General features: G+C 53.6%; 43 protein-coding genes and 1 riboswitch. Of the genes, 30 read left to right on the top strand and 13 right to left on the bottom strand.

Going from position 1 to position 40,872, the window contains the following annotated elements; translation table 11 throughout:
• Nucleotides 1-227 precede the first annotated feature (227 nt).
• The 4 genes from EDM57_RS17875 (at nt 228) to EDM57_RS17890 (ending at nt 3,989) form a co-directional block, all read left to right on the top strand.
• Nucleotides 228-527 (top strand): DUF3055 domain-containing protein, encoded by a 300-nt coding sequence (locus EDM57_RS17875; protein ID WP_122906049.1) that lies wholly within the window; start codon nt 228-230, stop codon nt 525-527.
• A gap of 146 nt (nt 528-673) precedes the next feature.
• The gene (locus EDM57_RS17880; RefSeq protein WP_122906050.1) at nt 674-1,477 is read left to right on the top strand and encodes an alpha/beta hydrolase; all 804 of its coding nucleotides are present in this window, start codon (nt 674-676) and stop codon (nt 1,475-1,477) included.
• Between the two features lie 136 nt (nt 1,478-1,613).
• Nucleotides 1,614-1,739 carry a GapA-binding peptide SR1P gene (locus tag EDM57_RS17885; protein ID WP_122906051.1) on the top strand — a complete coding sequence of 42 codons (126 nt, stop codon included), beginning with the start codon at nt 1,614-1,616 and terminating at the stop codon, nt 1,737-1,739.
• 108 nt (nt 1,740-1,847) lie between these two features.
• The gene (locus EDM57_RS17890) at nt 1,848-3,989 is read left to right on the top strand and encodes a hypothetical protein (RefSeq protein ID WP_122906052.1); all 2,142 of its coding nucleotides are present in this window, start codon (nt 1,848-1,850) and stop codon (nt 3,987-3,989) included.
• 24 nt (nt 3,990-4,013) lie between these two features.
• Here the strand turns inward: EDM57_RS17890 and EDM57_RS17895 are convergent, their stop codons facing one another.
• Together EDM57_RS17895 and EDM57_RS17900 are read right to left on the bottom strand one after the other, a co-directional pair.
• Complete coding sequence (locus EDM57_RS17895; RefSeq protein WP_122906089.1) at nt 4,014-6,038, bottom strand: beta/alpha barrel domain-containing protein; 2,025 nt, start codon at nt 6,036-6,038, stop codon at nt 4,014-4,016.
• A 136-nt stretch (nt 6,039-6,174) separates the two neighbouring features.
• Complete coding sequence (locus EDM57_RS17900; RefSeq protein ID WP_122906053.1) at nt 6,175-7,647, bottom strand: aminotransferase class I/II-fold pyridoxal phosphate-dependent enzyme; 1,473 nt, start codon at nt 7,645-7,647, stop codon at nt 6,175-6,177.
• 164 nt (nt 7,648-7,811) lie between these two features.
• Here EDM57_RS17900 and EDM57_RS17905 point away from each other — a divergent pair, with 164 nt between their 5' ends.
• Entirely contained in the window at nt 7,812-8,774 is a 963-nt protein-coding gene (locus EDM57_RS17905; RefSeq protein WP_122906090.1) for an NAD(P)H-dependent flavin oxidoreductase, read from the top strand.
• Nucleotides 8,775-8,924: 150 nt separating this feature from the next.
• Here EDM57_RS17905 and EDM57_RS17910 read toward each other — a convergent pair whose 3' ends face one another.
• Nucleotides 8,925-9,551 (bottom strand): YktB family protein, encoded by a 627-nt coding sequence (locus tag EDM57_RS17910; RefSeq protein ID WP_122906054.1) that lies wholly within the window; start codon nt 9,549-9,551, stop codon nt 8,925-8,927.
• A gap of 225 nt (nt 9,552-9,776) precedes the next feature.
• Here EDM57_RS17910 and EDM57_RS17915 point away from each other — a divergent pair, with 225 nt between their 5' ends.
• The 4 genes from EDM57_RS17915 (at nt 9,777) to speD (ending at nt 12,696) form a co-directional block, all read left to right on the top strand.
• Nucleotides 9,777-10,382: a hypothetical protein gene (locus tag EDM57_RS17915; RefSeq protein WP_122906055.1), complete on the top strand. Its 606-nt coding sequence runs from the start codon at nt 9,777-9,779 to the stop codon at nt 10,380-10,382.
• Nucleotides 10,383-10,605: 223 nt separating this feature from the next.
• A complete protein-coding gene (locus EDM57_RS17920) occupies nt 10,606-11,112 on the top strand; it encodes a DUF4446 family protein (RefSeq protein WP_122906056.1) in 507 nt (168 codons plus the stop codon).
• Between the two features lie 346 nt (nt 11,113-11,458).
• Complete coding sequence (locus tag EDM57_RS17930; RefSeq protein WP_122906058.1) at nt 11,459-12,055, top strand: hypothetical protein; 597 nt, start codon at nt 11,459-11,461, stop codon at nt 12,053-12,055.
• A 236-nt stretch (nt 12,056-12,291) separates the two neighbouring features.
• Nucleotides 12,292-12,696 carry an adenosylmethionine decarboxylase gene (speD, locus tag EDM57_RS17935; protein ID WP_122906059.1) on the top strand — a complete coding sequence of 135 codons (405 nt, stop codon included), beginning with the start codon at nt 12,292-12,294 and terminating at the stop codon, nt 12,694-12,696.
• A 75-nt stretch (nt 12,697-12,771) separates the two neighbouring features.
• On the opposite strand, the gene EDM57_RS17940 is transcribed toward speD, so the two are convergent.
• Nucleotides 12,772-13,338, bottom strand: coding sequence for a YhcN/YlaJ family sporulation lipoprotein (locus tag EDM57_RS17940; RefSeq protein ID WP_122906060.1), 567 nt, complete (start codon nt 13,336-13,338; stop codon nt 12,772-12,774).
• Between the two features lie 138 nt (nt 13,339-13,476).
• Between EDM57_RS17940 and typA the strand changes: the two genes are divergently transcribed.
• Entirely contained in the window at nt 13,477-15,318 is a 1,842-nt protein-coding gene (gene typA / locus EDM57_RS17945; RefSeq protein WP_122906061.1) for a translational GTPase TypA, read from the top strand.
• 77 nt (nt 15,319-15,395) lie between these two features.
• Here typA and EDM57_RS17950 read toward each other — a convergent pair whose 3' ends face one another.
• Complete coding sequence (locus tag EDM57_RS17950) at nt 15,396-15,869, bottom strand: glutathione peroxidase (protein WP_122906062.1); 474 nt, start codon at nt 15,867-15,869, stop codon at nt 15,396-15,398.
• Between the two features lie 244 nt (nt 15,870-16,113).
• Here EDM57_RS17950 and EDM57_RS17955 point away from each other — a divergent pair, with 244 nt between their 5' ends.
• The 3 genes from EDM57_RS17955 (at nt 16,114) to EDM57_RS17965 (ending at nt 18,295) form a co-directional block, all read left to right on the top strand.
• A complete protein-coding gene (locus tag EDM57_RS17955) occupies nt 16,114-16,440 on the top strand; it encodes a YlaH-like family protein (protein WP_122906063.1) in 327 nt (108 codons plus the stop codon).
• A gap of 10 nt (nt 16,441-16,450) precedes the next feature.
• Complete coding sequence (locus tag EDM57_RS17960) at nt 16,451-16,726, top strand: hypothetical protein (RefSeq protein ID WP_122906064.1); 276 nt, start codon at nt 16,451-16,453, stop codon at nt 16,724-16,726.
• 213 nt (nt 16,727-16,939) lie between these two features.
• The gene (locus EDM57_RS17965) at nt 16,940-18,295 is read left to right on the top strand and encodes a hypothetical protein (RefSeq protein WP_122906065.1); all 1,356 of its coding nucleotides are present in this window, start codon (nt 16,940-16,942) and stop codon (nt 18,293-18,295) included.
• 6 nt (nt 18,296-18,301) lie between these two features.
• On the opposite strand, the gene EDM57_RS17970 is transcribed toward EDM57_RS17965, so the two are convergent.
• Nucleotides 18,302-18,610 carry a DUF5665 domain-containing protein gene (locus EDM57_RS17970; RefSeq protein ID WP_211338269.1) on the bottom strand — a complete coding sequence of 103 codons (309 nt, stop codon included), beginning with the start codon at nt 18,608-18,610 and terminating at the stop codon, nt 18,302-18,304.
• Nucleotides 18,611-18,784: 174 nt separating this feature from the next.
• On the opposite strand from EDM57_RS17970, the gene EDM57_RS17975 reads away from it, so the two are divergent.
• From EDM57_RS17975 to EDM57_RS17985, 3 genes are all read left to right on the top strand, one after another.
• Nucleotides 18,785-19,240, top strand: coding sequence for a pyridoxamine 5'-phosphate oxidase family protein (locus EDM57_RS17975; RefSeq protein ID WP_122906067.1), 456 nt, complete (start codon nt 18,785-18,787; stop codon nt 19,238-19,240).
• Between the two features lie 89 nt (nt 19,241-19,329).
• Nucleotides 19,330-19,455, top strand: a riboswitch (SAM riboswitch).
• 94 nt (nt 19,456-19,549) lie between these two features.
• On the top strand, nt 19,550-20,713 hold the full coding sequence (locus EDM57_RS17980) for an aminotransferase class I/II-fold pyridoxal phosphate-dependent enzyme (RefSeq protein ID WP_122906068.1): 1,164 nt from the start codon (nt 19,550-19,552) through the stop codon (nt 20,711-20,713).
• A complete protein-coding gene (locus EDM57_RS17985) occupies nt 20,710-21,897 on the top strand; it encodes a trans-sulfuration enzyme family protein (protein WP_122906069.1) in 1,188 nt (395 codons plus the stop codon). The genes EDM57_RS17980 and EDM57_RS17985 overlap by 4 nt, the downstream gene beginning before the upstream one ends.
• A gap of 28 nt (nt 21,898-21,925) precedes the next feature.
• Here the strand turns inward: EDM57_RS17985 and EDM57_RS17990 are convergent, their stop codons facing one another.
• Nucleotides 21,926-22,546 carry a YhcN/YlaJ family sporulation lipoprotein gene (locus EDM57_RS17990; RefSeq protein WP_122906070.1) on the bottom strand — a complete coding sequence of 207 codons (621 nt, stop codon included), beginning with the start codon at nt 22,544-22,546 and terminating at the stop codon, nt 21,926-21,928.
• A 198-nt stretch (nt 22,547-22,744) separates the two neighbouring features.
• On the opposite strand from EDM57_RS17990, the gene EDM57_RS17995 reads away from it, so the two are divergent.
• A complete protein-coding gene (locus EDM57_RS17995) occupies nt 22,745-24,079 on the top strand; it encodes a PhoH family protein (RefSeq protein ID WP_122906071.1) in 1,335 nt (444 codons plus the stop codon).
• Nucleotides 24,080-24,437: 358 nt separating this feature from the next.
• On the opposite strand, the gene EDM57_RS18000 is transcribed toward EDM57_RS17995, so the two are convergent.
• Entirely contained in the window at nt 24,438-24,917 is a 480-nt protein-coding gene (locus EDM57_RS18000; RefSeq protein WP_122906072.1) for a DinB family protein, read from the bottom strand.
• A gap of 134 nt (nt 24,918-25,051) precedes the next feature.
• On the opposite strand from EDM57_RS18000, the gene EDM57_RS18005 reads away from it, so the two are divergent.
• Both EDM57_RS18005 and EDM57_RS18010 read left to right on the top strand, forming a co-directional pair.
• Nucleotides 25,052-25,498 (top strand): hypothetical protein, encoded by a 447-nt coding sequence (locus EDM57_RS18005; protein ID WP_122906073.1) that lies wholly within the window; start codon nt 25,052-25,054, stop codon nt 25,496-25,498.
• A 76-nt stretch (nt 25,499-25,574) separates the two neighbouring features.
• Nucleotides 25,575-26,111, top strand: coding sequence for a hypothetical protein (locus EDM57_RS18010; protein WP_122906074.1), 537 nt, complete (start codon nt 25,575-25,577; stop codon nt 26,109-26,111).
• A 131-nt stretch (nt 26,112-26,242) separates the two neighbouring features.
• Here EDM57_RS18010 and EDM57_RS18015 read toward each other — a convergent pair whose 3' ends face one another.
• Nucleotides 26,243-26,752, bottom strand: a complete 510-nt coding sequence (locus tag EDM57_RS18015) for a hypothetical protein (protein ID WP_246005843.1) — start codon at nt 26,750-26,752, stop codon at nt 26,243-26,245.
• A 51-nt stretch (nt 26,753-26,803) separates the two neighbouring features.
• On the opposite strand from EDM57_RS18015, the gene EDM57_RS18020 reads away from it, so the two are divergent.
• The gene (locus tag EDM57_RS18020; protein ID WP_122906075.1) at nt 26,804-27,451 is read left to right on the top strand and encodes an MBL fold metallo-hydrolase; all 648 of its coding nucleotides are present in this window, start codon (nt 26,804-26,806) and stop codon (nt 27,449-27,451) included.
• A gap of 96 nt (nt 27,452-27,547) precedes the next feature.
• Nucleotides 27,548-28,834: a CapA family protein gene (locus EDM57_RS18025; RefSeq protein ID WP_122906076.1), complete on the top strand. Its 1,287-nt coding sequence runs from the start codon at nt 27,548-27,550 to the stop codon at nt 28,832-28,834.
• Nucleotides 28,835-28,847: 13 nt separating this feature from the next.
• Here EDM57_RS18025 and EDM57_RS18030 read toward each other — a convergent pair whose 3' ends face one another.
• The gene (locus tag EDM57_RS18030) at nt 28,848-29,921 is read right to left on the bottom strand and encodes a coiled-coil domain-containing protein (protein ID WP_122906092.1); all 1,074 of its coding nucleotides are present in this window, start codon (nt 29,919-29,921) and stop codon (nt 28,848-28,850) included.
• Between the two features lie 112 nt (nt 29,922-30,033).
• Between EDM57_RS18030 and EDM57_RS18035 the strand changes: the two genes are divergently transcribed.
• On the top strand, nt 30,034-31,170 hold the full coding sequence (locus tag EDM57_RS18035; RefSeq protein WP_122906077.1) for a class I SAM-dependent methyltransferase: 1,137 nt from the start codon (nt 30,034-30,036) through the stop codon (nt 31,168-31,170).
• 37 nt (nt 31,171-31,207) lie between these two features.
• Here EDM57_RS18035 and EDM57_RS18040 read toward each other — a convergent pair whose 3' ends face one another.
• Nucleotides 31,208-31,474, bottom strand: coding sequence for a DUF2626 family protein (locus EDM57_RS18040; protein WP_122906078.1), 267 nt, complete (start codon nt 31,472-31,474; stop codon nt 31,208-31,210).
• Nucleotides 31,475-31,636: 162 nt separating this feature from the next.
• On the bottom strand, nt 31,637-32,335 hold the full coding sequence (locus EDM57_RS18045; protein ID WP_122906079.1) for a helix-turn-helix transcriptional regulator: 699 nt from the start codon (nt 32,333-32,335) through the stop codon (nt 31,637-31,639).
• 324 nt (nt 32,336-32,659) lie between these two features.
• Here EDM57_RS18045 and EDM57_RS18050 point away from each other — a divergent pair, with 324 nt between their 5' ends.
• From EDM57_RS18050 to EDM57_RS18060, 3 genes are all read left to right on the top strand, one after another.
• Complete coding sequence (locus tag EDM57_RS18050) at nt 32,660-33,037, top strand: Spx/MgsR family RNA polymerase-binding regulatory protein (RefSeq protein WP_122906080.1); 378 nt, start codon at nt 32,660-32,662, stop codon at nt 33,035-33,037.
• A gap of 105 nt (nt 33,038-33,142) precedes the next feature.
• Nucleotides 33,143-33,901: an enoyl-CoA hydratase/isomerase family protein gene (locus EDM57_RS18055; protein WP_122906081.1), complete on the top strand. Its 759-nt coding sequence runs from the start codon at nt 33,143-33,145 to the stop codon at nt 33,899-33,901.
• A 144-nt stretch (nt 33,902-34,045) separates the two neighbouring features.
• Entirely contained in the window at nt 34,046-34,690 is a 645-nt protein-coding gene (locus EDM57_RS18060; protein ID WP_122906082.1) for an RsfA family transcriptional regulator, read from the top strand.
• Nucleotides 34,691-34,759: 69 nt separating this feature from the next.
• On the opposite strand, the gene EDM57_RS18065 is transcribed toward EDM57_RS18060, so the two are convergent.
• A complete protein-coding gene (locus EDM57_RS18065) occupies nt 34,760-35,227 on the bottom strand; it encodes an N-acetyltransferase (RefSeq protein WP_122906083.1) in 468 nt (155 codons plus the stop codon).
• A 275-nt stretch (nt 35,228-35,502) separates the two neighbouring features.
• Here EDM57_RS18065 and EDM57_RS18070 point away from each other — a divergent pair, with 275 nt between their 5' ends.
• The 5 genes from EDM57_RS18070 to EDM57_RS18090 are packed head-to-tail and all read left to right on the top strand — an operon-like array spanning nt 35,503 to nt 40,388.
• On the top strand, nt 35,503-36,849 hold the full coding sequence (locus tag EDM57_RS18070) for an acetyl-CoA carboxylase biotin carboxylase subunit (protein WP_122906084.1): 1,347 nt from the start codon (nt 35,503-35,505) through the stop codon (nt 36,847-36,849).
• Nucleotides 36,850-36,866: 17 nt separating this feature from the next.
• Entirely contained in the window at nt 36,867-37,079 is a 213-nt protein-coding gene (locus EDM57_RS18075; protein WP_122906085.1) for a biotin/lipoyl-containing protein, read from the top strand.
• 51 nt (nt 37,080-37,130) lie between these two features.
• Nucleotides 37,131-38,045, top strand: a complete 915-nt coding sequence (locus EDM57_RS18080) for a hydroxymethylglutaryl-CoA lyase (RefSeq protein WP_122906086.1) — start codon at nt 37,131-37,133, stop codon at nt 38,043-38,045.
• A 14-nt stretch (nt 38,046-38,059) separates the two neighbouring features.
• A complete protein-coding gene (locus EDM57_RS18085; RefSeq protein WP_122906087.1) occupies nt 38,060-38,833 on the top strand; it encodes an enoyl-CoA hydratase-related protein in 774 nt (257 codons plus the stop codon).
• A gap of 16 nt (nt 38,834-38,849) precedes the next feature.
• Complete coding sequence (locus EDM57_RS18090; RefSeq protein WP_122906088.1) at nt 38,850-40,388, top strand: acyl-CoA carboxylase subunit beta; 1,539 nt, start codon at nt 38,850-38,852, stop codon at nt 40,386-40,388.
• Nucleotides 40,389-40,872 lie beyond the last annotated feature (484 nt).

The raw sequence follows: 40,872 nt of genomic DNA on the forward strand, positions 1-40,872 counted from the left end.
GGAGGATAAACCCCGAGGGCGGATGTGGAGATCCACTGTGCGATCATACCTTTTTATCCACAGTCTGGAAACTGGTGATTGCAGGCTCTATTCCCGCCACAGCCCTTACAGAAATATTTGTATCTCCTTCAATCTTCCGACAAGAGCTTTAAGATGTCAAAGTTAAAAAACAGAGAATGAGCGAGAAAACAGGAGAAAACATTACTTTATAGTGGGAGGGATTGCTGATGGAGCGCTACGACCACTTATACGACGTTTCAGAAAACGCAAACGTCCGTTTTCTCGGATTTATCGCCGAGGGAACGAGACACGACTTCGGCATTGTATTCACGCACAAGTTTTATGGAAAGCCGTTGGTGATCTGTATGCAGACGGGGCAATCTACCCTTCTCAGTTCAGAGGATGCGGTCAATCCAGAGTACCTGCAGAAAATTTTCCGACTGAACACGGAAAATGAAGCCCAGACACTCGCCGAATTTTTCCAGGAGTACTTGCCTCCCGTTCCATTTGAAGAAAATCAGTATTAGCGGGCGAGCAGAAGTTTATCTTCTGCTCGTTTTTTCTTGGTCCCAAGACTTCCTCCAGCAGTTGGGCTGTTCCGGCAGAAAGCGTCCTGTTTACGAAGCGGGCTGCCACAGCATAAAATCGGGATAGAGAAGGGGGAGGGGCGAACATGAGTGTACATAAATGGTCGGCAAAGGAGTCGCAAGGAGCGGTTGTGCTGGTGCACGGCACGGGAGAGCACCATGGCCGATACGCGCACGTCGCTGCATTTTTGAATCAACAGGGGTGGGACGTCTATGCGGATGACTTGCCTGGCTGGGGGCGCTCCCCGGGAATCAGGGGGCATATCGATTCGTTTGACGATTATGTGAAAAAGGTGCGGGAGTGGACCGTAGCGGCCCTGGAAGACAGCGCGGGCAAACGGCCCGTTTTTTTGCTGGGGCACAGCCTGGGCGGATTGATTGCTGTGCGCTTCGTGCAGAGTGAAAAAGCGGCGCAAGAGCTGGCAGGGCTGATGTTGACCTCCCCGTGCCTTCGGTTAAAGCTGGAGGTGCCGGCCTGGAAGGCGCAGGCAGCAAAACTGCTGGACCGCTTTTGGCCGACGCTTGCGCTCGCAAACGGGATCACGCCCGACATGGTCTCACGGGACGAGGCCGTACAAGCGGCCTACAAAGACGATCCGCTTAATTATCCGAAAGTGAGCGTGCGCTGGTTCCAGGAACTGCACAAAGCGATGCAGGCGGCCTGGGAGGAGCGTGCACGGCTCAAGGTGCCTGTGTTGGTGCTGCAGGCGGGCGACGACTCGCTGGTTGATGCAGACGCCGTGGAGCGCTTTACAGAGGGCATCCAGGGGAACAAGACGTTTCGCCGCTTTCCGGGCTTGCGCCACGAAGTGCTGAACGAGCCGGAACGGGAAGACGTACTCAGGCAAATGAACGGCTGGATGAAGGAGATCGTTTGCGACAAAATGTGACATACTAATTGGTGTAAAATGTGTTTCATTACCGTATTGACTGTGAATAATGTGTCATATTAATATAAGAGCATGATAAATCAAATCATATGTGACATCACATTTCATTTGGAATAACAATGCGGAGGGGACACAGATGGGAACTATCGTATGTCAGACTTGCGGGACCATCATCGAGCATTTTGAAAGCAACTCAGTGAAAACGCTTTATGCCGTATGCAATTGCGAATGCAGACCGGAGCAAAGACAGGAAAAAGAATGACGAAAACGGTGCAGGCCTTTCAACAAAGGCCTGTTTTTTTTGACAACCTTTTCATATTGGAGGATAATGAGGAAGAGTGTAATTCGTTGCAAAAGGAGGAATTGTTTCATGAAACGTAAGCCCATGCAGGGTTTGCTGGCCGCCGCGCTGCTGGTCACCTCCCTGTGGACCGGGACTCCAGCGTTTGCGAGCAGTATCGGACAGGAAATCAAAATTGACGTAAGTCAGCCGGAAATTTCCAGAGACGGCTTTGACATTTCCAAGGAATATGCGGTTTGGAAAGTGGAAGGGGAACAAACGCTCACTCTGTACAATTTGAGCAAGCAGACCGAGACGAAGATCGGCAACAAAAATTCTGAAAAGAAAAAACCGCGGGTCGACGGAAAATACGCCGTCTGGATCGATTCCCGCCACGGCGGAGCAGACGTGTATTTGTACGACATCGCCAACGACGAGGAAATTCGCCTGACCAGCGGAAATGCCTCTGCAACCGATCTGGAGATTTCGGGGAAAAAGGTCGTTTGGTCGGGAAAAAGTGATGCAGGAACAGACATTTTCATGTACGACATCGCGACAGGCGACACAACCCGCGTATCTACCAGCGGCAAAGCCAGCGATCCGACTGTCAGCGACAGCTATGTAGCGTGGGAAGATTCCCGTGCCGGCAACCCGGACATCTACTACTACGACATCGGCAAGCAAAAAGAGGAAGTGGCTGTAGAGGGCAAGGCGCAGCAGACGGATCCGAGCCTTTACAGCGACAAAATTGCCTATCTACACGGACAACAGGTATACGTTTACACCATCGGCACGGGAAGAAACAAGCAGCTGACGAATACGACATCCTCCAAGTCGGGTGTACATATTTACAAAGACACGATTCTCTACCTGGACGACGATGATTTGGCGTATCAAGAAGTTGGCAAGTCTTCGGGCAAAGAAATCGCGACCAGTGTGTTTGAGCCTCTCGCTCCTCGCATTTACGAAGACTACGCCATGTATGCAAAGAGAGACAACAACAAAAAGCTGCGTCTCCATATTTACGATCTGGACGAAAAAGAAGAAATTACGCTGGGTGCTACCTCCGGAGAGCCAAGCCAACCGGACGGCTCTGACCGCTATGTCGTGTATTTGTCAGAGTCGAAAAAGAAAACCTCCGTTGTTCTGTACGATACGGAAAAAGGAACGAGCAAGATCATCAGCAAAAGCAATGCAGACCCGGTTCGTCCGGTTGTGAGCGGCAAGTACGTAGTCTGGTACGACAAGCGGGAAGACGCACTCATTGCCTACGACATTCGCAAAGGCACGGAAAAGCAGATTACGAACGAAGATGACGACCAGTTGCCGAGCGAAACATTGTATGAGGTCGACGGCACCAAGCTGTTGTGGGTCAATCTTGACCGCCGCGCCAACCTGATGATTACCGACCTGGCAACAGGCAAGGAAATAGAAGTTACCAGTCTGAAAAACGAGCCGTTGAGTGTGGATATTTACGGCAATTACGTTGTCTGGGTGGAAGAATCCGGCAAGAAAACAGCGAATATTTACCTGTACGATATTGAAGAGCAGGATGATCTGTTGATTCGCAAAAACGTGGAAGTACAGTCCGCGCAAATTGGGGACGACTTTGTGGTCTGGAGCGAAAACAGCGGAGGAGCCAAAAATGGCTGGGATTTGTACTATTACCGAATCGAACGTCAGCGGACTGAGTTGCTGCTTCGCTACTCAGAGGGCGACCAAAAAAATCCGCAAGCTTCCCGCAATATGATTATTTTTGAAGATAACCGCTTGTCTTCCAAAGAAAAAGATTTTTATTATGAGCTGTACGATGTAGAAGATCGCTCTTACAGCGATATAGAGTTTGACGATGATGCGGAGATTTCCAGCCCGAGAATCGGCGGCAATCGCATCGTCTGGATCGACGAGCGCGACGGGGGGCCTGTCGTGTACACGATGGCATTTGCAAGTCCGCGTAATGATGATGCTGTAGAAGATCCAGAACCCAAGCCAGAACCAGAACCAGAGCCAGGCGATTACAAAGAGTATCGATTGATTGACTTGATGATCGACGGCACGCTGGGGGAAAAACTGGAAAGCGCCGGTTTCTCCAAAATTGTGTTTGTCTTCTTCCAAGGGACAAAAGATGAAGTGACACTGTCGTTAAAAGACGGTTTAATGGATTCTGACCGTATGGCTGATTTGTTTGAAAAAGCGGGTGTCAGAGGAATCGACGTTCGAATTTACAAGTAAACAAAAAAAGGCGACTGGCACAGCTTAGTCGCCTTTTTTTGTTGCTTCTGTCAAATAAGGTTTTGCCAGCACCAGCCCCGCCAAAAACAGCAAGACCGCTATGTAGGCAGGAAGCAAATGCACAAAATCAACATAGCCAACCGCGAAGTGAATCCCGATGCCGGCAGCGAAGCCGGGGATGCCCGCGAGTAACAGCGTCCACCAGACCCATGCTTCGCCCCGGCGAAAGCCCCAGAGACTGATGAGCAGGACGGCAAGGCCGTCAGAGACGAGAGCGCCGCCGAAGCCAGCCCGGTCGTGGGCGATCAGCGGGATCAGCCGCTCGTTAAAAGCGTGCAGCATCTCGGCCGATACGCAGAGGAAGACGAGATCGGAAGGGACAAAGACGCCTGTGATCCCGATCAAGGAAATAACCAGCCCGGCTCCGGTTAAAGCAAACCCAATGACCACAAACAAAAGCTGTCCCCACAGTGCCATTTTCCATACGCGGTCGTTGTGCCGCTCTGGAGGAAGCGCAGGCAGGTGTCTGCTCGCTGGTGTGCGCAAGGCCAATAGAAACAGGGGGAGCAGCAGGAGCGCGAGTACAGCATGCAAGTAGTCAAAATAACCGTAGCCAATAAACAGGAAAAAGCTGGAGAACCCGACAGCTCCGGAGGCGAGCAACACGGCGCGCGTCCAGTGAATGCCGCTCTGCAGGCCGTGAAGGGATAACTGCGCGTAAATAATACCGATCGAGATCATCGTTCCCGCCAGGCAGATCCGGTCATGCGACATGAAGGAAAGCAACTGGGGGCTGATCTGTGCCAGTTGCTCCGCTGTCATTTGCAAAAAGCGTTCGTCGTACGGGAGGATGACAGTGGAGACTGCGACCAGCCATGCCAGTGCTCCGCCGACGATCATCCCGATCCCGAGCAGAAGCCCCCACACCCAGGCAGGGAACCCACGGGCGGCGCGATCCTGCTTCGCGGCGGAATCTGCGGTCACGGATGCTGCTGCTTGTTTTTTACAATCGTCTACGCCCGTAGTCCCGACAGCCTGATGGGCAGCGCGGGTTTGCCAGATGGCTTCATTCACCCTTTTGGGCAAGCCGGGGCCCGCGTACACGAGGCCGCTGTGCAACTGTACGAAATCGGCGCCAGCTTCCAAAAAGGCCAAGGCATCAGCAGGCTCGATGATCCCGCCGGAGCCGATCAGCAGACAGTCGGGCCAGCTTTGCCGCGTCCACCTGACCGATTGCAGGGCGGCCTCGCGAGACGGTTTGCCTGTCTGGTACAGGAGCGCCTGCGAAGCTTTTGCATCTGTTGGAGCCTTTTTCACGCCGCCAGCCACCATGATGCCATCCAGCCCTGCTGTACGGGCGATAGAAAGCAGCGAAAGCCACTCTTCTTTTGCCAGCCCCGGTGGCAAAACCAGCAGGATCGGGCGTTTGGTCGTCAGCCGCAGACGGGACAAATGCTCTTGCCACTGGGCATCGCTCCACGGTTGCTCTCCTTGATGCGCCCGATAGTCCAGCGAGAAAAACGAGCAGTACGGCTGTAGCCGCGAAATCAACTGCTCTCGTTCAGCAGTCGCTTCCCCGAGCGCAGCCCCCGGGCGAAAGCCAAGTCTGGCTCCAAGGGGGATGGCTACAGCCGGGGAGCGGCGCAGGCACTCTTCCAGAGCGGCGACTCCCGGATTTTCCAGTGGTGCGCTGTATGTAAGGGAGACATCCATCGTCTCGCGCAAGGTAAGCCCTGGATAAGACAATGGCTCCAGCGTAACCGGCCCCAGCTCGATGTAGCCAAAGCCGAAGCGGGACAGTGCGTCGAGCGCTTTTCCCGCAGGATCGAGTCCTGCCCCCAGACCGACAGGGGTCGGAAAGGTCAGGTCCCCGACTGATTTGGCTAATTCGGCGGGCGGCTGCATATGGCCCATCAGCTCGATCATGGCAGGGCCGCCGGGCAGCTTTGCCAATGTGCCGATGGCAGTGAGCGTGAAGCTTCGCGCCCGTTCTGGCGGCATGAGAAAAAGCAGTGGCTTGAACAACGTCTGGTAGGACCAGTCTGGCATTTTCATCATCACCTTCCTGATTTTTCCCATTTCTATCTTAGCTCAAAAGGTTCAGGCAATACATCCCCGGACCAGAAGAAAAAAAGCCGTTGCCCCGGCAAAAGGGGGCAACGGCTTCGACCGCCAAAAAGGGTGCTTAACCCGAGATCGCGGTTTGTCTTTTGATGACTTTGATCGTTTTCAGTGACTCATCCTCAGGTCCCTGGACAGGCAGACCGACGCGGATGTTTTCCTGAATGTAGGAAATGTTATCCTCTGTAATGACCTCTCCCGGCAGGAAAATGGGAATCCCCGGCGGATACACCATGATGAACTCCGCGATGACACGACCTGCGGCTTCGGTGAGCGGGATTGTCTCCGTCTCCGCATAAAAAGCATCACGCGGCGTCGTGGACAGTACGGGAATGTTTGGCAAGGAAATGGTCGGCATTTCTTCCGCCTGCACATGGGCAAATTCCACGGACAGCTCGCGCAGCGCGTTTACAAGTGCAAGAATGGATTCTTCTGTATCCCCTGCCGTGACAAAGCAGAGAATGTTGTACAGATCGCTCATTTCCACTTCGATGTTGTACTTGTCGCGCAGCCAGTTTTCCACTTCCCAGCCGGTAATGCCGAGATCGCGGACGTGGATCAACAGCTTCGTCGGGTCCATGGCAAACGTTGCCGGCTTTCCGAGTATTTCTTTGCCGACGCAGTAAATGCGCGGAATCTCGTTGATGAGGTCGCGTGCCTTGTTCGCGAGCTGCATCGCTTGTTCGACCAGCATCTTTCCGTTAAGCGCCAGGTGCTGGCGGGCCATATCGAGCGAAGCCAGGAAGATGTAAGACGTAGACGTCGTCGTCAGCATGCTCAGTACCGTTTTCACGCGGTCAACATCGACCAGGCCTTCGCGCACGTTCAGGATGGACGTCTGCGTCAGCGAGCCGCCAAGCTTGTGTACGCTCGTCGCAGCCATGTCGGCCCCAGCCTGCATGGCGGAAATCGGCAGGTCCTCATGAAAATGAATATGCACGCCGTGCGCCTCGTCCACCAGGACCGGAATTTCGTAGTTGTGCGCGGTTCGCACGATCTCCCGCAAGTCTCCGGCAATGCCGAAGTAGGTAGGGTTGATAACCAAAAGTGCCGCAGCGTCAGGGTGGGCTTCCAGTGCTTTTTGCACAGCTTTCACAGTAATCCCGTGGGAAATCCCCAGACGCTCGTCCATCGCTGGATGAATGAAAATCGGTACCGCTCCGGCGAAAATAATCGCCGACATGACAGATTTATGCACGTTTCTCGGTACGATGATTTTGTCGCCAGGGCGGCATGTCGCCATAATCATCGCCATAATGGCACCGCTTGTCCCCTGAACGGAGAAAAATGTATGGTCAGCGCCGAACGCTTCGGCAGCCAATTCCTGTGCTTCTTTAATCATCGCCTTCGGATGGTGCAAGTCATCCAGTGGCGCAATGTTAATGAGGTCTATCGAGAGAGCATTCTCCCCGATGAACTCGCGAAATGCCGGATTCATGCCCATACCCTTCTTATGGCCCGGAATGTGAAATTGAATCGGGTTCCGGTTGGCGTGTTCCAACAACCCGCTGAACAAAGGAGTTTTCATTTGTCTCACTACGATCGCCTCACTTTACGAATCAAGAATAAAGGGGATAAAACAAACAAATTGAGTATAGCAAAATAGGGGGGGAAAGCAAGCGAATTTTTATTCATATTCGCGTGTGGCAGCAGGAGTTTTCCCTGCTTGCCGAGAAGCTTTACAAAAACGGGGTGATGGAGATGAAAACGAAAGTAACCGAGCTGTTGCAAATCAAATATCCGGTGGTTCAGGGCGGCTTGGCCTATCTGGCGTACGCCGAGCTGGCCGCTGCCGTGTCAAACGCAGGCGGGCTGGGTCAGGTCACGGCGATGACGCTGCCGTCTGCCGAAGCGTTGCGCGAAGAAATTCGCAAGGTGCGTGAGCTGACAGACAAGCCGTTTGGCGTCAATTTCGCGATTGGCCAACACAATCGGCCGTATGAGGAAGCACTGGAGGTCGCCATCGAAGAAAAAGTCGCCGCCATCTCTGTGACCGGAGGCAATCCCGAGCCGCTTCTGCGCCGACTCGATGGCCATCCGATCAAAAAGCTGGTCCTGGTTGCATCGGTGCGGCAGGCGCAAAAAGCGGAGGCAATCGGGGCAGACGCAGTCATGGCCGTCGGGCAGGAGGGCGGCGGTCATCTTGGACGAGATGACATCGGGACATTTGTGCTCATTCCGCGTGTCGTGGATTCTGTCAGCATTCCGGTACTGGCCAGCGGCGGGATTGGCGATGGCCGTGGACTTTTGGCCGCTCTCGCGCTCGGTGCGGAAGGCGTGGAGATGGGCACCCGGTTCATCGCGACCAAGGAGTGCGTACATGCCCACGAAGCGTACAAGGAAGCCTTGCTGAAAGGAACCGAGCAAGACACGGCTGTCATCAAAAGAACGCTGGGAGCGCCGGCAAGGGTGGTGCGCACGCCAGGTTCCGACCGCATTTTGCAATTGGAAAAAGAAGGCGCCGGCTATGAGGAACTGAAAAGTCTCATCAGCGGCGAAAATAATCGCACCTTCATCTACGAAGGCGACAGTGAGCATGGCTTTGGCTGGGCAGGTCAGGTTATCGGCCTGATCTCGGACATCCCATCCGTTCAGGAGCTGTTCGAGCGGATGTTTCAGGAGGGGGAAGACGGTCTTCAACGGCTGAGAGCCATTCGCGGCTAGAGCAGAGGACACGCTCCTTTTCCTCTAGGATGCCCCGCCTGGTGACGGTATGCGAAAAACAAAAGAACAGGCAAACGCTTTTCAAAAGAAAGCGGACCTGTTCTTTTGCATATATTTTTACCAAATGTTAGGGAGGCGATAGAGGAAAGCTTAACGGTCGATGGTATAAAGCTTGCTGAGTACGGCAAACGTGTTTTCGAGCTGTCCCAAAAGCGCCTGCGGGTCAGCAAGCACCGGGTCGTGGCGATCAATGGTCACGCCGCAGAGAAGCTCCGCTTTTTTTACCTGTGCCAGCCTGTCCACCAGCTTTTTCACACCGTCTTTGCCCAGCTCTGCCTGGGAAGTGCTTGCAGGCGAGGTGTGATCGGGCGACCAGTGGAAATGATCGGGCACCAGCGCCATGATTTCATCGAGATGCTCGCTGAAAGACTGGCTGATCTGGGCCTTGGCCGGCGCTTCGTAAATGACGGCATACCAGACGAACAGGTGCGTTTGCCACAGGCCGATTTGAAAATGCGGATGCTTTTTGTACCCGCGCTTGTCATTGGCCCAGGCAACCCACGTATCAGATGGCGGGTTCACGGTGCGGCGGGCATGCTTGGCTACATGGTAAAACATCTCATCGCCGGTTGCTGCTGACAAAATGGGCGCGAAATGGTGGCCAAGCGCTTCAAGCTTGGGGCGAATCACGGTCTTGATTGCGTCCATCCGCTGGTCGAGTCCATCAACGGCAAAAACGTCAAAATCTTCTTGGCGAAAGCCGGAAAACGCAGTCATGGAAACAAACACCTCATCTATCATGATCGAACGCCGCGAAAAAGAAAAGGGCGAACGTCTTTGTCAAGGGAGCTTGGAATCCACCATATAATATCATATCACGCAGGAAAAAAATACTTGCCGGGATATGAATAGCAAAACGGAAGCGTGAATAATATGATATACCACTCACTCCCTTACAGCAAAAAACGAAATCTGAGTATTCTGTCAACGGGAGGGGCCTGGATGAATCTCGGCATGGAGCTGGAGTATGAGTATGACAATCTGGCGGTTTGGTTTGATCGCAAGACATTGCACGCGATGGTGCAGGCCCTGGTGGAAGCGGGGGTGAGCGTCACGTGGAAGGAATTTCCCGAGCAGTTTCACCTCCTCGTGAACACCACGGACGGCCTTTCCGACTGGAAAATGCAGCGGCTAAACGGGTCTTACAAGCTGCAGGTGACTGGCGTTCCTGTCCATGACTTGCGGGTGGCGCTGGTACTGTACCACTTCGTGGAACGGGCAAAGGGGCACGCCATCATCAAAGTCAGAGTGGATGACTGCATCTTGATGAAGCACGTCCAGTACGGAGAAGTCGTCAGAATAGTGGAAATAAAAGGAGCTGAGGAAAAAATGATCTACGAAAAATTCTGCAATGTGACGATGGACCAAGTGATTGCCGCCTTGAAACGGCGTGACTCCGAGGAGCGTATTCCGGTTTTGCGTTTGGAACTCGATTATGAATTGGCGACGTTGTTTGACGCGATACAGGCAGAGGATCAGGCCCAGATTAAAAAATCAATGGAAATTTTAAAAGAGCTTCGTCGGGAAATGCTGCTTTTGGAAGTGTAGGTAGACTGGAGGATAACCATAGGACGATGAGTTTGACACATTGGCATACGGAATGAAAGAAGCGACAACTCACAGATGAGGGTGTCGCTTTTTTTGGTTGCGCAAATTTTCGCATTTCCCGGTTTGCCAAAGACTTTGTTTGAACGGTCGGCAAAGCGGAGTTACAATAGAGAAGGCTGTAACTGTCTAAAGCAACGCAAGTACCAGAAAGGAAGAAAATGTTTTGGAACCATTCCTATCCCAAATCCCCAATGCAGCGATCCTGCTTTTGGGGGCAATTGCGCTGACCCTGATTTTGCTTTTTGCCGTCATCCTGCAATCGGTTCGCATCAGTCGCATGCGCAAATCGCTCAACAGGCTGATGACAGGGACCGGAGGAGCAAACCTGGAGGAAGGCTTGCACAGGCTCCTCGATCAGGTGGATGAAGTGAAAAAGCTGCAAAGCGATCAACAGTTTACGATGAATCGTCTCTCCCAGCGGATCGCAGCCCAATGCGGCAGGGTAGGGATCATTCGCTACAACGCTTTTGGCGATGTCGGCAGCGATCTCAGCTTTTCCCTGGCGATTCTGGATGACGCTCAAAACGGTGTGGTGATTACCAGTATTTTCGGTCGGGAAGAATCGCGCGTGTATGCCAAGCCGATTGAAGCGGGATCCTCATCCTATCACTTGTCCGAAGAAGAACAGGCTGCCATCAAAAAGGCAATGGCCGGCCATTCCGGTATCTGAGCTGCGGGAATTTCGTATGAAACCGGGAGCTTCTGCATGAATCAGAGAGATCATTTCGTCTCCCTGCGTCATATTACAGATATTCGGTATTTTTGCGTGAATTCATCTGCTTTTTATTCAAGACTTTTGATGGCTTCTGTTGTATAATAAAGCTGTCAAGGATGGCTTTTTTCGGAAAAACAAAAAGTAGGTGATCCGCCTTCATTACCCAAATCGACTTTCGATTCGCGGGGCAAGGCCAGGTTCTACAGCGTTCCTTCGTTGACACTTAGCGTATCTCCTCTACATTTGGACACAGATTGGTCGTAACTGGCCCACGGAAACCAAAAGAATTGAGGAGATATTTATGGCACAGCGTTTAGCAACCAACTACGCCAAGGCCTATTTTACGGTGAATGAAGAGGAGCTGAACCAATTCGTCTCGCTCTTCACCAATGAACACATTTCAGTCGATGTCAAAGTATGCGACAACGGCGACCGCGACGTCATTCTGTCTGACCATAACGGCGAAATTCAACTGAGCTTCTGCCGTGTCGGCAATCGCTACTCTTGCGACAGCTCCTATCTCATTCGGGATCGGCAGTTGGCCAATGCGATGAGAAAAGCGATGAAAACGTTTCGTGGCTACGGAATCGTCCACAGAATTTACGAAGGCTTCACGATGGTGTACCACTACGATCAGGGATCGGTGGTCAGCATCCGGGAGCTGTCGGGGGACGAGGAGACGTCCGTCTTTGAAAAGTCTTCTCTGAATCTTGCCAGCGAGCTGGAATCGCTGTTCCAGCAAGAAGGCAGCGAAAGAGAGATCGAGTCCTTGCGTCAGGAAACGGACCGCTGGCTGGATTTGCGTAATTGGGCAAAGGAAGCTGCACCGGAAAAGCTTCCCGCAATCGATACGCGCTTAGTGATGTTGTCGCAGCGTCTGTTTGAACTGGAAGTATAGAAAGTGTAAACAAAAACGGGTGCCGAATGGTGCCTGTTTTTTTCGTGGACTTTCTCGAAAAAAGTATTGTCAAAGTAGGCGGATACATGGTATTGTTGTTTTCGTTGGAAACAGGATTAGGAACCAGGATTCACTTTAAAGGGTGGATAACAAGAGGGGAAACCGCCCCCGTTAGTGAATGACGCAGGTCCTAGCGATGTTTAACATTACACTTGCTAGGAAGGGGGAACCGAAAGATGGAATACTCGACTTTCGGAAGACACGTTGCTGTTGACACATGGGGAGTTCAGTTTGACTTGTTGAACGACGCAGAATTTTTGAAAAAGGAAATGATTGAAGCTGCTGAGGCATGTGGAGCGACTGTGCTTGGCGTGCAAGCGAAGCAGTTTTCTCCTCAGGGTGCTACCGTGCTGGTTCTTCTCTCGGAAAGCCACCTGTCCATTCATACTTATCCTGAGCGCGGTTTTGCCGCTCTGGATTGCTACACTTGTGGCGAGACGGTCGATCCGCAAGTTGCCATCGACTACTTGGTATCTGTGCTGAAGCCGGAGAAAACCTACGCGAAGAAGCTGGTTCGCGGAACAGGTGAACTGCAAGTAGTAGAGCCAGAAATCAAAGTGGCTGAAGTTGTGAGCAAGTAACAAACGGAAGAGTATTCAAGAGGTGCGGGAACCAGATCCGCACCTCTTTTACGTGAGAGCATGCGTTTTCGATGATTACCGCTGCGGTTGCTGGATCATCGTGTGCAGATCGTGAAGGAGCTCAGTGAACTCGCTTGAGGGGTTGGTTGTTTGCTGTGCCTCGGCAATTTGCGCGTTGATCGCCCGCACACGATCAAATACGGTTTGGTCGGATGAGACGTTCAGCTGCAAGGCAGGAGAGACAGCGCGACAAGCCGAGTGGACTTGCTGCTCGATTACTTTTGCCTGTGGCTCGCCCAGATTGTCGCGCACGAGAATGCCGATCACGGCGTCCTTGCCCATGACGACGACAGTAGCTTGATCGACGCCTGGGACATCATCGGCCGCTTTGGCCAGCTTCTCTGCCAGGTCTTGATTGAAGCCGTTTGAGGTGTACGCTTTGAGGGAGTTCTGGGCGTTGCTTCCTTGCGTATAGGCGTTAATGTCGTGTCCGATGCTTGCGCGAGTCAGCGGCGTCGCTTGCTGCGAATCGCTTTGCGCCTGCGCGCCCGTGTCAGGCCCTGCGCCTGTAGTCGCGCACCCGACAAGCGCTGCTGCGATCAAGAACAAACCTGTATAATAGCTTGGCCCGTTTTTCCTCATGGCAGACCACCTCCTGTCTTTAGTATGGCGATTGTGGCGCATGCTAATCAGGGAGAGGTTCCGCAGTCAAAAAATGACCATTGTGCCGGGTTTCACGACCTGTTAATATGGAAGGTATGCAAAACAGAGGAGGTTCACATGAAGCGTCTTGACATACGCAACATTGCCATTATTGCCCACGTTGACCATGGAAAAACAACGTTGGTTGACAAGCTTTTGATCCAATCGGGCACGTTCCGCAGCAACCAGCAGGTAGAGGAGAGAATGATGGACTCCAACGACTTGGAGCGGGAACGCGGAATTACCATCCTGGCGAAAACCACGTCCGTCAAATACAAGGAGTTCACCATCAACATTTTGGATACACCAGGCCACGCCGACTTCGGTGGCGAGGTAGAGCGTATCATGAGCATGGTGGACGGCGTCCTTTTGATTGTTGACGCATTTGAAGGCTGTATGCCACAAACGCGTTTCGTATTGAAAAAAGCACTCGAAGCAAAAGTTACCCCAATCGTTGTCGTGAACAAGGTAGACCGCGACAATGCACGTCCTCAAGAAGTCATCAACGAAGTGTACGACCTGTTTATCGACCTCGATGCGAACGAAGATCAACTGGAATTCCCGATCGTCTACGCATCCGGCCTGCAAGGTATCGCCGGAATGGAGCCAGATAAGCTGGAAGGCGACCTTCGTCCACTTTTTGACACGATTGTTGAGCACATACCCGCACCTGATGCCGATGAAAATGCCCCATTGCAAATGCAAGTAACGATGCTGGATTATAACGACTTTCTGGGTCGTATCGGGATTGGCCGCATTTATCGCGGAACCATGAACGTGAATGAAATGGTATCTGTCACCACACGCAGCGGCGAAGTGAAAAAAGCGCGGATTCAAAAGCTGTTCGGCTTCTCCGGCTTGCAGCGCGTGGAACAAAAAACAGCGAAAGCAGGAGACATCGTTGCAATCGCAGGGATCGACGATATTAACGTAGGCGAGACGATTTGCCACGTCGATCATCCCGATGCACTGCCTCTGCTGAAAATTGATGAGCCGACTCTGCAAATGACGTTTTTGGTGAACAACAGCCCGTTTGCCGGCCGCGAAGGGAAACACGTTACTTCCCGCAAGCTTCGTGATCGCCTGATGGCAGAATTGGAGACAGACGTATCTTTGCGTGTAGAGGAAACCGATTCGCCGGATGCGTTTATCGTATCGGGACGCGGGGAATTGCATCTGTCCATCCTGGTGGAAAACATGCGCCGCGAAGGCTTTGAGCTGGCCGTGTCCAAGCCGGAAGTCATCGTGCGCATGATTGATGGCCAAAAAATGGAGCCGGCCGAGTATCTTGTGATCGACGTGCCGGAGGAATACACCGGGGCTGTCATGGAGACCTTGGGCCAACGCAAGGCCGAGATGGTCAACATGGTCAACAACGGCTTCGGCCAGGTTCGTCTGGAGTTCATCATTCCTTCCCGCGGACTGATCGGCTACCGCACGGAGTTTTTGACGATCACACGCGGCTACGGCATTCTCAACCACTCCTTTGACAGCTATCGTCCGCTTGTCCAGGGAGCGGTAGGCGGTCGTCACGCCGGGGTACTCATCTCCCATGAAACCGGGACAGCGACCACGTACGGCCTGATGTCTGTCGAGGATCGCGGCGTCATGTTCATCACGCCGGGTACGGAAGTATACGAAGGCATGATCGTGGGCGAGCACAACCGCGACAATGACTTGACGGTCAACGTGTGCAAAGAGAAGCACGCGACCAACGTCCGCTCCGCGACCAAGGATGAGACGGTAAAAATGAAGGTGCCTCGTCTCTTGACGCTGGAAGAGGCGCTGGAGTATTTGAATGACGACGAACTGTGCGAAGTTACACCACAATCCGTCCGTCTGCGCAAAAAGTATTTGAGCAAATCGGATCGCGAGCGCTACGAAAAGCAAAAGCGCTGGGAAGCACAACCGCAAGCGTAGGCGCGTGATGCGAAACGACAAAAGCAAAAGCCGCTTTGTCTCCGGTGAGAGCAAAGCGGCTTTTTGGTTTGGCAGGCTTACAGCAGGCGCTCGATGTCGGCTGCCACGTCTTCCGGCTGCACGCGGGCACCGATGCGTTTGACGATACGGCCTTCCCTGTCGACGAGGAACTTGGCGAAGTTCCATTCGATCTCTTCGCCCTGGCCTTCGGGAGCGTTGGCTTTCAGGTACTGGTACAAAGGATGGGCAGTCGGACCGTTCACGTCGATTTTGGCAAACAGCGGGAACGTTACGCCGTAGTTGCGATCGCAAAACGCGGCAATCTCTTCCTCGCTGCCAGGCTCTTGCGCGGCAAACTGGTTGCACGGAAAGCCAAGGACGGCGAATCCTTTGTCCGCATAGCGCGTGTACAGCTCCTGCAAGCCTTTGTATTGCGGGGTCAGTCCGCACTGGCTGGCGGTGTTGACGATCAGCAATACACGTCCCTTGTACTCGGCCAGCGTCTTTTCTTCTCCGGAAATCGTCTTGACAGCTATATCGTACAGGCTCATGTTTTTCCCACCCTTTGCTAGTTTTGTGGCCCTATTATCATAGCATGTCCGCGAAAAGGCAGGCTAGCATGTTGCCGTGCGCAAAGTGCAGGCGCAGTCCGTTTTGACAGGAAATCTATCACCTGATAAAGTAAAAAGGATACATATAAAAAATGTTGAAAAAAGGAAAAGATTAGGCAAAAGAGCGGGTCTTTCCCTTCGTTGTGCGAGGACACGGACTTTTGCGTTACAGGAGAGATTTGTGATGGACTGGATACACCTTGCTTCCACTTATGTACCGGCAAACCCGGATCAACTGAGCGCCTACGACAGCTTTCGGCTGTGGGCGGATCATAACCGGGCCTGGATTTTGTTTGTGCAATTGATTATTGTCTACTACCTGGGATTTGCGACGCAAATTCGCATGCCGATCTTGAAAACCTTGCTCCTGTACATCCTCCTTTTCGCAGGAGCGCTGGTCTTTGCGATTCTGGATGTCCAGCTCCCGGTGAAAAGCGCCATGCTGGTTGCGATTGTCATTCTGGTCATCGTCAAATTGCGAATCAAACCGGAGCAAACAGAGCGAAAGTGAGGCGTCCCTCGTGAAACGTGATGATGCACTCTTTAACTGGCTGCAGATTCAAGTCGTGGCCGATGCAAGGCCAGACGATCAGTCGGCGCAGGAGACGGCGGCGTTTTTCCTGCAGATGCTGCAGGAGGACCATGCGCTTGGCGAGCTTTCGTATCGGCTGGAGGGCGGCTGGTACGTGCTGACGGCAAAACAGGAAGCGACAGAGCCGTTGGAGCGCAAATATCCGGCAGAGATGGTCGAGTCCTTGCTGGTCGCAATTGAAAACGAGCCCAAATTCAACAGTTAGAATGGCAAAAAGACTCTTCTCACCTCCGACTTGTTCGGCGGCGGAAGAGTCTTTTTTGTTGGGAGCGCGGGAGCCGCCTGAGTAACCGTCTGAAGCTGCTGTAGGTATTTAGACGTGTTTTCTCCTGCCGTGCAACTTTTGCAAAAAAGGCCACGTCAGTATGGTAGCCCAAAGAGGCAGGGACGATGGGCAATAACAGAGGGGGAGACATCAATGAAAAAGATCATGGGCAAGCCCGTATTGGCGGTGGTCACGGCGGCAGGACTCATCGGCTGTCTGACACCGATTTTTGCAGATGCCAGTTCAGGCAGTTCGCCTGCGACCAAGGTCGTGATGGGCGAAGAAGGCAAGCAAGTTACCCGCTACAACCTGAAGGAACTTGCCAAAAACGACCCGGATACGCTGAACATGCTGCTGAAAAACCAGGCAGACCATTTGTACCTGATCGTGGAGCCAATCCATCTGAATACGAAACTGCAAACCTACATGGAGACGAACAAGGCGGAGTGGGAGCAGATTTATCGCGATTATTACGGCGACATCTGGCTGGAGGTTCGCCGTACAGAGGCGGATGAGGAACTGGTCAGCGTGAGTGCGCAAACCGAAAACGGCAAGGTGTACATCAAAGGCATCGTGACGCCGGAAGTAACCAAGGTGGTCGTCACCAAGCCGAACGGTGACATCATCGAGGTCGTTCCGACAAGCGAGCATTCATTTACGGTCAGCTTTGTCGCGCCAACAACCGATTCTGTTCAATACGTAACCGTGCAGGCGTACGCGGGCACTCTTTTGGCTGACAGTGAAAAAGTAAAGCTCATCCCGCAGGCTGACGAAGAGAAAAACAGGCTGATTTACGCCTTTTCCAAGTACGATGCCAAAAAGGGCGAATGGCAGGTGAAGGGTGTCGTCAAGCGCGGAGTGGACAAGGTTGTCGTCTCCTACAACGGTGTGAAAAAAGAGACGACGCCGAAGAAACTGTGGGATGGCGTCGACAGCTTCAGCGTGACGGTAACGGATGTGCACGCGGAAGCTGTGAGCGGCGAAGCGCTGATCGAAGTATATGAAAACGGGAAAAAAGTCGACTCCGACACGATCAAGGTCGATGTGGTCAACATCCCGGACAAACAGCCTGACACAACTTATGTCATTGCCGGAACAGCGGTGCACGATCCGAAGAAAAAGTCCATTCAGCTCAAGGGCACGATCAAGGGCTGGGATGTGAAGCAAAAAAACAAGCTGGTGGTCATCACGCCGGACGGAAAGAAAAAGGAGATCAAGCCGAACGCCAAGGGTGAGTATACGGTAAACATCAAATATACGGACAACTCGTTTGCCGGCAAAACCGTGCAACTGGAACTGTATGCAAAAGACAAGCTGTTAAAGCAGACAGACATCGCCCTGAGCACGAAAATAGCTGCCGAGCCAAAGAAGGATGACGACAAGAAACGAGAGAACCACAATCATCCAAACGGGAAAGCATACGGCTACTGGAAAAAGCACGATAGCAAATGGGATGATGACGACGAGGATGACAAGGACGACGATGACGACAAAAGAAACGACAGGTAGTCTTGTTTACGGCTGACTGTAGCTTTGAACGTACTCGACCAGTTCGCGGATGTAATCGCCAAGGATCGGGATCGAGAGAAACTGCGACAACAGTGAGCCGAGCAGCGCCAGCACGATCGCTGTTCCAATCGTCAAACCAAGACCCCGGGCAAGCCCTGCGAGGAAATTGATCCAAAGCAGCTTGCGCGGGGCTGTGTAGTTTTGGATGACGTCTGCGAGCCGAATATCTTCCAGAAACATGGCAATTTTATCCATGCGCTCGTTTACTTTCCGCACTTCCTGCAACTCAAGGAGAACCTGGTCGATTTTGTGCATCAGCTGCTCTGTAGGCGTAGGGGCCACTTTTTCCAACCTCCTTATTCGTTAGGGCGTTGCTTCTACCAGTTTAGGGAAAAAAACAGGCAGAAGCAAGGCGGAAAGGAAACGTTTGCCTAATGTCAGATCAGGGGGGTACAATAGACGTACTATCGTTTACGAGGAGGCATCCGAATGGCTGAAACCGTATCCCAAACCTTGTCGGAAGACCTGTTCGCGCTTCTGCAAAAAGAGCGATTTGTGACGCTCGGCACGGTCGATCACGAGACAGGGGCACCATCGCTCAGTTCCTTGTCCTGGGCATTGGCGGTGAACAGCGGACTGATCCGCTTTGCTGTGGATAATCGCTCGCGCATTCTCGCCAATATTGCCAAAGAACCGCAGGTCGTCCTGCACTTGATTGGGGCAGGCTCCTCTTTTGCGATCAACGGGCGCGCGACGCTCAAAGCCGAGCGGCTGGAAGGCGTTCCGCTGAAGCTGGCCCTGGTCGAGATTGCGATTGACTCCGTACGGGACGTCATGTTTTACGGCTCGCGCATTTCCGTAGAGCCGCAATACGAGAAGACGTACGACAAAAATGCGGCCGCGAAGCTGGACAATCAGGTCATGACGGCGCTGAAAAACGCCTAGCAGGACTTTTGCGCAACGGGGGAAAATCCTGTTGACAAAAAACGGCGCTATCCTTTAGTATTAGGTCAATCAATATTGAATAGCAAAACTTCTTATCCAGAGAGGCGGAGGGACTGGCCCGATGATGCCCGGCAACCAATCACCTGCACGTTCATGCGTGCGGGGAGATAATGGTGCTAATTCCTGCAGAGTTGATTAACTCTGAAAGATGAGAAGGTCTTGCTTACGGTGACGTAATCAAAGCCTTCTTTCAGAGGAAAGGGGGCTTTTTTCATGCCCCTCGCAGATCATTGGAGGGAGAGAGTTACGATGAGACTAGAGACAAAATTGATTCAGGCAGGCGTAGGCCGAGATGAGAAAACAGGAGCGGTCAGCTTCCCTGTCTACTATGCCACCGCATATCGCCACCCGGCATTGGGGCAGAGCACAGGCTATGACTATACACGCACGGCCAATCCAACCCGCACCGTTTTGGAAGAAGCGATCGCGGAGGCAGAGTCAGGGGATGCGGGCTTTGCCTGCGCATCGGGAATGGCGGCGGTTCATACGGTCATGGGTCTGTTTTCTCAGGGAGACCATCTCATTGTATCGCTCGATTTGTACGGGGGGACGTATCGCTTGTTTGAGCAGGTGCTGTCCCGTTACGGCCTGACTTTTACCTACGTAGACTTGCGTGATCTGGAAGCGGTGCAAAAGGCGCTGCGAGCCGAGACGAAAGCGATCTTCGTCGAGACGCCGACGAATCCGCTCATGCAGATTACCGATATTCGCCAAATCGCTGCGCTGGCAAAGCAGCATGGACTTTTGACAATCGTGGACAACACGTTCATGACGCCTTACTGTCAACGCCCGCTGGAGCTTGGCGCAGATATTGTGTTGCACAGCGCGACGAAGTATTTGGGCGGCCACAACGATGTGCTGGCAGGGCTGATTGTGACAAAGGGTGAGGAGTTGTCGGAAAAAATCCGGTTTTTGCACAATTCCATCGGCGCGGTATTGGGCCCGCAAGATAGCTGGCTGTTGGTACGCGGAATGAAGACCTTGGCACTGCGCATGGAACGGCATCAGTCTAACGCGCTGGCTGTTGCGAAAAAGCTGCAGGAGCATCCGGCTGTCGCCGAGGTATTCTACCCTGGGCTGGAAGAACATCCCGGTCATGCCATCCAGGCGAGCCAGGCAAGCGGTTTTAGCGGTATGGTTTCATTCCGGGTACGGTCTGCGGAGCAAGTGGGTCTGTTTTTGCAAAATCTGCGCATCGTCTCTTTTGCGGAAAGCCTTGGCGGCGTCGAGTCTTTGTGTACGTATCCGGCGACACAGACCCACGCTGACATTCCGCTGGAAGTGCGGGAGTATGTCGGCGTTTGTGACCGGTTGCTGAGACTGTCGGTCGGGATTGAGCATCCAGAAGACTTGATCGAAGATTTGTTTCAAGCTTTGGACGCAAGTCTCGCCGTTGGGGGGGCTGTTCGATGAACTTTGCAACGAAGGTTCTTCATGGCTCTGCTTGTATCGATCCGTTCACAGGTGCGTCGTCGGTTCCGATTTACCAGGCTTCCACTTTTCACCAGTTTGACCTCGACCAGCCAGGCACTTACGACTACGCCCGATCCGGCAATCCGACCAGACACGCGCTGGAGGAAGCGATTGCCGCTCTCGAAGGCGGTGCCCGCGGATTTGCCTTTTCATCCGGTATGGCGGCCATCTCCAGTGTGTTCATGCTGTTTTCGGCTGGTGACCATATCGTGGTTGCGGAGGACGTGTACGGCGGCACTTTCCGCTTTTTGACCCGCGTGCTGTCGAGGATGGGCATTTCCTTTACGTTTGTCGATGCGACACAGACAGAAGCCGTGCGAGCGGCGATTACTCCGGCGACCAAAGGGGTGTATCTGGAAACGCCGTCCAATCCGACGCTGAAAGTGACCGACATCGCGGCGGTATCAGCGATTGCGAAAGAGCACGGGCTGCTCGTCATTGTCGACAATACGTTTTTGACACCGTATTATCAACGGCCGCTGGAGCTGGGAGCAGACGTCGTCATTCACAGCGCGACCAAGTTCATCGGCGGCCATAGCGACGTGGTTGCGGGGCTGGCCGTGACGCGCGACGCCGCGCTCGGCGAGCAGCTGTACCTGATCCAGAACGGCATGGGCGCGATTCTCGGCGTACAGGATTGCTGGCTCGTCATGCGCGGGCTGAAAACGCTCAAGGCGCGTCTGGACGTCAGCACCAAATCAGCAGGGATTCTTGCAGAGTGGCTGTCCACGCACCCTGGCGTGAGCCGCGTTTACTACACGGGCCTGGCTGACCATCCGGGGCATCTCGTCCAGCAACGGCAAGCAAGCGGCCACGGAGCGGTTCTGTCGTTCGATGTAGGGAGCCGCGAGCGGGCCAAGGCGCTGTTTGACCGGGTGAAGCTGCCGATTGTGGCAGTGAGCCTGGGCGCTGTGGAGACGATCTTGTCGTATCCGGCGATGATGTCACATGCGGCAATGCCTGCAGCGGAGCGGGAAGCGCGCGGCATCACGGATGGCTTGATTCGCCTGTCCGCAGGGTTGGAGGACGTGGACGACTTGCTTGCGGACTTGAAGCAGGCGCTGGATGCGCTGCCGCCCCTGTCCGCTGTCCAGCCGCAAAAAGAGGCATTCTCCCGGGTGTGATTCTCCCGGGGCGAATGCCTCTTTTTCGTTATGGTGCGCCTGTGCGGTTTGCGTTGATCTTGTCGTTTCCTTGCGGCGCAGATCGGCCGTTTTTGTTGATGCGCTGTTCGTTTTCCTGCGACGGCGTTTCCTCGCGCTGCCTTACATCACGCGGCAGCTGTGGAATGATGCGGCCGACAATATCGGCCAGCTCCTCCGCAAAGCCAGAGACGGGGTGGCCCCGGCGAATGTCTGCGGCCATTTCCTTCAGGCGCTGGACAATATCCGGATCGGCTATTACGGTTGCATTTGCGCCCTGCGGGTCTTCTTTCAGTGCTTCGGCAACCGTGTACTTGATGACACCGACCTCTGGCCGATCGAGATCGGCATCCACATCGATTCCGACGACCGCCATCTTGCCGATGACAACCGCTGTCGCCCCGTTTACTTTTTTCACACGGGTAGCCAGTTGCACAAGCCGGTCGGCTGTCGCTTGCGAAGACTGATTGTAGGCTGGTTCCGGGGCCGTTTGCTGGATGCGCTGGGTATGAGGCGCTTGCTGGTTGGGCTGTGGTGCTGCCTGATTGGCTGGCGGGTTATTGTTTGTCATGCATCCGGAAAAAAGCAGGCAGGTGCCAAGGCAGCCGATGATAATCCGTTTCACACGCATTCTCCCTTTCCCGTAATGCCTCCTGAAAACGGAGGGCAAGTTACCCGTATTTTGTCCCCGCAGGCGTATTTCATTCTGCCAAAGGGCCGTCTATCTCTGTCTGCCCGAACATAGACTGTAGTACATCACGTCGCCACAATTGAGCATCCCTCCAAAAATTGCATACCGTATATAAGAAGGGTAATAGGAGGCGAGATTTTGAAGAAAATCTACGTACTGGACACCAACGTACTCCTGCAAGATCCACGGGCGATGTTCTCTTTCGCTGACAACGAAATTGTCATACCTGCAGTGGTGTTGGAAGAAATCGACTCCAAAAAGCGGTACATGGATGAAATTGGCCGCAACGCGCGGTACGTATCGCGGCTCCTTGACAGTTTTCGTGAGCTGGGTCATTTGCACAAAGGCATTACCCTGGAGACAGGCGGGCTCTTTCGGGTGGAGCTGAACCATTCCTCGCTCCACCAATTGCAAAAGCAATTTACAGAAATTTCTAATGATAACCGCATTTTGGCGGTCGCACTTAATCTGCAAGAGGAGGAGAACCAATCCCCACAGCCCAGACCCGTCATATTGGTGAGCAAGGATGCGCTCATGCGTGTGAAGGCAGATGCCTTGAACATTTCGGCAGAAGATTTTCTCTCCGATCGCGTGGTAGGAGAATTTTCCAGCATCTACACCGGTTATCAGAAAATGATGGTCGCTTCCGAGATCATCAAGACGTACTACGCGGCGAGAAGACTGCACCTGGCCTCCTGTTTCCCTCGCTATCGCTTTTATCCGCATCAGTTTCTCATACTGAAGGACGAATGTAACCCGTCCATTTCTGCCATCGGAAAAGTGGACGCCGATGGAAAAATGCTGGAAATGCTTGTGGCAGACGACGATCCGATTTGGGGCATTCGGGCCCGAAACGTGCAGCAACGGATGGCAACCGAGCTGCTTTTGCGAGATGATATTCCGCTGGTGACCATGACTGGCAAGGCGGGCACAGGGAAGACGTTGCTGGCGCTTGCGGCAGGACTGTTGCAAATCGAAGACCAGCAAAAGTACAAAAAACTGTTGGTGGCAAGACCTATCGTTCCTTTGGGAAAAGACATCGGTTTTTTGCCCGGCGAGAAAGAAGAAAAATTGCGGCCGTGGATGCAACCGATTTACGATAATCTGGAATATTTGTTCAACACGAAGCGGCCAGGTGATCTGGATAAAATTTTGGCCGGGATGGGCAGCCTGCAAGTGGAGGCGCTGACATACATTCGCGGTCGTTCCATTCCGGGGCAGTTCATCATTATTGACGAGGCGCAAAACTTGACAAAGCACGAGGTGAAAACGATCCTGACACGGGTGGGGGACGGCTCGAAAATCGTCCTGATGGGCGACCCGGAGCAGATCGATCATCCGTATCTGGACGAAAGTAACAACGGCCTGACGTATGTCGTCGAGGTGTTCAAGGACCAGAAGCTGGCCGGACACATTCGTCTGGAAAAAGGCGAGCGAAGCGTGCTTGCCCAACTGGCCGCAGATTTGCTGTAAAAGCGTGTATGAAAAACGGTTGGCTGGACCATACTATAGCTGTCGAGCCCGATGTTTCATGTATGATGCGGCGAAATGCCTTGCAGGAGGCGAAGAACCGTGGATAACCATGAACAAGCAGTCGACGAAAGTCTTATGGAGATAAGCCGATTCCTTGGGTAACAATCTCTTTCATGGAGGTTGAAGTGCCAAAGAGAATGACCGGTAAGACCCCATAGGCAATCGGGCTCGACAAAGGACCGCTCTCCATTTGGGAGCGGTTTTCCTTTTATGCGCAAAATCAGCGGCTGTTCCGCGTCCATAAAAAAACGCGGATAGCCGTGTGGACGGCTCCGCGTTTTGCGAGCAAGGGCAGAAGCTAGGCTTTGGCTGCGGCAATTGCCTTGCGCAGGGAAGAAATCATGCCCATGTGCATGCCTTCGTGGAACAAGGTGAAGACCATGATTTCGCCATAGGTGTGCATGACTCCCTTGTCACCGAGTTCAAACGGCTTCGGGAGCGGCTCATTCAGCCGTGATTGGAATTGCTCCTTGATACGCGCATGCTGCTCTTTCAACTGGGCAGCCAACGTTTCCAGGGAAGGGATGTCATTCTGCCAGTCTGCCGGCTTTGTCCCCGGGCTAAACATAGCCGCGTAGGACGGAGGACATTTCATTTCGGCAGGACCGAGCAGCAAATAATCTTGCGTGAGCAGAATATGGCCGATATTCCAGCGGATGTTGTTCTTGAATCCTTCCGGAACGATGTCAGCCTCCTCCTCAGTCGTATTGGACACGCCCTCCAAAAACAGGCCGCGAATCAAGTCGTACTGATTCCAAACGAATGAATAATCCTGCATGGCGAAAACCACCTTTCGTCAATTTCCATACTCCTCCATATTACCGTAAATTCTCCGCAAGGAAAACAAAGATTTCCATTTCTTTGCAAGTTGTCCACCTCCCTTCATACATATAAAACAAGGAGGGAGCAAACATGGTGACGTTGGACTCATCCATTGCCTTTTTGGTTTATGTGACGGCCGTTTCCAGCGCAGCGGCAGGTGTGACCGAAGCTTTCAAATCGGTCATTCCGTTTTTGGCGACAGACTACGAACCGAAGGAAGACCGCTGGGAGGACCAAAACCAGGCGGCGCGTCTGATGCACTACAAACGCTTTTTCAATCTGCTGATTTCCGTTGTGGCGGCCGGAGTGATTTTTGGCATGCTCGGTCTCGACCCCGCGCTGATCTTGACCGGAGCGGCTTCTGCCTACGTGGAAAATCCGTGGCAGGTCGGAACCTGGCTGTGGGGCATCGTTGCGGTGTTCGGCTCTCCGTTTTTTGCTTCGGTCCTGAAAATTTTGGAGGGGCTCAAGCAGTCGGTAAATAACGGGAACCCGCCGAATCGCCCCAGGCAGAAGGTGAGCGGTCCGCGGGAATGACTGCATCGTGCTTGAACTGTGCCTGTTGCGTGCGGTAAGATAGCAAACGTACATACCGCGAGAGTAGGTGGGCACGATGACAAAGCGAAGTATATTTGCAATATTGGCATGGTTGGCACTGTTCGCCTTCATGCTTGCAGCCTGTTCGGCGCAGTCGGGGCCGTCCGGCGCATTCGATCCGGAAAATCAGCAGGAGTACGGGGTGGGCGGAATTTATTTGGGACAAAACATCAAGGAAGCGATGGACATTATCAAGCCGACCAAAGCTGATTTTATGGATATGGTGACACGCGAAAGCTACACGGTGGAAAGAATGGCGAAGGGCGAGGGCGAGGCTGTCATGGGCATGCTCTTGCTTGATCGCACGCAACTGCTTGTCAAGGTCAGAAAAGGCGAGTTGATCTCCATCATGTTGAGCGGAGTGGCCAAAGAAGACGCCGCTCGGTTTAAAACGCTCCGGGGCCTTGCCATGTACGACAGCGGCGAGCAACTGAAAAAGCTGTACGGCGAAGGCAACGGGGAAAAGGAAGTGGTGTACGAAGGCAGCAAGTACACCGCAAACTTCGGGCTTGAAAACAATCAGGTCGTTTGGTTCCGATTTGACAGCAAGTAAATAGCATCCACCAGGCAAAGGCAAGGACTGGCCGAACCCTCGTCTGACAGACTGGCAGAGTGAAAGTGAGTTCTCGAAAAAGAGAAGCTCACTTTCTTTTTTGTCCATCCCAGGCAGCGCGCGTCGGCTCGCTACGCCTTGTGCAGCCACTGGATTTGCACCTGATAAGCTTTGGCAATTCCTTCCACAAGCTCCGTCAGGCTGCTGTCGATGAGGTAGATCGTCTCTTCTTCTCCCGGCTGCGGGATGGTGCCGCTGACATGCTCCTGCCATTGTTCAGCCGCCGCCCAGCGATCGGCAGGGGTGCCAGATGCCTTGTCCACCGTAAACAGGGCGACCTGGTCTGCATATACAAACATACGCTCATTCGGCGAGACAAAGCCGAAATCGTCCACATGCTCGACCACAGCCTCGGGAGGAAGCAGGAGCAGCGAGAACTCGTCGCCAAGCATGCGGGACTTTTGCAAAATCGCTTTCAGCTTGTCTTTTTCTGTCTCGTTCTCGACAATAAAAAGCAGTTTGTCCCGATCAAAGACATTGACATGATCCCCGATTTTATGTATGACTTGAGCATAGAAGCCAGGCAATTTCCCGTCTGGGATCGAAAGCTCGATTCCGTACATATGACGCATGCGCTTCATCCTTTTCTCCAAGCTTTTTTCTTATCGTACCAAAAAAACAGGGAGGTTCCTATGAGCGACCAACAGCTTGCCATCCAATCTTTTGCCTTGGGCGGCTTTCAAACAAACGCCTACGTCCTGACCAACACGGATACAGAAGAGACGATTGTCATAGACCCTGGCATGGAGCCAGCGCGGCTTTTGCAGGCGATTGCCGACAAAAACGTCGTGGCCATCCTTTTGACCCACGCCCACCTCGACCATATCGGGGGACTGAACCAGGTGCGGGCGTTGACGAAAGCGCCTGTGTACATTCATCCGCTGGAACAGGAGTGGCTGACCAATCCCGATCTCAACGGCTCCAGCCGCTGGGGGTTGCCTGAGCCGATCGTGTGCGAACGCGCAGAGCACGAGCTGGCTGACGGGCAGACGCTGCGACTGGCCGGGTTTGACATCCAGGTACTGCACACGCCGGGGCATTCGCCGGGGAGCTGTTCGTTTGTGATCGGCAAGCATTGCTTTGGCGGAGATGTGCTGTTTGCGCAGAGCATTGGCCGGACCGATTTGCCTGGGGGCGATTACGAGACGCTGATGATTAGCATCCAGGACAAACTGTTCGAGCTTGACGACGACACGATCGTCTACCCGGGGCACGGACCGAAGACGACGATTGACTACGAAAAAACGTACAATCCGTTTGTAACGGGCATGCTGCGATAAAGACTTCCCGACTCTTTTACGGTAAAGCGAAGAGGATTTTGTCGGATGGCGGCGAAAAAGAATGGGTTATCTTAAAGTCAAAAGGAGCTACTCGCGATGAAGCAAGCATGGAGCAAGTGGGTCATCATCACAGCAGTCGGCTGTATGAGTCTGGTCGGGTGCGTCCCGCAAGCAGCCCCGGATCACCAAGCTTCCAAGGCTCCTTCCCAGCATGTGAACCCATCTGAATCCGCCGCGCCGCAGACGCCGGCGGACGATTTTGCCGATACGGGAGCGAACGTACCCGCACTTCCTCCGGAAGAAGCGCCTTCGCGTTTTCCGGAACAGCGAATCTCGCTGCTCGCCGTCGGGGACATCATGGTTCATCAGGAGCAACTGGATGCCGTCTGGAACCCGGCTACCAAAGCCTACGACTTCCACAAGTTTTTTCCGTATGTCACGCCGCTGTTTCAACAGGCAGACTGGGTGATCGGCAACCTGGAAACGACGATGAGCGGTAGTCAGGCCCGCTATTCGGGCTATCCGATGTTCAACTCACCGGAATCGCTGGCACAGACGTTGAAGGAAGTGGGCTTTACCGCCGTAACGACGGCGAACAATCACTCGATGGATCGCAAGGAGCAGGGCGTGCTGCAAACGATCAAATACCTGGATCAGGCAGGAATTTTGCACACCGGGACGTTTGCCAGCGCCGAGGAACGCGACGAGCCGCTTCTTTTGACCAAGGACGGTTTTACGCTCGCCCTGCTGTCCTATACGTACGGGACGAACGGCATTCCCATTCCGCCGGAGAAGCCGTATCTCGTGAACCTGATCTCGCCGGAACGGATGAAGCAGGACATTGCCCGGGCGAGGGAAAAGGGAGCGGATCTGGTCGCCGTGGCGCTGCACTTCGGCGTCGAATACCAGCGGCTGCCCAATGCGGAGCAAATCCGGACAGCCGAGCTGTGTTTGACGTACGGAGCCGATCTGATTTTGGGGGCCCATCCGCATGTGGTTCAGCCGTATGAGTGGAAGACGGTAAAACGGGAGGACGGCACAGAGCACACAGGACTGATTGCGTATTCGCTTGGCAACTTCATCTCAGCCCAGCGCTGGGATTACAAGGATGTGGGAGCGATTCTCAAACTCACCTTGCACAAGGACGAGTATGGAAAAGCGAGCATCGAGCAAGCGGAGCTGCTTCCGACCTACGTTCATTTTTTCCGCAAAAACAACAAACGCCATTACGTCATCTATCCCGTGGAGGAAACGTTGGCAGGGCTACAGCGCGGAGAAAAATACCCGACCCTCACCAAAGAAGCGATCCAGTACATGGCCCGCTTGCAAAAGGAGATGCCGGTCCACGTGAATACGGTTGTTTCCAGGAAAAAAGCCAGCTGATCCGTAGCTGGCCTTATTTCTTTCCGAAGCCGAACGGCAGGTTCAGCTTCAGTTGCAGTTTCAGTTCTTCGTTTTGCAGGCTGATGCCCAGTACCTGGATGTTGGGCGAGATCAGCTCGGGATAAAAGCCGAGATCGTACGCTTTTTCCATCTCGTCTATGGTCGCTTGCGGCAACGCGAAGCCGTCGAAGGAAAGCTCGCTGATGTGGAATTTCAGTTCGGTAGGAGAGACGAGCTCGTAGCTGCCCACCAGACGAAGCTCCATATGGTCGTATGTGCCTTCGACGATCAGCTTGTTGTCGACAAAGGAGAAGCGGGACTGCTTGAACAACTCGTCCTTTTGCATCAAAAACTGGTTGAAATCGCTCTGCTTGATCGTCAGCGTATGGTTGAACAAACCGTCCGACTGAATGCGATCGGGCGTGGCCAGCTCCGGCACCTGCATCATCACCTTCGCCAGTATGCCGAAAAACGTCTGGAAAGCGGGCAAGCCGCGCTGTTCCCAATCATCGATCAAGTGATCCATCAGTGCTTGTACGGTAGTCGGGTCGTCCAGCTTCTGCACGTTTTTCTCTTTTTCCGCCTGGATGGCGAGCATCTCTGCCAGTTGCTGCTCGTATTTTTTCCGCAGATCCTGGAGCAGCGCCAGCCGGTTTTGCTTGTCAGTCTGCATGTCCGCAAGCTTTGTGCGCTCGGCATGATACGCCTGCAGCCGATTCATGTCGTGCTCATACAACATTTGATAAAAATCGAACATCAATAAAAATTGATTGAAATTTTCCGCATTGAGGATAAGCGTCAGAAGATTGGCGCGTTCACCTGTGTAGTAAGCCCGTGCCACCTCGCCGGCGTGGCGCTGCATCGCCTCGATCACGAGCTTTTGACGCTGCAGGTCGAGATCGATTTGAGCAATATCCCGATATGTCCGAGCCTCTTCCGCCTTGAGCAAGGTGAGGGTTCGCTCCAGCTCTTTTTGGGTGAAATGCTGCTGCAGGATGAGCTGCTCCAGCGGCAGTGCAGCCTCTTCCTGGGCGAACACCGTCAGCGGACATACTAGCAGGAACAAGACGAGCAGTAATTTGCGCATGTTTTCACCTTTTGCTTTCATGATGGAAGTCGCTTGCCTTTTCACATTGTATGACTTCTTTTTCGTATTATAGCCTTATCAGGTTGAAATTGGATAGCAGGAGAAGAGTCGAATGGATATAATTGCACAGATTCGCCACGAAATCGAAAACCGGGAGCAAGGCGCCATTTCGTTTGCGCGCTTTATGGAGCTGGCACTCTATCACGACTCCTATGGCTATTATATGTCGGACTTGCCCAAGGTAGGCAAAGATGGCGATTTTTTTACCAGTGCGACTGTACACGCGGTGTTTGGAGAAACATTGGCGGATGCGGTGTGCGAGCTGTGGCAGACAGCGGGGATCGGGCAGCCCGCGCTCGTCGAAATCGGCGGGGGCACGGGCAGCTTGTGCAGCAGCATGCTGGGGCGGATACGCGAGACGGCGCCGGAAGTGTACAAGAAGCTGAAAGTTGTTCTCATCGAGGCAAGCCCCTATCACCGGAGACGACAGGAGGAAGCGCTGCGCGAGCATGACGTGCAAAAGGTGTGGCACGCTTCGCTTGCAGATGCGGCTACCGAAGAAGCAGTGGAAGGAGTCATCCTGTCCAATGAATGGCTGGATGCTTTTCCCGTTCATATCGCAGAGCGGACGAAGACAGGCTGGAAGGAAGTCGCAGTGACCTGCGCAGAGGGACAATTTACCGAGGTGCTGCGGGAGCCGACAGCGCCACTTTTGGCTGAACTGGCGGAAATCGAGTCCGCCACGCCGATTCCATCCGGCATGCGGATCGAGGTAAACCTGGGGTTGAAGCAGGCGGCAGAGCAGGTGGGACGTCTGTTGGCAAAAGGCTATGTCGTGACGATTGATTACGGGGATCGCCAGGAAGAACTGTATCACCCAAGCCGCAAAAAAGGCACGCTGATGTGCTACTACCGCCACCAGGCGCACGACAATCCGTACATCAACGTCGGGGAGCAGGATATTACCGCGCACGTCAACTTTTCCGCCTGGAGCCGCTATGGCGAAGCAGCAGGCTTGCAGGAGGTTGCCTACATGCGCCAGGACAAGTTTTTGCTGCAATGCGGGCTGCTGCACAAGGCGGTCGCGCATCAGGATACGGACCCGTTTACCAGCAAGGCGATGAAGCGCAACCGGGCGATTTTGCAGTTGATCGATCCGGCCGGATTGGGCGGGCGCTTCCGGGTCATGGTACAGCAAAAAGGCATCGAGCCGAATGCCGCTGCCCTGCCCGCGTTTTTGAGTCCATGAAATAAAAAAGATGCTCGCGATTGAGCATCTTTTTTTCTTACATCATCAGTTGCATGAAAGCGTGTTCTTGTCCGCCTACAGGCATTACGAAGAAGGTGTAATACGTGAACCCTACAAAAGACAGGAACATGAAGCAGAAGAAAATGTTGAGATACGCCCGTTCAGTCAGGCTCATGTAGCTCAACGCCACAAAGAACGCAGTAAGACCGAAGAAGATGAGCGCCATTGGGTACAGACCACCCCAGAACGACATCAGCGCGATCACAATCGTCCAAAAACCGAGAACGCGATACATACGATCCATTTGTTGTCCCCCCTTTTTGTATCGATCGGTAAGATTTACAAGATTCCTCCCCCATTATATAGGACAGGCGAAGACGTGTAAACGATAAAGCTATGACGTTTTTTTGACGCGCCGACGTGAAAGGGCAAGAAGACAGGCGCGTCAGGGAAGGACTTTTCTTGCTCAGAACTGGATGACCGTATAGTTGCACGATTTGCAACCCCGAATCATGGAGTCATCCTCACGTAATTCAATGTTTCCCAAGTACGTTTCGAATATTCCCAGCAGAAGAGCGTTGTGCATCTGGCAGACAGCGTTCGGATGTTTCTTGGCCGTTTCAGAAAACGTGCAGTTGTTTACGCGAAAGCGAAGCATGCCTTCTTCCAGCTTTTCAATCTCCGGTCTCAAGCCCTGAGCCACGACGAGGCGATGGATCAGGTGCAATTTTTCTTCCAATGTAGCCGTTTGCAAATTCAATCCGCTTTGGACAATCGCCCGTTTTGCCATCTCTGTCCCCATACGATGCCCCATGCGGATAAGAGCGGCTTCGCCCGCCTCACCGAGCGACAGCAGACTTTCGATCGCAATATCGGCCAGCAACTGATAGTCGCGTGGTGGAAACTGCAGGCTCACCACCTGTTCAGACAGTGAATACAACCGGCTGGGACGTCCTCCTTTGCCGCTCTTGTCCGAGACGGTCGTAAGCAGATTCACGTCCTCCAGTTTGGTCAGATGCAGACGCGCCACATTCGGGTGAATGGAAAAGTGGTCCGCGACGTCCTGAACCGTAATGGGATCTTTGCTGTACGCGACAAACTGGTAAATGGAAAAACGGGTGGGGTCTGCCAAAGCACTGGTTAACTTCTGCATATCATGGTCCATGCCGGATCCCCCTTTCTCAACTTGCAAGCCTTGTTTTACGTATGTTTGAAAAAATTTCACATCCTCACCAGTGTATCCGATTTTGTTTGGCTTGTTAAGGTGGCAGTGTGCTACAACAGCAGATCGCCCCATTTTTCTGTCTAGTTATTAGATTAACTACTATTGACATAGTGTTAACTGCGGATTTATAATCCAAAGTAAGAAAAGATTTTTTATTAGCTAACTTTTTGCGAGTTAATATCTCAAAGAAATTAACGAAGCAGTGAGCAGCACCAAGAACACACAAAAAGCAAATGGAAATAGATGAGACGGAGGGGTAAACCGATGGCAGTTGCTGAGCGTACACAAACCAAAAAATTGACGTTTTTCACGTATCCGAGCTGCACATCCTGTCGCAAAGCCAAAGCCTGGCTTGCAGAAAATGGAGTCAATTACGAAGAGCGGCACCTGTTCAAAAATCCGCCTACAGCGGAAGAACTGATGGATATTATCAAAATGACGACGAACGGACTCGATGAAATTTTGTCGACCAGAAGCCAGCGCTTCAAAAATCTGGATGTGGATATTAACGACATGTCTGTCAAAGAGCTGCTGGAGATGCTGAGCGAAGAGCCGCAGCTGTTGAAGCGGCCGATTCTCACCGATGGCGAGAACCTGATTGTCGGCTACAATTCATCCGCGATGAAAAACTTGTTGTCATAACGAAAAGAGGAGGCGCAGGCCTTCTCTTTTTTTGTCGATAGGATTTTTCCCGGCGACACGGTACAATAAAGCCAATACAACCGACGAAAAGGATGGAGACTGTTCATGGAAACTGTACTGATCCGAAAAGAAGCAGGGATTGCCACGATTACGCTGAACCGTCCGCATGTACATAACGCGATCAGCATGGAGCTGGTAGATGAGTTGCAGCAGGTGTTGGCGGATTGCCAGTCCGATCCGCAGGTAAAGGTGCTCGTCATTACAGGTACAGGCAAAAGTTTTGTCTCCGGCGGCGACCTGAACCAGTTCATCGCAGCCAGAGGGCATGAGCAGGCGCACCCGCTGCTCAGCAAAGTGGCGGGTCTTTTGTCGAGTATCGACCAATACACGAAGCCGGTCATCGCCATGGTGAACGGAGCGGCAGTAGGCGGCGGGTGCGAGTTTGCCGGGGCGTGCCATTTCCGCTTCGCAAGCGAGCAGGCGCTGTTTGGCTTCGTGCAGATCAGCATGCATATCACGACGGGCTGGGGCGGAGGCAGCCGGCTTTTGGACCTGCTCCCTGAGTCAAAGGCACTCGCTCTCTTGCTTGCCGGCGAAAGACTTTCCGCGCAGGAGGCCAAGACTTACGGCTTCGTGGACGAAGTTTATCCGCACGAGCAGCTTGCGGACGCTGTGTACGGTTTTGCGCAAAAAATCGCGGCGCAGCCGCTCGTCGGAATCGAGGCATACATGCAGCTTGTGCGTTGGAAGCGGGAAGGGCTCGTGCGTGAGGAACGCATCAGGCGGGAGGTCGATCAGTGCGCCCATCTGTGGGGCAGCCCCGCGCATGTGTCCGTCGTGCAAAAGTTCCTCACCAGGCAGTAGCTCCCGGCCGATTCGGGTTCTTCTCGTTTAAACATTTCTTTGCTTGGACATACTTTTTCTAGTAGAAAGCGATTCTACAAGAGTAGGGAAAAGCATAGGATGAACTACATCATCCTTTTTAAAGGTAACGGGAGGGACTCATATATGGTAGCTTCCAGACAAGACGCATGGACCGAAGATGACGATCTCGTGTTGGCGGAAGTCACCTTGCGCCACATACGCGAAGGCGGCACACAGCTTGCCGCATTTGAAGAAGTGGGGCAAAGGTTGGGCAGGACTGCGGCTGCGTGCGGTTTTCGCTGGAACAGTTGCGTGCGCAAACGCTACGATGCAGCAATCTCGATTGCCAAGAGCCAAAGACAGCAACTGAAAAAAATGGGCCGGATACAAGCGCCGGCCGCAGCCACCGAGACGGAAGCTGTATTGCTGCCGCGAAGAAAAGGGACATCGGCAGTCCAGGAGACGCAGGCTTCGGGGCTGGAGATCGTGAATGAGGAGCAGATCGAAGCGGTCATTCGCATGCTCGTCAACCAGAAAGAATTGGCCCGCCGCGTGCGACAATTGGAACAAGAGTTGGAAGGAAAAGAGTCGGAGTTAAAAGAATTAAAGGAAGCGTACGAGCGTGTCAAAAAAGAACTGGAGCAGGTTCAGGGCGTAAACGACGACTACCGCGCCCTCGTGCAGATTATGGATCGTGCCCGCAAGCTCGCCTTTTTGCAGGAAGAGGAAACCGCCAAAGCCATTTTCAAAATGGATGAAAACGGCAATTTGGAGCGGGTGGAAAAATAAATCGATTGCCTGATGGCGAAAAAAAAGAAGCGGGATGAGCACCGCTTCTTTTTTCGTCCAAACAAAGAGCTAGTCTTGCAGCCCCACGTTTTCCGGCAACCAGACGTAAGGATTTTCGCCACGGTCGCGGATCGGATTGTACTTGACAGGGGTAAAGCCCATTTTCAGCCAAAATTCGTCCGCACGACAGCGGGAGTTGGTTTTGATAGGAGCGCCAAAGCTTTTTGCGTGGTTAACCAGAGCTGTCCCGTAATCTTTGCCACGGTAGTCAGGCAGGACTTCAAGCTTCCACAGCTCGTAGTAATCTTGGGCCGGCTGGAAATAACGATCGTATTTCCCATCGATTTTATAGAGGCTCATGCGTGCTACCAGAAGATCGTTGTCGTAAATGCCATAAAAAGGAGATTCCGAATCGTTCTCCACGATGTTCGCCTCCAGGTCTTCCTTCATCGAAAGCTCCTCCAGGCCAAATTCGCGAAACTTTTGGAATTCCTCCAGTGTCTTGTAGTTGATCTGTAAACGTTTTACTTCAAACATGGTTAGCCACTCCTCTCACAGCTCATTGCCTTGGCCAGCTTTGGCCACTCTCCTCTATTATACACAAGGATGGCATTTTCCGAAGCGTTTTCTTTTGCGCGTCTAGGAGTTGCCAGGGAGTGATGGCGCTTTCATGGAAAAAAATAAAAAATTCTTGCTAGAACTATGTTCATTCTCATGGCAAAATAGAAGTAAGCAGCACATGAAACAAACCGGGCAAACAATTTGGAAGCGCTTTCGATTGGAGTCGGTTTGTCAAAGAAGGGAGCGTTGCCATGCGCAAGGTATTGATCGCAAACCGTGGCGAAATTGTCAGAAGGATCATTCGCACCTGCCGCGAACAGGGAGTCGCGACCGTAGCGGTTTATTCGGATGCCGACCGCGGCCTGCCGTTTGTTCGCGAAGCAGATGAAGCCATTCATATCGGTCCGCCGCCAGTGCCGCACAGCTATTTGAACGTGGAGGCCATCATCGCGGCTGCCAAGAGCACGAATGCTGATGCCATTCACCCCGGCTACGGACTGCTTTCGGAAAACGAAGCGTTCGCGAATCGCGTTCTGGAGGAAGGACTGATCTTCATCGGCCCTTCGCCGAAAGTCATCGGGCTAATGGGCGACAAGCTGACTGCCCGCAAAATCATGCAGGAGGCAGGCGTGCCTGTCGTGCCAGGCTGTGAGGAGCCGCTTGCAACCGTGGAGGAGGCAGCAGCCAAAGCGGCAGAAATCGGCTATCCGGTCATGCTGAAGGCCAGTGCAGGCGGAGGCGGGATCGGGATGCAAATCTGCCGGGAGGAGTCGCAGTTGCTGCAAGCCTATCAGTCGGCCAAAGGACGGGCGAAAGCTTATTTCGGCAACGACGCGATGTACGTGGAAAAATACGTGGAGCGTCCGCGCCATATTGAAGTGCAGATTGCCGCGGACAACGATGGGAACGTCATTCATTTGCTGGAGCGCGAATGCTCGATCCAGCGCCGGCATCAAAAGGTGCTGGAGGAAAGCCCGTCGCCGTTTCTCGACCCTGCCACCCGCGCGAAGCTGTGCGAAGCAGCCGTTAAGGCAGCGAAGGCCGTCGGCTACACCGGGCTGGGAACGGTCGAATTTATCGTAGATGAAAACAAAAACTTTTACTTTTTGGAAATGAACACGCGCTTGCAGGTGGAGCATGCGGTCACAGAAGAAATGATCGGCTGCGATCTGGTCGCCATGCAGCTTGCCATCGCAGACGGACATCCGTTGCCGATCAGCCAGGACGATGTGCTGGCGAAGCGCCACGCGATCGAACTGCGCGTGTACGCCGAGGACCCTGTGACGTTTTTGCCGTCGCCAGGCACGATCACGCTGTATCAGGCACCTGTCATGGAGCATGTGCGAGTTGATGACGGGGTGGAGTCCGGCACACAGGTTACTCCTTTTTACGATCCGATGATTGCCAAGGTGATTGTTTCCGGGCTGACCCGGGAAGAGGCTGTGCAAAGAGCGCAGGTAGCGCTGGACAATTTTTTGATTACTGGCATTAAAACGAACATTCCGTTTTTGCAGAAGGTATTGGCAGATGAACAATTCCGGGCGGGAAATTACACCACCTGGTTTATCACGGAGCGCCAAGCCAAGTCTAATCACTAACAAGGAGAGGGTTATTCATGAAACAAGTAATCGCAAACATGGCAGGAACAGTCATTTCCGTATTGGTGCAGCCAGGCGACACCGTCAGCGAAGGGCAGGATGTCATCGTGTTGGAATCGATGAAAATGGAAGTTCCGGTCCAATCGCTGGAAGCAGGCAAAGTCGTCGAGGTCAAGGCGAACGTCGGTGATTTTGTCAACGATGGAGACGTTATTGTCGTCCTCGAATAGTATTTTTTTCGTTTCAAACTGAGCGGTCGCTAGGAAAGGGGCAAATGGAGCGTGAAGGTGCAAATTGTAGAGGTTGGTCCCCGTGACGGGCTGCAAAACGAGAGTGCCATCGTGCCCGCAGAAGCGAAGATCGGCTTGGTCCACAAGCTGATGGAAGCAGGATTGGCGCGGATCGAAGCAAGCTCCTTTGTCAATCCGCGCTGGATTCCGCAATTGGCTGACGCGGAGGAAGTGTTGAAAGGGATTATGCCCATTGCCAAAAAAGGGGTGCGCATCAGCGCTCTGGTGCCCAACGTGCGCGGCCTGGAGCGGGCGCGGCAATGCGGTCTTGAGGAGATTGCCCTGTTCATGTCGGCCTCGGAGAGCCACAACCGCAAAAACATCAACAAAAGCATCGCGGAAACTTTTCCCGTGCTTGCGGAAGTGGCGAAGGAGGCGCTCGCTCTCGGGATGCGCGTGCGCGGGTACGTTTCCACGGTATTCGGGTGTCCGTATGAAGGGGATGTTCCGGTCGACAACAGCCGGAGAGTCACCGAAGCCTTGCTGGAGATGGGTGTGTACGAAGTTTCGCTCGGGGACACGATCGGGGTGGCGACGCCGAAGCAGGTACACGAGATTTTTGCAGTGCTTGTGAAAGATTTTACGACTGAGCGCTTGGCCGGGCATTTTCACGACACGCGCGGAACGGGTCTGGCGAACGTGGTTGCAGCACTGGAGGAAGGAATCCGCACGTTTGACAGCTCGATTGGCGGTCTGGGCGGCTGTCCGTACGCACCCGGCGCAGCAGGCAACATCTCGACCGAAGATTTGGTCTACATGCTGCACGGCATGGGATATGAGACCGGAGTCGACCTGAATCGGCTGACGGAGGCGGGCGCCTACATCCAGGAGCAACTGGGCAGGGAGCTGTCCTCGAAAGTGCTGAAAGCAAACCTGGCAAAGCGCAAGCTGGATGAGCATATGTAGAGAGGAGGGGCCACATGTCGATTTCTTTTCAAAAAGAGGGCATGGTCGGGATCGTGACGATTGACAGGCCGGACGTTTTCAACTGTCTGAACCTCGCGACGTTGACCGAGCTGAGACAGCTTGTCGCAGAGTTGGCGAGTGATCGCAGCACGCGTGTCGTGATTGTGACAGGAGCGGGAGACAAGGCGTTTTGCTCGGGCGCGGATTTGAAGGAGCGGCGCGGCATGTCGCCTGAACAGGTCGAGCACTACATCCGGACGATTCGCGACACGTTCAGCGAGCTGGAAAAGCTGCCGAAGCCGGTCATTGCCGCCATCAACGGCCTGGCGCTGGGCGGCGGCACAGAGCTGGCGCTCGCCTGCGATCTTCGGCTGATGAGCGATCAGGCGCAAATGGGCTTGACGGAGACTTCTCTCGGGATTATTCCGGGAGCGGGCGGGACGCAGCGTCTGCCTCGACTGGTGGGCAAGGGCATCGCCAAAGAGCTGATTTTTACCGCGCGGCGTGTTCAGCCGGACGAGGCCTTGTCTATTGGACTGGTCAACAGGGTCGTCCCTGCCGATCAGCTGATGGACGCTGCGCTGGAGCTGGCGAAGCAGATCACAGACAACGCTCCGCTGGCGCTGGCACAAGCCAAGTTCGCGATTGACTGCGGGAGCGAGGTAGAGCTGGGAGCAGGACTGTTGATCGAGAGCAACGCTTACCAGTTGCTCGTTCCGACCAAAGACCGCCTGGAAGGACTGGCAGCCTTTGCCGAAAAACGAAAACCGAACTATCGCGGAGAGTGACGAGGGGGAGTAGCCGATGAGCAAGCATTTGGAAGAGACGTTGCAGGAAAAAATCGCGCAGATCAAGCAAGGTGGCGATGCCAAGTACCATGAAAAGCTCAAGGAGCAAAACAAGCTGTTTGTCCGCGATCGGCTGAAGCTGTTGTTCGACGATGAATTCATGGTCGAGGACGGACTGTTCGCCAATGTCATGGCAGGAGATTTGCCTGCAGACGGCGTCGTGACCGCCATCGGAAAAGTAAACGGCCAGACAGTGTGCGTCATGGCCAACGACTCTACCGTCAAGGCAGGCTCCTGGGGGGCGCGGACGGTAGAAAAAATTATCCGCATTCAGGAAACGGCAGAGAAAATGCGCGTGCCGCTGATTTATCTCGTGGACTCTGCCGGGGCGCGGATTACGGATCAACTGGAAATGTTCCCTGGCAGACGGGGAGCGGGCCGGATTTTTTACAACCAGGTGAAGCTGTCCGGAAAAATTCCGCAGGTCTGCATCCTGTTCGGCCCGTCTGCGGCTGGCGGAGCGTACATCCCGGCGTTTTGCGACATCGTCATCATGGTCGACAAAAATGCGAGCATGTACCTGGGCTCCCCGCGCATGGCCGAGATGGTGATCGGGGAAAAGGTGAGTCTGGAGGAGCTGGGCGGCGCCCGGATGCACTGCTCGGTGAGCGGCTGCGGCGACGTGCTGGCCGCCAATGAAGAGGAAGCGATTCAGGCGGCGCGCACCTACTTGAGCTTCTTCCCGGCCAACTACACGCAAAATCCTCCGCTGGCAGCGGCGAAGGGCCCGATCGAAACCGCCAAGGACATCTCCGGCATTGTGCCGGAAAATCAAAACACGGCCTTCAACATGTACGATCTGATTCAGGCATTGGTCGATGCCGATTCGTTTTTCGAGATCAAAAAGCTGTTTGCCCAGGAGCTGATTACAGGTCTTGCCCGTCTGGACGGCAAGCCGGTCGGCATTATTGCCAATCAGCCGCGGGTGAAGGGCGGCGTCCTGTTCGTCGATTCAGCCGACAAAGCTGCGCGCTTCATTACGCTGTGCGACGCGTTTGGCATCCCGCTTCTGTTCCTCGCTGACGTCCCGGGCTTCATGATTGGCACAGCGGTGGAGCGCGCAGGGATCATCCGCCACGGGGCGAAAATGATCTCCGCGATGGCGGAGGCGACCGTGCCGAAAATTTCCGTCATCGTGCGCAAGGCGTACGGAGCAGGACTGTACGCGATGGCCAGCTCGGCGTTCGAGCCGGATGCGTGTATCGCCCTGCCAGGCGCCCAAATTGCGGTGATGGGCCCGGAAGCTGCTGTGAACGCCGTTTACAGCAACAAGATTCAGGCCATCGAAGACCCGGCCGAGCGCCAGGCGTTCATTCAGGAAAAGCGCAAGGAGTACCAGGAGGACATCAACCTGTACCTGTTGGCTTCGAACCTGATCGTCGACGCAATCGTTCCGCCGAGCAGCTTGCGCGAGGAACTGATTGCGCGCTACGAAATTTACAAGGACAAACGGCAAGTGTTCTCCGACCGGAAGCATCCTGTTTATCCGGTGTAGGAGGAAAAAGACAGAGACTGTCGTCTTCGGGCGGCAGTCTTTTTTTGGTTGGCGAATGGGCGAATTCCTTTGCAAGCTGCTATAGACTCAGGAGGGCTTTTGGCTTGAAAAAACGTTGTTCGTGGCTGTAGCGGTGGGAGGAAACAGGAGAAAGCGCTGCAGGTGCTTGGGGCTCTTACAGGGGAGCGAGGACTGTCCGCCTCCGGGGAAAAAGGAAAACCGCGTCAAAAGTAGAGGATTCAAAAGAAGCAGGTTCACGTTGACGCTTAAAGGCGTGTTTTCCTTTTTTTTCCAGAGGCTGGGTAGGAGGCCCAAAGACCTTTGCTTGCTTTCTCCTGTTTCCTCTACGTGCTGGATGCGTCGTTCGATACTGATTTTGGTTGTAGTTCAGGCAGCAAGACGCCCTTTAGCCCCTGACGAGGAAAGAGACGAAATCCGCGAAAGCTCTTTGGGCTCCCAACCGAGGCTCCGGGGAAAAAAGCGA

Source organism: Brevibacillus gelatini (assembly GCF_003710935.1).
Classification (GTDB): domain Bacteria; phylum Bacillota; class Bacilli; order Brevibacillales; family Brevibacillaceae; genus Brevibacillus; species Brevibacillus gelatini.

Bases quoted from the DNA above. Each gene is read 5' to 3' on its own strand.
- speD (WP_122906059.1), top strand. From the start codon at position 12,292: ATGGAATACTCGACTTTCGGAAGACACGTTGCTGTTGACACATGGGGA.
- EDM57_RS17905 (WP_122906090.1), top strand. From the start codon at position 7,812: ATGAAAACGAAAGTAACCGAGCTGTTGCAAATCAAATATCCGGTGGTT.
- EDM57_RS17930 (WP_122906058.1), top strand. From the start codon at position 11,459: ATGGCACAGCGTTTAGCAACCAACTACGCCAAGGCCTATTTTACGGTG.
- EDM57_RS17915 (WP_122906055.1), top strand. From the start codon at position 9,777: ATGAATCTCGGCATGGAGCTGGAGTATGAGTATGACAATCTGGCGGTT.
- EDM57_RS17985 (WP_122906069.1), top strand. From the start codon at position 20,710: ATGAACTTTGCAACGAAGGTTCTTCATGGCTCTGCTTGTATCGATCCG.
- EDM57_RS18015 (WP_246005843.1), bottom strand. From the start codon at position 26,752: ATGAAGCGCATGCGTCATATGTACGGAATCGAGCTTTCGATCCCAGAC.
- EDM57_RS17880 (WP_122906050.1), top strand. From the start codon at position 674: ATGAGTGTACATAAATGGTCGGCAAAGGAGTCGCAAGGAGCGGTTGTG.
- EDM57_RS17950 (WP_122906062.1), bottom strand. From the start codon at position 15,869: ATGAGCCTGTACGATATAGCTGTCAAGACGATTTCCGGAGAAGAAAAG.
- EDM57_RS17890 (WP_122906052.1), top strand. From the start codon at position 1,848: ATGAAACGTAAGCCCATGCAGGGTTTGCTGGCCGCCGCGCTGCTGGTC.
- EDM57_RS17990 (WP_122906070.1), bottom strand. From the start codon at position 22,546: ATGCGTGTGAAACGGATTATCATCGGCTGCCTTGGCACCTGCCTGCTT.
- EDM57_RS17885 (WP_122906051.1), top strand. From the start codon at position 1,614: ATGGGAACTATCGTATGTCAGACTTGCGGGACCATCATCGAGCATTTT.
- EDM57_RS17980 (WP_122906068.1), top strand. From the start codon at position 19,550: ATGAGACTAGAGACAAAATTGATTCAGGCAGGCGTAGGCCGAGATGAG.
- EDM57_RS18020 (WP_122906075.1), top strand. From the start codon at position 26,804: ATGAGCGACCAACAGCTTGCCATCCAATCTTTTGCCTTGGGCGGCTTT.
- EDM57_RS18090 (WP_122906088.1), top strand. From the start codon at position 38,850: ATGAGCAAGCATTTGGAAGAGACGTTGCAGGAAAAAATCGCGCAGATC.
- EDM57_RS17940 (WP_122906060.1), bottom strand. From the start codon at position 13,338: ATGAGGAAAAACGGGCCAAGCTATTATACAGGTTTGTTCTTGATCGCA.
- EDM57_RS17965 (WP_122906065.1), top strand. From the start codon at position 16,940: ATGAAAAAGATCATGGGCAAGCCCGTATTGGCGGTGGTCACGGCGGCA.
- EDM57_RS18035 (WP_122906077.1), top strand. From the start codon at position 30,034: ATGGATATAATTGCACAGATTCGCCACGAAATCGAAAACCGGGAGCAA.
- EDM57_RS18055 (WP_122906081.1), top strand. From the start codon at position 33,143: ATGGAAACTGTACTGATCCGAAAAGAAGCAGGGATTGCCACGATTACG.
- EDM57_RS17875 (WP_122906049.1), top strand. From the start codon at position 228: ATGGAGCGCTACGACCACTTATACGACGTTTCAGAAAACGCAAACGTC.
- EDM57_RS18060 (WP_122906082.1), top strand. From the start codon at position 34,046: ATGGTAGCTTCCAGACAAGACGCATGGACCGAAGATGACGATCTCGTG.
- EDM57_RS18030 (WP_122906092.1), bottom strand. From the start codon at position 29,921: ATGCGCAAATTACTGCTCGTCTTGTTCCTGCTAGTATGTCCGCTGACG.
- typA (WP_122906061.1), top strand. From the start codon at position 13,477: ATGAAGCGTCTTGACATACGCAACATTGCCATTATTGCCCACGTTGAC.
- EDM57_RS17955 (WP_122906063.1), top strand. From the start codon at position 16,114: ATGGACTGGATACACCTTGCTTCCACTTATGTACCGGCAAACCCGGAT.
- EDM57_RS18000 (WP_122906072.1), bottom strand. From the start codon at position 24,917: ATGCAGGATTATTCATTCGTTTGGAATCAGTACGACTTGATTCGCGGC.
- EDM57_RS17895 (WP_122906089.1), bottom strand. From the start codon at position 6,038: ATGCCAGACTGGTCCTACCAGACGTTGTTCAAGCCACTGCTTTTTCTC.
- EDM57_RS17970 (WP_211338269.1), bottom strand. From the start codon at position 18,610: ATGCACAAAATCGACCAGGTTCTCCTTGAGTTGCAGGAAGTGCGGAAA.
- EDM57_RS18025 (WP_122906076.1), top strand. From the start codon at position 27,548: ATGAAGCAAGCATGGAGCAAGTGGGTCATCATCACAGCAGTCGGCTGT.
- EDM57_RS18065 (WP_122906083.1), bottom strand. From the start codon at position 35,227: ATGTTTGAAGTAAAACGTTTACAGATCAACTACAAGACACTGGAGGAA.
- EDM57_RS18085 (WP_122906087.1), top strand. From the start codon at position 38,060: ATGTCGATTTCTTTTCAAAAAGAGGGCATGGTCGGGATCGTGACGATT.
- EDM57_RS18040 (WP_122906078.1), bottom strand. From the start codon at position 31,474: ATGGATCGTATGTATCGCGTTCTCGGTTTTTGGACGATTGTGATCGCG.
- EDM57_RS18045 (WP_122906079.1), bottom strand. From the start codon at position 32,335: ATGGACCATGATATGCAGAAGTTAACCAGTGCTTTGGCAGACCCCACC.
- EDM57_RS17975 (WP_122906067.1), top strand. From the start codon at position 18,785: ATGGCTGAAACCGTATCCCAAACCTTGTCGGAAGACCTGTTCGCGCTT.
- EDM57_RS18075 (WP_122906085.1), top strand. From the start codon at position 36,867: ATGAAACAAGTAATCGCAAACATGGCAGGAACAGTCATTTCCGTATTG.
- EDM57_RS18010 (WP_122906074.1), top strand. From the start codon at position 25,575: ATGACAAAGCGAAGTATATTTGCAATATTGGCATGGTTGGCACTGTTC.
- EDM57_RS18050 (WP_122906080.1), top strand. From the start codon at position 32,660: ATGGCAGTTGCTGAGCGTACACAAACCAAAAAATTGACGTTTTTCACG.
- EDM57_RS18070 (WP_122906084.1), top strand. From the start codon at position 35,503: ATGCGCAAGGTATTGATCGCAAACCGTGGCGAAATTGTCAGAAGGATC.
- EDM57_RS18005 (WP_122906073.1), top strand. From the start codon at position 25,052: ATGGTGACGTTGGACTCATCCATTGCCTTTTTGGTTTATGTGACGGCC.
- EDM57_RS17910 (WP_122906054.1), bottom strand. From the start codon at position 9,551: ATGACTGCGTTTTCCGGCTTTCGCCAAGAAGATTTTGACGTTTTTGCC.